The organism is Burkholderia sp. IO2 (assembly GCF_029522185.1).
In the GTDB taxonomy this organism is placed as follows: Bacteria; Pseudomonadota; Gammaproteobacteria; order Burkholderiales; family Burkholderiaceae; genus Burkholderia; species Burkholderia cenocepacia.
This window is the reverse complement of sequence record NZ_JAKWFH010000012.1, coordinates 110,311-156,346: the sequence shown is the minus strand read 5'-3', so window position 1 is coordinate 156,346 and position 46,036 is coordinate 110,311. Positions and strand designations below refer to the sequence as shown.

At 64.1% G+C, this 46,036-nt stretch carries 38 protein-coding genes and 1 pseudogene (1 of these 39 cut by a window edge); 28 read left to right on the top strand and 11 right to left on the bottom strand.

Annotated features, from left to right (window positions below; genetic code table 11):
• The 7 genes and pseudogenes from MMB92_RS10580 to MMB92_RS10550 form a co-directional block, all read left to right on the top strand.
• Positions 1–229, top strand: a pseudogene (locus MMB92_RS10580) (hypothetical protein); the annotation flags it as partial.
• Positions 230–411: 182 nt separating this feature from the next.
• On the top strand, positions 412–990 hold the full coding sequence (locus tag MMB92_RS10575; protein WP_006491354.1) for a YqgE/AlgH family protein: 579 nt from the start codon (positions 412–414) through the stop codon (positions 988–990).
• The gene (gene ruvX, locus MMB92_RS10570; RefSeq protein WP_006476737.1) at positions 987–1,436 is read left to right on the top strand and encodes a Holliday junction resolvase RuvX; all 450 of its coding nucleotides are present in this window, start codon (positions 987–989) and stop codon (positions 1,434–1,436) included. Before MMB92_RS10575 ends, ruvX begins: the two co-directional genes overlap by 4 nt.
• A complete protein-coding gene (pyrR, locus tag MMB92_RS10565; protein ID WP_006493013.1) occupies positions 1,423–1,947 on the top strand; it encodes a bifunctional pyr operon transcriptional regulator/uracil phosphoribosyltransferase PyrR in 525 nt (174 codons plus the stop codon). The genes ruvX and pyrR overlap by 14 nt, the downstream gene beginning before the upstream one ends.
• 73 nt (positions 1,948–2,020) lie before the next feature.
• The gene (locus MMB92_RS10560; RefSeq protein ID WP_006476735.1) at positions 2,021–3,052 is read left to right on the top strand and encodes an aspartate carbamoyltransferase catalytic subunit; all 1,032 of its coding nucleotides are present in this window, start codon (positions 2,021–2,023) and stop codon (positions 3,050–3,052) included.
• A 61-nt stretch (positions 3,053–3,113) separates the two neighbouring features.
• Positions 3,114–4,391 (top strand): dihydroorotase, encoded by a 1,278-nt coding sequence (locus MMB92_RS10555; RefSeq protein WP_006485101.1) that lies wholly within the window; start codon positions 3,114–3,116, stop codon positions 4,389–4,391.
• A 19-nt stretch (positions 4,392–4,410) separates the two neighbouring features.
• Positions 4,411–5,268: a lysophospholipid acyltransferase family protein gene (locus MMB92_RS10550; RefSeq protein WP_006485105.1), complete on the top strand. Its 858-nt coding sequence runs from the start codon at positions 4,411–4,413 to the stop codon at positions 5,266–5,268.
• Positions 5,269–5,305: 37 nt separating this feature from the next.
• Here MMB92_RS10550 and MMB92_RS10545 read toward each other — a convergent pair whose 3' ends face one another.
• Positions 5,306–6,145 carry a symmetrical bis(5'-nucleosyl)-tetraphosphatase gene (locus tag MMB92_RS10545; protein WP_212268321.1) on the bottom strand — a complete coding sequence of 280 codons (840 nt, stop codon included), beginning with the start codon at positions 6,143–6,145 and terminating at the stop codon, positions 5,306–5,308.
• A gap of 342 nt (positions 6,146–6,487) precedes the next feature.
• Here MMB92_RS10545 and rfbB point away from each other — a divergent pair, with 342 nt between their 5' ends.
• Genes rfbB through MMB92_RS10520 form a run of 5 tightly spaced genes read left to right on the top strand, consistent with a single transcriptional unit; the run spans position 6,488 to position 10,813 of the window.
• Positions 6,488–7,549: a dTDP-glucose 4,6-dehydratase gene (gene rfbB, locus MMB92_RS10540; protein ID WP_062884053.1), complete on the top strand. Its 1,062-nt coding sequence runs from the start codon at positions 6,488–6,490 to the stop codon at positions 7,547–7,549.
• 11 nt (positions 7,550–7,560) lie between these two features.
• Positions 7,561–8,454 carry a glucose-1-phosphate thymidylyltransferase RfbA gene (gene rfbA / locus MMB92_RS10535; RefSeq protein ID WP_062884052.1) on the top strand — a complete coding sequence of 298 codons (894 nt, stop codon included), beginning with the start codon at positions 7,561–7,563 and terminating at the stop codon, positions 8,452–8,454.
• On the top strand, positions 8,439–8,990 hold the full coding sequence (gene rfbC, locus MMB92_RS10530) for a dTDP-4-dehydrorhamnose 3,5-epimerase (RefSeq protein WP_062884051.1): 552 nt from the start codon (positions 8,439–8,441) through the stop codon (positions 8,988–8,990). Before rfbA ends, rfbC begins: the two co-directional genes overlap by 16 nt.
• A 21-nt stretch (positions 8,991–9,011) precedes the next feature.
• Positions 9,012–9,917, top strand: coding sequence for a dTDP-4-dehydrorhamnose reductase (gene rfbD / locus MMB92_RS10525; RefSeq protein ID WP_062884728.1), 906 nt, complete (start codon positions 9,012–9,014; stop codon positions 9,915–9,917).
• Complete coding sequence (locus MMB92_RS10520) at positions 9,911–10,813, top strand: glycosyltransferase family 2 protein (RefSeq protein WP_062884050.1); 903 nt, start codon at positions 9,911–9,913, stop codon at positions 10,811–10,813. The genes rfbD and MMB92_RS10520 overlap by 7 nt, the downstream gene beginning before the upstream one ends.
• Positions 10,814–10,848: 35 nt before the next feature.
• Here the strand turns inward: MMB92_RS10520 and MMB92_RS10515 are convergent, their stop codons facing one another.
• On the bottom strand, positions 10,849–13,014 hold the full coding sequence (locus MMB92_RS10515; protein ID WP_080465478.1) for a glycosyltransferase family 2 protein: 2,166 nt from the start codon (positions 13,012–13,014) through the stop codon (positions 10,849–10,851).
• A gap of 393 nt (positions 13,015–13,407) precedes the next feature.
• Here MMB92_RS10515 and MMB92_RS10510 point away from each other — a divergent pair, with 393 nt between their 5' ends.
• The 12 genes from MMB92_RS10510 (at position 13,408) to MMB92_RS10455 (ending at position 32,344) form a co-directional block, all read left to right on the top strand.
• On the top strand, positions 13,408–14,226 hold the full coding sequence (locus MMB92_RS10510) for an ABC transporter permease (RefSeq protein WP_062884049.1): 819 nt from the start codon (positions 13,408–13,410) through the stop codon (positions 14,224–14,226).
• A 3-nt stretch (positions 14,227–14,229) separates the two neighbouring features.
• The gene (locus tag MMB92_RS10505) at positions 14,230–14,943 is read left to right on the top strand and encodes an ABC transporter ATP-binding protein (RefSeq protein ID WP_062884048.1); all 714 of its coding nucleotides are present in this window, start codon (positions 14,230–14,232) and stop codon (positions 14,941–14,943) included.
• Between the two features lie 165 nt (positions 14,944–15,108).
• Complete coding sequence (locus MMB92_RS10500; RefSeq protein WP_249214498.1) at positions 15,109–17,346, top strand: glycosyltransferase; 2,238 nt, start codon at positions 15,109–15,111, stop codon at positions 17,344–17,346.
• Positions 17,347–17,358: 12 nt separating this feature from the next.
• Positions 17,359–19,413 (top strand): class I SAM-dependent methyltransferase, encoded by a 2,055-nt coding sequence (locus tag MMB92_RS10495; protein WP_080331511.1) that lies wholly within the window; start codon positions 17,359–17,361, stop codon positions 19,411–19,413.
• A gap of 13 nt (positions 19,414–19,426) precedes the next feature.
• Positions 19,427–21,601, top strand: a complete 2,175-nt coding sequence (locus MMB92_RS10490) for a glycosyltransferase (RefSeq protein WP_277562689.1) — start codon at positions 19,427–19,429, stop codon at positions 21,599–21,601.
• A gap of 1,003 nt (positions 21,602–22,604) precedes the next feature.
• Entirely contained in the window at positions 22,605–23,543 is a 939-nt protein-coding gene (locus MMB92_RS10485; RefSeq protein ID WP_080330701.1) for an NAD-dependent epimerase/dehydratase family protein, read from the top strand.
• An 18-nt stretch (positions 23,544–23,561) separates the two neighbouring features.
• Positions 23,562–26,729: a glycosyltransferase gene (locus tag MMB92_RS10480; protein ID WP_062884043.1), complete on the top strand. Its 3,168-nt coding sequence runs from the start codon at positions 23,562–23,564 to the stop codon at positions 26,727–26,729.
• Positions 26,730–26,731: 2 nt separating this feature from the next.
• Positions 26,732–27,505 (top strand): glycosyltransferase family A protein, encoded by a 774-nt coding sequence (locus tag MMB92_RS10475; protein ID WP_062884042.1) that lies wholly within the window; start codon positions 26,732–26,734, stop codon positions 27,503–27,505.
• Positions 27,506–27,618: 113 nt separating this feature from the next.
• Positions 27,619–28,464 (top strand): glycosyltransferase, encoded by an 846-nt coding sequence (locus tag MMB92_RS10470; RefSeq protein ID WP_062884041.1) that lies wholly within the window; start codon positions 27,619–27,621, stop codon positions 28,462–28,464.
• Positions 28,461–29,426 (top strand): SDR family oxidoreductase, encoded by a 966-nt coding sequence (locus MMB92_RS10465; protein ID WP_275521873.1) that lies wholly within the window; start codon positions 28,461–28,463, stop codon positions 29,424–29,426. Before MMB92_RS10470 ends, MMB92_RS10465 begins: the two co-directional genes overlap by 4 nt.
• A gap of 5 nt (positions 29,427–29,431) precedes the next feature.
• On the top strand, positions 29,432–30,448 hold the full coding sequence (locus tag MMB92_RS10460; protein ID WP_062884040.1) for a glycosyltransferase family 4 protein: 1,017 nt from the start codon (positions 29,432–29,434) through the stop codon (positions 30,446–30,448).
• 12 nt (positions 30,449–30,460) lie between these two features.
• The gene (locus MMB92_RS10455; RefSeq protein WP_080330705.1) at positions 30,461–32,344 is read left to right on the top strand and encodes a nucleoside-diphosphate sugar epimerase/dehydratase; all 1,884 of its coding nucleotides are present in this window, start codon (positions 30,461–30,463) and stop codon (positions 32,342–32,344) included.
• 78 nt (positions 32,345–32,422) lie between these two features.
• Here MMB92_RS10455 and MMB92_RS10450 read toward each other — a convergent pair whose 3' ends face one another.
• The 5 genes from MMB92_RS10450 to MMB92_RS10430 are packed head-to-tail and all read right to left on the bottom strand — an operon-like array spanning position 32,423 to position 37,860.
• Positions 32,423–33,529 (bottom strand): glycosyltransferase, encoded by a 1,107-nt coding sequence (locus MMB92_RS10450; protein WP_006496643.1) that lies wholly within the window; start codon positions 33,527–33,529, stop codon positions 32,423–32,425.
• A 27-nt stretch (positions 33,530–33,556) separates the two neighbouring features.
• Positions 33,557–34,579 (bottom strand): UDP-glucose 4-epimerase GalE, encoded by a 1,023-nt coding sequence (galE, locus tag MMB92_RS10445; RefSeq protein ID WP_062884038.1) that lies wholly within the window; start codon positions 34,577–34,579, stop codon positions 33,557–33,559.
• A 15-nt stretch (positions 34,580–34,594) separates the two neighbouring features.
• Positions 34,595–35,731: a glycosyltransferase family 4 protein gene (locus MMB92_RS10440; RefSeq protein WP_277562688.1), complete on the bottom strand. Its 1,137-nt coding sequence runs from the start codon at positions 35,729–35,731 to the stop codon at positions 34,595–34,597.
• Positions 35,732–35,782: 51 nt separating this feature from the next.
• On the bottom strand, positions 35,783–36,607 hold the full coding sequence (locus MMB92_RS10435; protein WP_006485112.1) for a glycosyltransferase: 825 nt from the start codon (positions 36,605–36,607) through the stop codon (positions 35,783–35,785).
• Positions 36,604–37,860, bottom strand: a complete 1,257-nt coding sequence (locus MMB92_RS10430) for an oligosaccharide flippase family protein (protein WP_062884036.1) — start codon at positions 37,858–37,860, stop codon at positions 36,604–36,606. The genes MMB92_RS10435 and MMB92_RS10430 overlap by 4 nt, the downstream gene beginning before the upstream one ends.
• 244 nt (positions 37,861–38,104) lie before the next feature.
• On the opposite strand from MMB92_RS10430, the gene MMB92_RS10425 reads away from it, so the two are divergent.
• From MMB92_RS10425 to waaA, 4 genes are all read left to right on the top strand, one after another.
• Positions 38,105–39,499 carry a phosphomannomutase/phosphoglucomutase gene (locus MMB92_RS10425; protein ID WP_062884035.1) on the top strand — a complete coding sequence of 465 codons (1,395 nt, stop codon included), beginning with the start codon at positions 38,105–38,107 and terminating at the stop codon, positions 39,497–39,499.
• Positions 39,500–39,671: 172 nt separating this feature from the next.
• Positions 39,672–40,667, top strand: coding sequence for a lipopolysaccharide heptosyltransferase I (gene waaC, locus MMB92_RS10420; RefSeq protein WP_277562687.1), 996 nt, complete (start codon positions 39,672–39,674; stop codon positions 40,665–40,667).
• 23 nt (positions 40,668–40,690) lie between these two features.
• On the top strand, positions 40,691–41,575 hold the full coding sequence (locus MMB92_RS10415) for a Kdo hydroxylase family protein (RefSeq protein WP_277562686.1): 885 nt from the start codon (positions 40,691–40,693) through the stop codon (positions 41,573–41,575).
• 37 nt (positions 41,576–41,612) lie between these two features.
• The gene (gene waaA / locus MMB92_RS10410; RefSeq protein ID WP_062884032.1) at positions 41,613–42,974 is read left to right on the top strand and encodes a lipid IV(A) 3-deoxy-D-manno-octulosonic acid transferase; all 1,362 of its coding nucleotides are present in this window, start codon (positions 41,613–41,615) and stop codon (positions 42,972–42,974) included.
• Positions 42,975–43,039: 65 nt separating this feature from the next.
• Here waaA and ureG read toward each other — a convergent pair whose 3' ends face one another.
• The 4 genes in view from ureG to ureC are tightly spaced (at most 18 nt apart) and all read right to left on the bottom strand, a layout consistent with a single transcriptional unit that may run on beyond the window.
• Positions 43,040–43,687, bottom strand: coding sequence for an urease accessory protein UreG (gene ureG, locus MMB92_RS10405; RefSeq protein ID WP_058901948.1), 648 nt, complete (start codon positions 43,685–43,687; stop codon positions 43,040–43,042).
• A 16-nt stretch (positions 43,688–43,703) separates the two neighbouring features.
• Positions 43,704–44,384, bottom strand: coding sequence for an urease accessory protein UreF (locus MMB92_RS10400; protein ID WP_012492899.1), 681 nt, complete (start codon positions 44,382–44,384; stop codon positions 43,704–43,706).
• Entirely contained in the window at positions 44,371–44,973 is a 603-nt protein-coding gene (ureE, locus tag MMB92_RS10395) for an urease accessory protein UreE (RefSeq protein ID WP_062884031.1), read from the bottom strand. The genes MMB92_RS10400 and ureE overlap by 14 nt, the downstream gene beginning before the upstream one ends.
• 18 nt (positions 44,974–44,991) lie before the next feature.
• A protein-coding gene (gene ureC, locus MMB92_RS10390; RefSeq protein WP_006491061.1) for an urease subunit alpha crosses the window boundary here: on the bottom strand, positions 44,992–46,036 show its 3' portion. 662 nt of this gene lie beyond the right edge of the window; the window shows 1,045 of its 1,707 coding nt (coding positions 663–1,707); its start codon lies beyond the right edge, outside the window; the stop codon is at positions 44,992–44,994.

The window sequence follows — 46,036 nt, the reverse complement described above, 5'->3', positions numbered from 1 at the left end:
GGCCGCATGCGCGCTCGGGCTCGGCCACGCGGCGCTGCTCGCCGACACGCTCGGCCTGGCGTGGCGCCGCGCGGCGCACGGCGTGCCGCTCGCCGACGGCGGCCTCGACGCGCACCGCCACGCGTCCGACATGCTGCGCGCGGCGCTCCTGAAGATCGCGGCCGGCGTCGCGCCGCCGGACCTCACCGCGGCGTCCGCAGCGCTCGGTACGGCGCTCGGCCGGACCTGACGAACAAGGGGACGGACACGCGACGGCGGCCCTTGTCGCGCGGGCCTGCAACACGCTGCCGACAGCGCCCGCGCGCGTGTTAGAGTGCCGTGTGATCCGCGCGCGCCGTTGCCAGCGTGGCGCGGCGTTGCTTGTTGATCGCGGCCCGGTCAGGTCGCGGCGTCTTTGCTAAAATTCAAACCATGTCAAAGCCTTCCGATCGCATCAATCTCACCAACCAGTTCCTGATCGCCATGCCCAACATGGCCGATCCGACGTTCTCGGGAACGGTGGTCTATCTTTGCGATCACAGCGAGCGCGGTGCGCTCGGCCTCGTCATCAATCGTCCTACCGACATCGACCTCGAATCGCTGTTCAACCGCATCGACCTGAAGCTCGACATCGAGCCGCTGCTGCACATTCCCGTGTACTTCGGCGGCCCGGTCCAGACCGAGCGCGGCTTCGTGCTGCACGAGCCGGTCGAGGGCGCGAGCTACAACTCGTCGATGTCCGTCGACGGCGGGCTCGAGATGACGACGTCGAAGGACGTGCTCGAGGCGGTCGCGACGGGCACCGGCCCGAAGCGCTTCCTGCTGACGCTCGGCCATGCAGGCTGGGGGGCAGGGCAGCTCGAGGAAGAAATTTCCCGCAACGGCTGGCTGACGGTCGCCGCCGATCCGCGCATCGTGTTCGACACGCCGGCCGAGGAGCGCTTCGAAGCCGCGCTCGGCCTGCTCGGCGTCAGCTCGTCGATGCTGTCCGGCGAAGCAGGGCACGCATGAGTGGCGCGAGCGCGCGCGATGCGACGCTCCTGGCGTTCGACTACGGCGAAAAACGGATCGGCGTCGCGATCGGCAACGCACTGACGCGCTCGGCCCGCGCGCTCGTCGTGATCCAGAATTTGAACCGCGAACACCGCTTCAAGGCGGTCGGCGACCTGCTGGCCGAATGGCGGCCGGACGCGCTCGTCGTGGGCCTGCCGATGCATCCGGACGGCACGCCGCACGACATGACGCAGCAGGCGAAGCGCTTCGGCAACCAGCTGAACGGCCGCTTCGGGCTGCCCGTCACGTGGGTCGACGAGCGCTATTCGTCGGTCGAGGCCGAGGCCGGACTGCGCGAGCGCAACGTGCGCGGCCGCGCACGCACCGACATGCTCGATGCCGAAGCCGCGCGCGTCATCCTTCAACAGTATCTCGATCAATTGTCCGACCATGAGCACCATTGACGCCGAGGCGCTTTACCGCGTCCTGCTCGACCAGATCCGCGCCGCGTACGGCACGACGTTCGCCGCACCGGGCGGCCCGCGGCTCGCCGGCATTCACAGCGGCGGCGCGTGGCTCGCCGAGCGCCTCGCACGCGATCTCGGCGCACCGGCGTTCGGCGTCGTCAACGTCGCGCTGCATCGCGACGACTACGCGAAGAAGGGGCTGCACAGCCAGGCCAGCCCGACGTCGCTGCCGTTCGAGATCGACGGCGCGCGCATCGTGCTCGTCGACGACGTGCTGTACACCGGGCGCACCGTGCGTGCGGCGCTCAACGAGCTGTTCGACTACGGCCGTCCGGCCGCGGTCGAGCTCGCCGTGCTGGCCGATCGCGGCGGCCGCGAGCTGCCGGTCGCTGCGCGCTTCGCGGGCGGCGCGCTCGACGTGCCGGCTGACGCGACGCTCGTGCTCGCGCGCGACGATGCGCGATTCACGCTGCGTATCGAGGCCCAGAGCGAGTCGCACGGCGCCTGAACGACACGCGAACCGTATCCCGGGCCGCTGGTTTGCACCGCGGCCCGTTTGCATAGTTGGAATCACGCACACCATGACCACCGACACCACTGGCCGCACCGGCAATCCCGCGGCGGCCGCGAGCCCCGACCGGTTTCGCTACGGGTTCCTGAAGGGCAACCCGCAGCTCACGAAAAACGGCGAGCTGAAGCATCTGCTGTCGATCGAGGGCCTGCCGCGCTCGATCGTCAATCACATCCTCGATACGGCCGAGCAGTTCGTCAGCGTGACGGACCGCGAGGTGAAGAAGGTGCCGCTGCTGCGCGGCAAGTCCGTGTTCAACCTGTTCTTCGAGAACTCGACGCGCACGCGCACGACCTTCGAGATCGCCGCGACGCGCCTGTCGGCCGACGTGCTGAACCTGAACATCAACGCGTCGTCGACGAGCAAGGGAGAATCGCTGCTCGACACGATCAACAACCTGTCGGCGATGCATGCCGACCTGTTCGTCGTGCGGCACGCGTCGAGCGGCGCGCCGTACCTGATCGCCGAGCACTGCGCGCCGCACGTGCACGTGATCAACGCCGGCGACGGGCGCCACGCGCACCCGACGCAGGGCCTGCTCGACATGTACACGATCCGTCACTACAAGCGCGACTTCACGAAGCTGCGCGTGGCGATCGTCGGCGACATCCTGCATTCGCGCGTCGCGCGCTCCGACATCCACGCGCTGACCACGCTCGGCGTGCCGGAAGTGCGCGCGATCGGCCCGCGCACGCTGCTGCCGGGCGGCCTCGAACAGATGGGCGTGAAGGTGTTCCACAACCTCGACGAAGGGCTGAAGGGCGTCGACGTGATCATCATGCTGCGCCTGCAGAACGAACGGATGAGCGGCGCGCTGCTGCCGTCCGCGCAGGAGTATTTCAAGACGTGGGGCCTGACGCCCGAGCGCCTCGCGCTCGCCGCGCCCGACGCGATCGTGATGCACCCGGGGCCGATGAACCGCGGCGTCGAGATCGATTCGCAGGTCGCCGACGGGCCGCAGTCGGTGATCCTCAACCAGGTCACGTTCGGCATCGCGGTGCGGATGGCGGTGATGGGCATCGTCGCCGGCAACAGCGACTGAGCCCGCTTTCGCGCCTCCTCGTTCAGGCATTCAACGCAATCAACGCATTCACAGACAGCGCATGAAGATTCATATCAAAGGCGGCACGCTGATCGACCCGGTCGCCGGTACCGAAGGGCAGGCCGACGTATTCGTCGCGGACGGCAAGATCGCCGCGCTGGGCAGCGCGCCCGCCGGTTTCAACGCGGACAAGACGATCGACGCGTCGGGCCTGGTCGTCGCGCCCGGCCTCGTCGACCTGTGCGCGCGGCTGCGCGAGCCCGGCTACGAACACAAGGCGACGCTCGCGTCCGAGATGGCCGCGGCCGTCGCGGGCGGCGTCACGACCCTCGTGTGCCCGCCGGACACCGATCCCGTGCTCGACGAGCCGGGCCTCGTCGAAATGCTCAAGTTCCGTGCGCGCAACCTCCACCAGGCGAACGTGCATCCGCTCGGCGCGCTGACGGTCGGCCTCAAGGGCGAGGTGATCACCGAGATGGTCGCGCTGACGGAATCCGGCTGTGTCGGCTTCACGCACGCCAACGTGCCGGTGCGCGACACGCAGGTGCTGCTGCGCGCGCTGCAGTACGCGAGCACCTATGGCTACACGACGTGGCTGCGTCCGCTCGACGCGTTCATCGGCCGCGGCGGCGTGGCCGCGAGCGGCGCGCTTGCGTCGCGGCTCGGGCTGTCCGGCGTGCCGGTCGCGGCCGAGACGATCGCGCTGCACACCATTTTCGAACTGATGCGCGTGACGGGCGCACGCGTGCACCTCGCGCGGTTGTCGTCGGCGGCCGGCCTCGCGCTCGTGCGCGCGGCGAAGGCGGAAGGGCTGCCCGTGACCTGCGACGTCGGCGTGAACCACGTCCACCTGATCGACGTCGACATCGGCTACTTCGATTCGCAGTTCCGGCTCGACCCGCCGCTGCGCAGCGAGCGCGATCGCGAAGCGATCCGCGTGGCGCTCGCCGACGGCACGATCGACGCGATCTGCTCGGATCACACGCCGGTCGACGACGACGAGAAGCTGCTGCCGTTCGGCGAAGCGACGCCGGGCGCGACGGGGCTCGAACTGCTGCTGTCGCTGACGCTGAAGTGGGCGGACGAGACGCGCACGCCGCTCGCGCAGGCGCTGCGCCGCATCACGTCCGCGCCGGCCGACGTGCTGCAACTGCCGGCGGGCCGCCTCGCCGAAGGCGGCGCGGCCGACCTGTGCGTGTTCGATCCGCGCGCGCACTGGCGCGTCGAGCCGCGTGCGCTGAAGAGCCAGGGCCACAACTCGCCGTTCCTCGGCTACGAACTGCCGGCCACCGTGCGTACCACGCTCGTGGCCGGGCAGGTCGCGTTCGAGCGCCACTGAACCTCGCCGGACCTTCGCCATGATCGCCTTTCGCAAGCTGCGTCTCGTCTTTCACCTGTTGCGCGGCATGGTGATCGTCGCGCTGCGTTTTTCGCATGTCACGCCCGCGCGCCGCGCCGAGATGACGCGCCGCTGGTCGATCAAGATGCTGCGGATCTGCGGGATGCGCCTCGTCGTCCACAACGACGGCGCGCGGCTCGACGCGAGCGCGCTCGTCGTCGGCAACCACGTGTCGTGGCTCGACATCTACGCGGTCAACGCGTGGCGGCCGACGCCGTTCGTGTCGAAGGCCGAGGTGCGGCAATGGCCGGTCGTCGGCTGGCTCGCCGAGAAGCTCGACACCGTGTTCCTGCAGCGCGAGAAGCGCACCGAGGCGATGCGGATCATGCACGAGATGGCCGAGCGCCTGCGCACCGGCGGGCTGATGTGCGTGTTTCCGGAAGGGACGACGTCCGATGGCCAGGAGCTGCTGCCGTTCCATGCGAACCTGTTCCAGGCCGCGGTCTCGGCCGGCTGCGCGGTGCAGCCGATCTGCCTGATGTACGAGGACGCGAGCGGGCGACAGTCGGTCGCGCCGGCCTACACGGGCGACCTGTCACTCGGCAAGTCGCTCGACATGGTGCTGCGCGGCGGCCCGCTCGTCGCGCATCTGTACGTGTGCGAACCGATCGCGCCGGGTGGCGACCGTCGCGCGACGTCCGCGGCGGCGCGCGACGCGATCGCCGCTGCACTGGCGACGCTGCAGGAGAAGGTCGGCAAGCCGACGGCCGAGTCGCTCGCCGAATTGCAGAAGCATGCGTATCCGGCGACCGAACTCGGTGCCGGTGCGGCGGGCGAGGCGACGACCGACGCGCCCGTGCCGGGGCGCGAGGGCTGACGCGCCGCCCGGCCGGGGCCGGCCAATCAGCGTGCCGTCACTCGCCGCCCGGCGAGCGGCACGCTTCGCACTGCACCTGCGTGACCGTGCGCTGCGCCGGATCGGCCGTGAGCCGCACGGCCGACAACTGGTTTCCCCATACGCATCCCGAATCGAGCGCGACGACGTTGTCGCGCAGCATCAGGCCGAGCGCGGCCCAGTGCCCGAACACGACCGTCACGTCCTCGGTGCGGCGCCCGGGCACGTCGAACCACGGCAGGTAGCCGGGCGGCGCGCTGTCGGGGCCGCCGTTCGCCTTGAACTCCATCGTGCCGTCGGGCGTGCAGAAGCGCAGGCGCGTGAACGCGTTGAACGCGACGCGCATCCGGTCGCGTTTTTTCAGGTCCGGACTCCATTGATTCGGCTCGTTGCCGTACAGGTCTTGCAGCGTGTCGCGCCAGTCGGGCGCACGGAGCGCGCGCTGGAGCTCGTCCGCGAGCTCGAGCACGAGCGTGGCGTCCCATTGCGGCAGCACGCCCGCGTGCACGAGCAGCATTCCGTGCTCCGCATGCACGAACGGGCGGTGGCGGACCCAGTCGAGCAGCGCGTCGGCGTCGGGCGCATCTAGGATCTCGCCGATGGTGTCGCCCGGGCGTTCGGTGCGCAGCCCGGCGGAAACCGCGAGCAGGTGGAGGTCGTGATTGCCGAGCACGACGGTCGCGCGCGGGCCGAGGTCGACGAGCGCACGCAGTGCGGCGAGGGAGCCGGGGCCGCGGTTGACGATGTCGCCGGCGATCCAGAGCGGCGTGTCGGCGGGGGGCGAGAGCTTGTCGAGCAGCGACTGGAAAGCGGTGTGACAGCCTTGGATGTCGCCGATGGCGATGGGGGGCGGGGTCATCGCGTAGTAGAGGATGCACGCGTCGGTTGGGCGCGAGAATGGTTTGTGTGGGGCATTTTTTCGCAATTTCCTTTGCGTAAATAAGGATAATTTGGCATGAAATTTCACGCGCGGGAACGGCTCGGAGCGCTGTATCAAGTTGTTAGCAACATGGCTTTTGCGCGTCCCTGCTCTCTATAATTATCGTTCTCCCCAACAAAATTAGCATTTCATGACTTTGGAGACCATGTCGACCGGTTAAAATTCCCGGTTTGACGTAGCGGTCATCAGCTACTCGCATTTGAGAATCTAATGCTGCGAGGCCCATGAGGGCATTCGCCGCGAATTACTTGAGGGAGCCTCATGATCCTGGTTACGGGCGGCGCGGGTTTTATCGGTGCCAATTTTGTACTCGACTGGCTGCGCGCCTCCGACGAAGCCGTGCTCAACGTTGACAAGCTGACGTACGCCGGGAACCTGCGCACGCTGCAGTCGCTGGACGGAAACCCGAAGCACGTGTTTGCGCGCGTCGACATTTGCGACCGTGACGCACTCGACGCACTCCTGGCCGAACACAAGCCCCGCGCGGTGCTGCACTTCGCCGCGGAAAGCCACGTCGATCGCTCGATCCACGGCCCCGCGGATTTCGTGCAGACCAACGTTGTCGGCACGTTCACGCTGCTCGAGGCTACCCGTCAGTACTGGAACGGCCTGAACGATGCCGACAAGGCTGCGTTCCGCTTCCTGCACGTGTCGACCGACGAGGTGTTCGGTTCGCTGTCGGCCACCGACCCGCAGTTTTCGGAGACGACGCCGTACGCGCCGAACAGCCCGTATTCCGCGACGAAGGCGGGTTCCGACCATCTGGTGCGTGCGTACCACCATACGTACGGCCTGCCGGTGTTGACGACGAACTGTTCGAACAACTACGGCCCGTACCAGTTCCCGGAAAAGCTGATCCCGCTGATGATCGCGAATGCGCTCGCAGGCAAGCCGCTGCCGGTGTACGGCGATGGCCAGAATGTGCGCGACTGGCTGTACGTCGGCGACCACTGCAGCGCGATCCGCGAAGTGCTCGCGCGCGGCGTGCCGGGCGAGACGTACAACGTCGGCGGCTGGAACGAGAAGAAGAACCTCGAAGTCGTGCATACGCTTTGCGACCTGCTCGACAAGGCGCGCCCAAAGGCGGCCGGCTCCTATCGTGACCAGATCACCTACGTGACGGACCGTCCCGGTCACGATCGCCGCTACGCGATCGATGCACGCAAGCTCGAACGCGAGCTCGGCTGGAAGCCTGCAGAAACGTTTGAGACCGGCTTGGCGAAGACGGTCGACTGGTATCTCGACAACCAGGTCTGGGTCGACGAGGTTGCATCGGGCGAATACCGCAAGTGGGTCGAGACCAACTACGCGAAACGCGCCTGAGGAGAAACGCGATGGCACGCAAAGGCATCATCCTCGCGGGCGGTTCTGGCACGCGGCTGTACCCGATCACGCACGTCGTCTCGAAGCAATTGCTGCCGGTGTACGACAAGCCGATGATCTACTATCCGCTGTCCACACTGATGGTCGCCGGCATCCGCGATGTCCTGATCATCTCGACGCCGCAGGACACGCCGCGCTTCGAGTCGATGCTCGGCGACGGCAGCCAGTGGGGGATGAACATCCAGTACGCGGTGCAGCCGTCGCCCGACGGGCTCGCGCAGGCGTTCATCATCGGCAAGGAATTCGTCGGCAACGATCCTTCGGCACTGATTCTCGGCGACAACATCTTCTACGGGCACGACCTGGCGAAACAACTCGATCGGGCGAACGAGAAAGAGGCAGGCGCGACGGTATTTGCGTATCACGTACACGATCCCGAGCGCTACGGTGTGGTGGAATTCGATCGAAATTTTCGTGCACTGTCGATCGAAGAAAAGCCGACCAAACCGCGCTCGAATTACGCGGTGACGGGCCTGTATTTCTACGACAATCGTGTGTGCGATATCGCCGCGGACATCAAACCGTCTGCTCGTGGCGAACTCGAGATTACCGACGTGAACTCGCGCTATCTGACTGACGGAGCGCTCGATGTCGAGATCATGGGGCGCGGCTATGCGTGGCTCGACACCGGCACGCACGACTCCCTGATCGATGCGGCGTCGTTCATTGCGACGCTGCAAAAGCGCCAGGGGCTCGTCGTCGCTTGCCCGGAAGAGATTGCCTTTCGCAGGAAGTGGATCGACGCCGATCAACTGTGCAAGCTCGCCGCGCCGTTGTCGAAAAACAGCTACGGGCGCTATCTTCAGAACATTCTCTCTGACCAAGTCGCATGGCCATCCAGGTAACGACAACGGCATTGCCGGAAGTCAAAATCATCGAGCCGAAGGTATTCGGCGACGCACGCGGATACTTCTACGAGAGTTTCAACGCGCGTGAGTTCGCCGAACTTGTCGCACCCGGTGTCGAATTCGTGCAGGACAATCATTCGCGTTCGGCGAAGGACGTACTTCGTGGCCTGCACTATCAGATTCAGCATGCGCAGGGCAAGCTCGTCCGCGTAGTCGAGGGTGAGGTTTTCGATGTCGTGGTCGACTTGCGCCGCAGTTCGCCGAATTTCGGTCGATGGACCGGCGTGAATCTGTCTGCCGACAACTACCGGCAACTCTGGGTGCCGCCCGGATTCGCGCACGGGTTCGTCGTGCTGTCCGAATCGGCGCAATTTCTCTACAAGACGACCGACTACTGGTTTCCCGAGCATGAGCGCAGCATCGTCTGGAACGATCCGGATATCGGAATCGCGTGGCCGATAGACGGCGAGCCTGTAGTGGCTGCGAAAGACGCAGCAGGCAAGCGCCTTATCGATGCCGAGGTATATGCGTGACCCGATACAGAGGGGCGAATGATGGTTGCCGCAAACGGTAATCGAACGATTCTCGTCACCGGAGTCAACGGTCAGGTCGGTTTCGAACTGCTGCGCACGTTGCAGGGCCTCGGGCACGTGGTCGCGGTCGACCGTAATGCACTCGATCTACGACGTCCCGATGCGATTCGGACGCTCGTGCGCGAAGTGCGTCCGTCGATCATCGTCAACCCGGCCGCTTATACTGCGGTTGATCAGGCGGAAACGGATGCCGTGACGGCGCGGCAGATCAATGCCGAAGCGCCCGCTGTCCTTGCCGAAGAGGCAAAGCGAATGGGAGCGCTGTTCGTCCATTACTCGACCGACTACGTGTTCGACGGCAACAAGGCCACGCCGTATGTCGAGGGCGATGCGACCGGGCCGCAGAGCGTATATGGTGCGACTAAGCTCGAAGGCGAGCAGGCAATCGCGGCCGTGGACTGCGCGCACTTCATTTTTCGTACGAGCTGGGTGTATGGGCGGCGGGGCAAGAACTTCCTGCTGACGATGCTGCGTCTTGCCGAGCAGCGGCCTGAGTTGCGCGTGGTTGCCGATCAAGTCGGCGTGCCGACCTGGTCGGCAACCGTTGCGACCCTGACCGCGCACGTATTGGCGCAGGGCGTGGGCGGATCGGGCGAGTTGCACGAATGGGCGGCGCCGCGAAGCGGCGTGTATCACCTGACGGCGACCGGCAGCACATCGTGGGCCGGATTCGCTGAAGCGATCTTCCAGCGAGCGGATTTGGCATCGACGCCGCGTATCGTGCCTATCCCGGCGGCTGAGTATCCGCTGCCAGCCAAGCGTCCCGCGAATTCGCAATTGGATACGTCGAAGCTGACCGAGGTATTCGGTATCACGCCACCGGACTGGAGTGATGCGCTCGATCTGTGTTTCGGTGGCGTATGTTGAGCGGTATCGGTCCCGACGAAGTCGGAGCAGTTGTGGTCTTCTACAACCCGGACCGCGCCTGCATCGAGCGCGCCAATCGAATCGCGAAACTGTGCCGCTGCATCGTTGTGGACAACACGCCGGCGGAAGCCCATTCGCCGGAGGTTGAACGGATACTTGATGCGCGCATCGGCTATCTGGCGAATATGCGTAACGTCGGCATTGCGACGGCGTTGAATCAGGGACTGGAGCGGCTGATTGCAGAGGGGCGCAAGTACGCGCTGCTGTTCGATCAGGATAGCGAGCCAACCGAAGGGCTGGTGCGTGAGCTAGTGCGTGTGACGAGCGAATGCGTTGCGCGGCGCGAGGCGGTTGCCGTGGTTGGGCCAGCCTATGAAGATGCCCGGCTACGGGGCGTGGCGCCGTTTGTGCGATTCGGCTATTTTCGCCTGAAGCGCATCGCACCGTTAGGCAACGAGCCGATCGATGTGGACTTCCTTATTACATCTGGATCGTGTGTGAATCTGGGGTGCTGGGGCGACGTGGGCCGCATGGACGATTCACTGTTCATCGATTTCGTTGACACCGAGTGGTGCATCCGCGCGCGCTCACGCGGCTACCGCGTGGTCGGCATACCGTGGTTGAGGATGCAGCATGAGCTGGGTGAAGAGCCGATTCGTGCGTTGGGGCGCAGTTATCCGATGCACAGCCCGGTGCGTCACTACTATCTCTTTCGCAATGCAGTGGCGTTGCTGAAGCGGAGGTATGTCCCGTGGACGTGGAAGTCGACGGAGCTGGTCAAACTTCCCGTTCGGCTGATCATCTACGCGTTGTATGCACCGGACGCGCGTGCGCATTTGACGATGGCGCTGCGTGGTATCCGGCACGGGTTGGCCGGCCGGATGGGGATGCTGTAACGAATTGTGAGAATGCCGAACGACGCGGGCGCGGGTCAATCGAATTGGCCGATGCGGGGCTCGTCGGCAAGTGCAAAGGCATGCTTCGACGCATCGAGCGTGAGGTTGGGGTTGTAGGCGGGATCGTTACACAGTGCCGTGCCCCAGCGTTGTTCCATGAAGAGGATTTCTCGCCGGAAACGTTGGGCCTTCTCCGGCGAAAGATCGGTGCCACGGGTTGCGGATTCGTGATGGTACAGCTCGGCGTGGGGTGTCCAGACATTGCGATAGCCGGCATTGCGTACGCGAATGCAGAAATCGACGTCATTGAAGGCAACAGCGAGTTCCTCGTCGAGTCCGTGCACTTCGTCGTAGATCGACCGGCGAATCAGCAGGCAGGCAGCCGTGACGGCCGACACGTTCTGCGTGGACACGGCTCTGCCGAAGTAACCGAATGCTCCGCGTGGCAACCGGGCGTGGATGTGGCCCGCCACGCCGCCGACACCCAGCATCACGCCGCCATGCTGGAGCGTATCGTTCGGGTACCACAGGCAGGCGCCGATGGCGCCGTTGCCGGGCTGCGCGGCGAGCGACACCATCTCCTCGAGCCAGCTGGACGTGATGACCTCGATATCGTTGTTGAGCAGGCAGACGTATTCGCCGTACGACTGGCTGACGGCAACGTTGTTGAGCGCCGAAAAGTTGAATGGGCGGTCGTCGCGCAGCACGCGGACGTTCGGGCGCATACGGAGCGAATCGAAGTACGCGAGCGTTTCGGGCTTCACGCTGCCGTTATCCACGATGATGATCTCGAAGTTCGGGTATGTGCTGCGGTCGAAAATGCTCTCGACGCATTGCCGAAGCAGTTCGACGCCGTCGCGCGTGGGAATCACGATCGAGACGAGCGGCGCGGGTGTTGGCATTGCGTAGCACACGCGAATGAGGCCGATGTCGCTCGCGGCTTGTGAGACGGTCGCCTTGACGCCGATGCGTTGCAGGTGTGCTTCGACGGCGCGAATGCCGGCGGTTAGCGCGTATGGCTTTTCTGCACCGGAGGCGGCTGTGCTGCCGGGAACGACGCGCCAGTGGTAAAGGATGTGAGGTATGTGGTGAACCGCATCGTGTCCGGCCTTTTCGATGCAACGCATTGCAAGGTCGTGATCCTGGCTTCCTTCGAAGCCTGTTCGGAAACCACCGACCTCACGAATGAGCGCCGTCTGGTAGACGCCGAGATGGGAGAACAGGTTTTGTGTCAGGAACAGCTCCGGGTTCCAGTCGCTCTTGAAGTACGGGGCAATACGCTGGCCTTCCGGTGTCAGCTTGTCTTCGTCGCTGTAGAAGAGGCGAGCGCCGGGATGTTCGTTGATCGCCTTGACGACCATGTAGAGCGCATGTTCCGGAAGGATGTCGTCGTGATCGAGCAACGCGACGTACTCCCCGGAGGCACAGGCGAGCGCGCTGTTGCTGGCTTCGGCGATGTGGCCATTTTGATCGCGCAGCACGACCTTGATACGGGCGTCGTGCGATGCGTAATCGGCAAGGGTGGTGCGCACCGCATCGATCGTGGATGCATCATCGGCGATGCAGAGTTCCCAGTGCGGGTAGATCTGGGCACGTACGGATTCGATCATCTCGCGCAGCAGTGCGATGTCGCTGTTGTAGGTCGGCACGACGATCGAGATTAGGGGGCGGCGCGCCAATTTCGCGACGGCTGCCCGCAGCGCGATGCGCTTGCCTTCGTCGATGGTGTCGTATTGCGCGATCCAGCGCGCGTAGACCTCTGGGCTATCCTCGAACGTATCGCGCGCGAGAATCCGGTTGGCGCGACGGCGGATGCCCTGCACGCCCTCTTTGCGCCATATCGCATAGTAGTGGCGCAGTGCGGTCACGAGGCCGCCGCGCGCGCGCAGATGGGCAGAGACGGAGCGGGTCGAGTGTACGGCGCGACGCGCCACATTGACGCCGGCGCGCAACGGCGCTGTGATGCGCCACGATGCCGACGCGTGAACGGCGGCGAGATCAGCCGAGAGCTGTTCGATGATGGATTGTTTGTTCGCGCTTGATTGCGCGCGCGTTTCAGCGGCGGCGAGCTTTCGCTGCAGATCGGCGACGCACGCTTCGAGCTCTGCGATGCGTGCATCAGCATGCTGGCTTCCCACGGTGACCGGGTCTGCGGATGCCGTCTCGCGGCCGGTGTCGGGCGAATCGCTGGGAGTTTGCATGATCGTGAGAGTTCGACGGGTAGTACGGACCGTGCCCGTGCAGGCGAGCGGCCACTGTGTGAGGCGGTCGATTATAGCGGAGGCATGTGCCGACGCCGTGCCGGGCAGCGCGGGCGGCGGGAGGTGAGGTGTGGGCGGGAGGTGAGAAAAAGCCAATGAATTCAGTGGTATATGAGGTGGGGTGAGCGTCGGAGGATGGAACTTCGAGGTTGTGGCCATTACAATACGGCCTCGAAACTAGGAGGTGCCGCCACGACATCACGGGCGGCAACCTGCGATGCAGTCTGCTTTCGTGGCGTGCGATGAGGATCGGTTGTGCCGGTGATGCGACGGATACATGCACGCCGGCGTGAGTGGATTGTTATTTTTTGAGATTAAAGGGTCACACGAAACATGCAACAGTTATCTGCAGTACGAGGCGGCGAAAGCAGGGCGACGCTTGCGATGCGGGACGTGATGGACGGGATCAAGGCGTACCCGATCTGGACGACACTCGCGTGGCAGGATATCCGCCAGCGCTATCGGCGTTCGGTGCTGGGGCCGTTCTGGATCACGCTCACAATGGTTGTCACGATCGCCGGCATGGGGCCGCTCTACGGTGCGTTGCTCAACATCAAGACGGAAGAGTTCGTTCCTTATCTCGCGCTTGGCATCATCACCTGGGGGCTGATCTCGACGCTGATCCTCGATGCGTGCAATGCGTTCATCGGCTCGGACAGCATCGTGCGTTCGGTACGGCTTCCCCTCTCGCTGCATATATTTCGATCGGTCTACCGGAACGTCCTATTCTTCGCGCACAACATTCTCGCGTTCGTGCCGGTGATGTTGTACGCGAAGATCGTGCCGACGCCGCAGTGGCTGATGGTCATTCCCGGTCTGCTGATTATCGTGATCGCTGCAGTGCCACTCTCACTTTTGCTCGGTATTTTCTGCGCGCGATTCCGCGACATGCAGCCCATCGTCGGCAGCATTGTCCAACTCGCATTTTTTCTGACGCCGATTTTCTGGAAGCCCAGTGCGCTCGGCCATCGCGCATACGTTGCACACTACAACCCGCTCTACATGTTTCTCGAACTCGTGCGCGGGCCGCTGTACGGGACAATGCCGGACGCTTCGGTTTACGCGGGTGCCGGCATCACGACGGTGATCCTGTTCGTGCTGGCGATTCCGCTGTTCATCCGTTTTCGTTCCCGTATCGCGTTCTGGATCTGAGTCATGGCATTTCTTAATCTCGACAATTGCAGCCTCAACTTGCCGGTGTATGGCGCAAGCAACCGCTCGCTGAAGCAAATGATGCTGTCGTCCGTGACCGGCGGGCGGATCGCATCGGATAGCCACAAGTTGACAGTGGTCGAAGCGTTGCGCGGTGTTACCCTCGACATCCGCGCGGGTGACCGTGTTGGATTGATTGGCCACAACGGTGCGGGCAAGACGACGCTGCTGCGTTTGCTCGCCGGTATCTATGAACCGACGTCGGGCGTGTTCCGCAGCCAGGGGCGTGTGACCAGCCTGCTTGATCTGACACTCGGCCTCGACTACGAGGCGACGGGTTACGAGAACATTGTGCTGCGCGGGCTGATTCTTGGTTCTTCCAAAACCGAGATGCAGCGTCTCACTCCCCAGATCGCGGAATTCTCGGAACTAGGCGATTACCTCAACATGCCGGTGCGAACTTACTCGAGCGGTATGGTTTTACGGTTGGCGTTCGCGATAGTAACGAGCGTGCATGCCGACGTGCTGCTGATGGACGAGTGGTTGAGTGTCGGCGATGCGGATTTCGTGAAGAAGGCCGAGAAGCACATGATGGACTTCGTCGGCAAGGCCGACATTCTCGTGCTTGCTTCGCACAACTGGAACATCATCGACGATCTTTGCAATGTGATCGTCGAGATGGAGGCAGGAGCTGTCAAGGAAGTGCGGCGGGTCTGAGTTCGCTGGCATGCCTCCTTTGAATTCGGTTCACGCTGCTATTGCATTTCGGCAGTCCGTTGTGTGCGATGCGACGTCGCGTGTGATCGTTGGTGGTCGTCCTGTTGCCAATCGGGACGACTTGGCGGGGTTCGCGCTGTTTTCGGCAGTCGCGCGGATTACCGCGTGCGCGAGGAACACATGTCGTTGCTAAAGGTTTTCGTTACAAGCGAGCTGTTTCCCTTCACGCAAGGCGGAATCGGTCGCGTCATTGCGAATCTGCTCGACCTGCCGGAATTTTCCGGTGCCGGCGGTTACCGAGACAAGTTGGCGGTCGCCGTGGTCTTCACGGGGGAGTCGTTCGACGAGGCACGATTCAACACACGTTTTCCAGGCGTGCTGTTTGTTGACGCCACATCACGAGCGTATGTCGAACGCGACAGCGATACCGGCTTTCGCTACGTTCGTCCGGATCTGTACACGACGCATCCACTGCACGCCGTCTCCGTGGGGGCGATGCAAGCGCTCAGGCGGCTCGAACGCGAACATGGTCCGCTGGACTACATCGAGTTTCCGGACTGGGGCGCGGCTGCGTTTGCGACGGTGCAGGAAAAGCAATTGGGTCTTGCTTTTCAGGAGGCCACGATTGCCGTGCGTCTGCACACGTCGGACAGCGTGCTGAACTCGATGGAGGCGCGTTTCGTCGATCGGGCTGCTCTGTCACTGCTCGACCTGGAGCGTAAGGCACTGGCTGATTGCGATCTGATCATCGGTCAGGTGTCGGGCACGGCGGCCGCCATGCAGCAGATCTTCGATTTCGACGATGCCGAATGGTTGCCACGAGTACATATCGATGCGCCACCCGTCGTGCTGGATCACGGCACGCCGGTGCAGGCGTCGATCACGGTGACGTGGGATACGCCGATCGTCTTTTCGTCGAAGATACAACGCATCAAACGGCCTGATATTTTTGCGCGGGGATGCTGCGATTTTCTCCGGGTCAATCCGCGCTATTGCGGGCGGATTTATCTGGTCGCGATGGCGGCGGATGCAGACTATCTGGCCGAGGTGCGCCGCCTTATCCCGGATGATTTGCTCGATCGATTCCATTTTGTGTCCGATGCCGATGCGGCCGAACGCCATCGCATCATCAGCGAATCGGTATGCGTGTTTCCGGGGACGTTCGAGTCATTCTGTCTCGCGGCATACGAAGCGTCGCTCTCCGGCGCGTTGTGCGTGCTGGCTGACGTGAATCCGGCATTCGGGAATGAGTCGCCGTGGCAGGACGGCGTCAACTGCGTGAAGTTCGACGGATCGCCGGCTGGCTTGGAACGTGCGTTGTCCATGGTGTTTGCCGCGCCGCAAGCGCTGCACCCTGTTGTCGTTCCAACGGGACCACGGCCCTGGACATTACCGAAGCGCGCGCGTCTGGCCAAGCCGGTATCGGGTGCCGCGCTTGTTAGCATTCTGATTCCGCACTATAACCTCGGCGGCTACGTCGAGGACACGGTCGATAGCGCGCTAGATTCCGCGTATCCGAACATCGAGCTGATTGTCGTCGACGATGCGTCGACCGATCCCCAAAGCCGTGACGCCCTGCTTCGGCTGCAGGCTAGAAACGACGAGCGGATAAGGGTGGTCTGGTCGACGCAGAATCGCGGACTGGCTGCCACGCGGAATCTGGCGCTTTCACACGCACGCGGCGAGTTCGTATTGACGCTTGACGCAGATGACTTGATTGACGGTCGGTTTGTGTCGATCGGGGTGGATGCGCTGTCGCTTAACGATGATGTGTCATTCGTCGTGCCGCAAACGGCCTATTTTGACGATCGGCCCGACGCGGATCCGGCGGTAGACGTGTGGACCCAATGCATCACTTTCGTAGGGGAGGCGAGATCGTCCGGATTGTGCCAGAACCGCTTCTCGACGGCGACCATGATGGGCCGCACCGAAATGCTGCGTTCACTTGGATACGACGAATCACTGAGCGCCTACGAAGACTGGGACCTGTACATGCGGGCAGTGATGGCGCGTCGTCGTTTCGTTGTCACGAACGCTGTGCATTTTTACTACCGTCGGCGCGCACACTCGATGATACATTCGGACGCCGCGACGCGCAGGATCGGGCTGTACTACCACGACATTCTGCGCAAGAAGCACATCACATTCGGAAATATGACGCTGCCGATGTACGTGCTCGAGGGGATGAGCGGCGCGGCGCATGGAGAATCCGTCGAGGCTATGCGCGTGAAGCTCGCAGCGTACGAAGGAAGTGCGGTCGTTGCGGCAGCGCGCGCATTGCAGGTTCGTCTGAATCGGCTGCCGCCCTGGATGCGGGCAGGGTTGAAACGAGTGGCGTACTGGATGATGCATTGTAGAAGGGCAAGGCGTGGGCGCATCATCGGCGCACGCGCCGACAGGTAGGTGAGGTCATCAATGGAAAAGGCAAATCAGAACTACTGGCTGCATCAGTCAGGGGCGGATTATGAGCGTCAGCAGAACTGGCGCGCGGAGCAAGGGCGTGCCGCGTACCGGGCGCAGGAGGCCTGGTTGGTCGACCACCTGCGCGATCGTAGCGAACAACTTGGTCGGCCAGTCCGTGTGCTCGATTTCGGCTGCGGGTTCGGGCGCATGGCGCGTGTTTTGTCGGCATGTCCGTTCGTCGACTACCACGGCTACGATTTTTCTGAAGCGATGATCCGGCAGTTGCTCGACGAGCCACCAGCAACGTTGACGGATGCCGACCGCCGTATTCGCGTTGCGCCAAGCGTGACGGAAGCGTTTGCAGGAGCCACGTTCGACGTCGTCTTCACGGTGTCCGTGCTGATTCACAACACGCGTGAGGATGCCGCCCGTCTGCTCGCGGAGATGGAGCGTCTGCTGGCGACCGAAGGTTATCTGTTGCTGATCGAGAATCAGCTCGTGCCGTTCGATCTTCGCGAGAACAATTGGCATGGCGGTTGCTGGGTGCATGATTACGTCGGTGATCTGGCCGCCGACCGCAACGTGCTGGTTTTTCACGAAGTGATTCAAGATCACGACGTCTACAAGATCGAGCCGGCCGGCGCGAATGGCCGGCGGGTTTCGATCGTGCAATCCGATGGCCAGTCTCGGCCTCTCGACGAGGGCGAGCGAATGAGAATGAGCCTGCCCAGACTGAAGATCGCTCTTCAAGGACTCGCAAGCGAGTTGGAACAGTGCGATGTTGCGGCACTCGAAGGTCGGCTTCACGATTTTGCCGAAACGACTGAAAACCAGCAGCGGCTCATTGACAGACAGGAACGTGCGCTCGAACAACAGCAGATCGAGATCGAACGATTGCGCAAGGAGTGCGCCGATCTGCGAGAAGTGCAGGACCTGCGCAAACGTCTGCATCGTGTCATGACCGACGCGCATCGTGAAATTGCGCCGATTCATGTGGTGCCGGTTGCGACGAGCGACGCCCCTCAGAGTAATTTCGCGAACGCATTCCCCGATGTGCGGATCGCGGAATGGCAGGCGCCGCGCGATACGATGTACGCGAACGCGGACACGCGATTCGACCGTGTATGCCATATCTTCCATAACGACTGGATGGGTATCCGTTCGGCCGTCGGTGCGCTGCCTGGTTACAAGCTTGCGATTCCGTCATCAACGGGGATTCCCGTGCACGAGATCGAGGTGATCATGCAGCGACTGCACGATCGCGCGATCGAAAAGATCGTCTTGCACGGCATTTCCGATTCCATGTACGCGTTGACGTACGCGCTTGCAGACAACGGATTCCGCGACCAGTATCTCGTCTGGCACGGTACGACGGCGCAATGGGTGTGGGAGGACGAGCGGCGTTACGCGCAGATGGCGATTCGCATGGCGCGCGAAGGCCGGGTCAAACGCTTCAGCGCGATTCGGCGCGGCCTTGGGCCGATCGTCGGGGAGCGCAATTTCGCGCCACAGTTGGTCAACATGCCACCCAGGGTCAACAGCAGTTCGGTGCGACGGCGGTCGCCGCGCTCCGGGCGCTACAGCGCGCTCGCGCCGTCATGGAATGATTTGCGGAAGAATCTGGCAACGAACGTTCTCGCTGCGCAGACCGTTAATTCGGTAGATTCGATCTATGTGGTTGCTAAGGATTTCGAACTGCCGAAGTGGATTTCCACGAAAGTGAAAAAAGTCGGATATCGCGATCACGCGAGCATGCTCGAACTGATGGCGACGATGGACATCGTGTTGAACGTGACGACAATCGATTGCCATCCGATGGTCGACCTCGAGGCTATGTCGATGGGTACGCCGTGTGTACGTGGACCGTTGTTTCTCGATGGTCTCGAGAATCACCCGTACGTCCGTCTCACTGCTGTCGACAATCCGATGAGTGTCGAAGATGTCGCGCATCGTATCGAGCAGGTGCTCGCTACGAATGAAAGCGAACTCATCGGCATGATGGATGACTACAAGCATCAGCTTCACGAGCTATCGACGCAACGTTATGCCGAATTCCTGGCGATTTGAGGATGAGGGGCCAATGAAAGTTTTCGTAACCACCGAGCTGTTTCCGTTTACGCACGGGGGCATTGGTCGCGCCATCGCCAACATGTTGTCGTCGCTCGATCCCGCGCAGGCGGCGCAAACGGCCATTGTTTGGGTCGGTGACGATCTCGATTCGAATCGATTCGCGTCGGTATATCCACAGATCAAGCTCATAATCGTATCGAAGCTCGATTACGAGCTCGTCGATGCGAACGGTGTCTGCTATCCGCCGGAATGGGCGTTCACGGATACGGAATGGCACTGGCGATCGGTGCGTGCTCTCCAGGGACTTCGCAAGCTCGCAAGCGAAGTCGGCAAGCTGGACTATATTGAATTTCCCGACTGGGGCGGACTCGGTTTCGCGACGACGCAGGAAAAACTCCTGGGGCGGGAGTTCGATGACAGTGTCGTCGCGATCCGTTTGCATACGGTGGACAGCCTGCTTGCCGACATCGACAGCAGGCTGGTCGACAAGCAGGCACTGGCGACCTATGACCTCGAGCGCAAGGCACTGGCTGATTCTGATTACGTCATCGCGCAGATTCCGGAGGCTGGATACGCGATCAAAGCCTTCTTCGGTTTTTCGGATGAAGAATGGCTGCCTCGCATGCATGTCCATGCGCCGCCCGTGACACTTGATTTCGGCGATGTTGCGCGAGAGCCGATCAAGGCTTGTGCAGACACGCCGATCGTATTTCCATCGAAAATCCAGTATCTGAAGCGGCCGGATCTCTTTCTCCGGGGGGCGTGCGGATTCTTGCGCGCACATCCGGAGTATCGCGGCAACATCGCATTTGCCGCACATTCGTCGCCGGACGCCATGGCGCGGCTGCAGCGGATGGTTCCACCGGATCTCGCGGGGCGCTTTGTCTTTCTCGACAATGTCAGCCCGATCGAGCGCGCACACCTGCTGTCCCGGTCGATCAGCGTGACGGCTTCGCAGTTCGAGTCATTCTGTCTGTCGGCGTACGAGGCTTCGCTCGCGGGTGCCATTTGCGTGCTGAACGGGAACAATCCCGCATTCGGTGACAGTTCACCGTGGCGTGATGGTATCAATTGTTGCAAGTTCGACGGTACCGCGGAAGGGCTTGCAGCCGCACTTGCCGTTGCTTATGCGGCAGGCGTGCGGGAAGTCTTGAAACCGCCCTCTGGTCGGACGCCGTGGGACGTGCTGCAGGCACGGCCTGCTCCGAAGTCGGTCGCGGACCGCCCGCTCGTATCGGTCGTCGTACCGCATTTCAATCTGGGCGAGTATCTTCCGCGCACGCTCGATTCGATCCTGGCGTCGACTTACGAGAACGTCGAAATCGTCGTCGTTGACGACTGTTCGACTGACGCGTTGAGTTGCCTCACGATCGAACGCATTCAGACGTTAGGTGAGCGCATACGCATCATTCGGAATCCGATGAATATCGGGCTGGCGGCGACTAGAAATGTCGCGCTTCAGCACGTGCGCGGAGAGTTCATACTCACGCTTGATGCCGACGATCTCATCGGCCCTCAGTTTATCGAACTGGCGATCAATGCATTGCAATGCAACCCTGCATTCGATTTCGTCGTGCCGCAAACAGGATTCTTCCTGGATCGGGAGGAAGGGCAGATCGGTAGACAGGCCGCATTTGCCGATTACGCAGTGTTCTATGGCGAAGCGCGGGCGCTCGGCATGTATGAAAATCGCTTTTCGACTGCGACCTGCATGGCGCGCACCGCTGTGTTGCGCGAGCTGAGGTATCGCGAAGAGCTCGAAGCGTATGAGGACTGGGATCTCTATTCTCGGGCACTCGCCGCCGGAAAGCGCTTCATTGCGACGAACGGCATACATTTCTTCTATCGACGGCGCCCGAATTCGATGTATCACACGCCGGAGCGTGTCGCGCGCCATCGTGAGTTGTACCACGCGTTGTTGACGGGCAAGATGGTCGAGTCGGGGGCGGTGAAGCTCCCGTTGTATGTTCTTGAGGGCGGGCAGGCGGTGCATGCAGCGCCCGGCGCGTTGGAGGAAGAAGTCCAGGTGTTGCGAAGTCAGCTTGCCTTCTATCAGAACAGCAAGGCCGTTTTTGCGACGCGGAAGATCGTAGAGTACCTGAAGGCCAAGGCGCCGTGGGCGATCAAGCTGGCGCGGCGAGGGCTGCAAACCGTATGGCGTGCGCGCAGGCGGTTGCGCTCGTAATCGCCTTCAATCGTCCCGCGCACGGGTAAGAAATTGGTCCATCGCGGCTCGCTGCGGGACCGATGGCCCCCGCTCCTGACATGTCTTCTGCTCTGGTAGCTCTGTTTCTGACCCCACCAAAAACGACAGCAGGGCTGGACGACACAATTGCGCTCCGGTCACCCCGTATCCGACGATGGACACGGATGTCGGCGTCCGCGGGATCTCTATTCAAGGCGCGAGTGTTCGGACACCGTTTGTTGCCCTTCCAATGCGTTCCATCCTCATCTGCGACGGACATATGACTTTCCTTGAACCCCGACGCCAAACTCATCGGCTACAATGCTGTCGCGATAATTTTTCTTGCTTTCGTTGTACTTGACCGTTGTGCATGAGCATCAGCTTCGGGTCACGCTCGAAACACACGGCGACAAGCTCTCGGCCGCTCGCGCGGCGGGTCAACCACCAACCTGCGTGGCTGTCGATGAAGCCGGATGTCCTCCGCGAACGAGCATTGCCAAGGGGCGGGGTGTTCAAAGGTCGTGAGCTTACGCATGAGCGAGGTGATGGCTGACAGATGCTACGCTTGGATGCCTTCGAGGACTCCTGCAGCGCACGCCAAGGTGATCAACTCGCCCTGTTCGAATCGAAAGACCAGGCGTCGCCGTAGTCGCGGGATGTACCGAACTCAAAGCGTCGACCGTTTCCTCAATCGCATCAGACATTTTGATCGCGTCTTCACCCGATACGACAAGCTCGCGGGCGACTATCTCGTCTTCGCAGCGCCGCCTGTCCTTTGGAGCGGCGGGCGAGAATGCCACCGGACCAAGGACCAAGGGGAGTGTGAGGCATGATCCAGCGGTGGGATACATTCGTGTCGCCAACAAGGAGCCCGACCTCCGTGGCGAATCGGTTCGGCCTCGGCGAAGCATCGATCGATGTGGGCAGGTATTGGGCGGCGTTTGACAGCACTTGCGGGCACACCCACAGTTGTCGGCGCTTGGTAGGCGATTTCTGCACGTAAATGGAAAAGAAAACTTATTTGGTGACCGGTGCGTCGGGATTTATCGGTCGATCGCTCGTCGAGCGGCTACGAGCGAATGGCCACGTCGTGCGATGTGCAACGAGAAGGGTGGTGGACGACGCCAATGACGTCGAGTGCCCGCTTGGTGCGTCGGTCGACACGTGGCTCAACGCCATTGACGGTGTCGATGGCGTTTTTCATCTTGCGTGGTCGACCGTGCCGCGAACGGCAAATAGCGCGCCGCTCGACGATGTGGCCACTAATGTCACAGGTACCGTTGCGCTGCTCGAGGCGATGCGGCGGCATCCGGGTATTCCGTTCGTCTTTGCTTCGTCTGGCGGAACGGTCTATGGGGTACCGGAAGCCGATCGGGTCGCTGAATCTCATCCACTGCGGCCGCTCGGTGTGTATGGCGCGTCGAAAGCGGCGGTTGAGGGCTATGCGATGCTCTATCGCCGGCAGTTCAATGTAGACGCACGCATCCTGCGTGTCAGCAATCCATTCGGCCCGGGACAGAACGTCGAGGGCCAGTTAGGCGCCGCATCGATCTTCGCTTGGCGCGCGCTGGCCGGACTCGACATTCAAATATGGGGCGATGGCTCCGTCGTTCGCGATTACCTGTATATCGATGATGCGGTGGATGCATTCGTCGCGACAATGGACGCCCCGAGCGCCGCGTTCGGGCGTGTGGATCCCGTCTTCAACATCGGCTCTGGTGAGGGCACGTCGCTCAAGCAGATCGTCGAGACGATCTGCGCGATTCTCGGCGCACCGGTTAGCGTCAAGTACGAGGCCGCACGCTCATTTGACGTACCGGTCAGTATTCTCGACGTGTCGCGTGCCAAACAGGTACTCGGCTGGGTGCCGAAGACATCCTTCCGGGACGGCATGAGCGAGACGATTGCACGCTTTTCAAAGAACACTGCCTTACAGCCCTGATCAGACTGAAGGACCTCGATGGCTACCGTTTCGGTTATTGTCCCCTTTTTCAATCAGTTGAAGTATCTCCGGCAGTGCTTGGAGAGTGTACTGACGCAGACATTTGAGGACATCGAAGTTCTGCTTGTGAACGATGGCTCCGAAGAAGATCCAGCGGAGCTCGTACAAGCATTGGGTGACCCGCGCATCAAGTTGATCGTGCAAGCGAATGCGGGTGTTGCGATCGCGCGTAATAACGCCATCGCGGCCAGCAGCGGGAAGTTTCTGGTCTTTCTGGATGCCGACGATTGGCTTGCGCCCACGATGGTCGAAGAAATGTCACAGGCGCTTATCGGCGACAACGATGCCGGTATGGCTTACTGCGACATCGTCCGTGTCAATGAGCAGGGTGAAGTGGCGGATGCGCATAAAGTTGCACATGCGCGAGCCGAACTGAATGGCAATATCTTACCGTCGCTCATGCTCGGCGGATATTTCCCGCCAGTTTGCGTGATGGTGCGCGCGTCCGCCCTCGACACGGTGGGGGGCTTTGATAAGTTGCTCGGAGGGTGCTGCGATTGGGACTTGTGGATCCGAATCGTCGCGTCCGGATTTACGGCGCGATTCGTGCCACGAGAACTTGGCTACTACCGGCTCCATGGTCAGTCGATGAGCAAGGATTCCGCACACATGCGCTCGACGGCGGAGGCGACGCTCGCGAAAAACATGGCGGCGTTTCCGCAGCAGCTGGCCGGCGCAATGCAATTGCTCATACAGACGTCGGCAGAGATCTACTCGACTAATATCGCCCTCGAGCAGGAACGGCTTCGCCTGATTGGATCGCGGCGGGAACACGAACGGGATATTGAGCGCCTCGAAGGTATTGTCAGCCAGCTCAAAGACGATATCGGCTCTTTGATGCGGGGCAAGCAATGGCTCGAAGAGCAGTGGAGCAACTATAAGGCAGCCAACGTCGCCATGGAGCAGGACAAGCAACATCTGAGCGCAGCGCTCGCTGAGCACCGTTCGGAGATCGAACGGCTCGAAGCAACGACGCGCAAACTCAAGAGCGATATCAATGAACTTACTACCGGGAAGCAATGGCTAGAGAAAAGGTTGGACGAATGTCGCAGAATCAATGCCGCCACCGAGCTGGACAATCAGAAACTGACGGTATCGCTCGCGCAGCAAAAGGCAGAGACCGGGTTCATCCCGCGTCGATCTCCACAGACGGGCAGTGGTACATCAACTATGCTAATTGATCGATTTCGAGCTGCGCGTCAGCGCGTGGGGAGGCTTGCAAGACGCTTCACTGAATCATCGGATGTATCAGTGGACGAAGCCGCGATGCTGCGCACATCGCCGTTGTTCGATGGCGCGTACTATCTGGCGACCTATCCGGACGTAGCGGATGCGACCATCGATCCAGTTGTTCACTACCTGCAGTTCGGGTGGAGAGAAGCGAGGCAGCCGAGCATGTCGTTCGACGGTAACCGCTATCTCGACGACTACCCTGACGTCCGAGCCGCTGACGTCAATCCGCTCGTCCACTACTTAGCATTCGGCAAGCAAGAGGGGCGCCGTGCCACACCGGTGACGGGGCTGACGACGGGCCTGGCGAATCCCGATGGGGAGCAGCGCGATTCGGGCGTGGGCAACGCGCAATATTCCCCGCAGGAAGCCCGGCAGATCATCGAGCAGTCCGGCTTGTTCGACCTTGAACTGTACTGCAGGCTTAATCCCGATCTGGCAAGTCTGCCTGACCCACTCGAGCACTACGTTAGGCACGGAGGATTCGAGGGGCGCCGTGCCCATCGGTTCTTCGACGGGCGCTGGTACACGTGGGCCTACCCGGACGTCGCGGCGAGTGGAATGCATCCGCTCGTCCATTACATGACGATTGGCCGGCCCGAAGGGCGTCACGGTGGGCTGCCCGCCCACGTCCTCGGTACCATCGAGAAGATGGTCGCCGAAGCCGGCGAACTGGAACCCACAATCCTGCTCGACTCTGCTTTTGCGGAGCCCGCATTGCTCGGCATCAGCTATGGCGGACAGTCGTGGTCCGGTATCGGTGCGTGGCAAAGGCTTTTCGATTCGTTACCCTACGCGTTCGAGCATATCGTGTTCGTGCCATGGCTGGTGCGCGGAGGTGCCGACCTTGCCGCGGTGAATGTCGTTCGTGCGAGCATTCAGGAAAACGGTATCGACTCTACTCTGATCGTGTTGACCGATTACGACCGTACCGATGCAATCGAATGGCTGCCGGCCGGCACGCACGTGCGTGTGCTGTCCGAAATCGAGCCATCGCTGACGCGCGCGGACCGAATCCAGTTGGTGGAGTCGCTGATCTTGGCGTTGCGTCCGAAGTCGGTCATGAACGTCAATAGCGGTGCGTGCTGGGATGCCATCGCGAAGAAGGGAGCCGCGTTGAGCAAGTTGACCGCGCTATATGCGTGCCTGTTCTGCCGCGACTATACGCCGGACGGCCGCGCGGCTGGCTATGCCGACACACACTTTCGGGACAGCGTGCCGTATCTGACGAAAGTTTATTTCGACAACGCTGGTTTCATGGATGAGCTGGCGGCGGATTATGGTGTTCCGGAGAGCATGCGATCGAGGCTGGTCACGCTTCACCAGCCTGTCGGCAACGTAGCGGTCGGGACGTACAAGGGCGGCCCGAAAGCGGGCAAACGGGTGATGTGGGCCGGTCGTTTCTGCAAGCAGAAGAATGTCGATCTCCTGATCGAGATCGCCCGGCGTGCGTCAGACTTCCACTTCGACATTTACGGCTACGGAGATGATGCCTATGCGTCGAAGCTGGCGGAGGCGCAGCATTCGCTCGACAATCTGACCGTCAAGGGCCCGTTCACGTCGACGGCGAATCTGCCGATCAACGACTACAATGCGTTTCTCTATACCTCGCTCTGGGATGGCTTGCCGCTGACGCTGGCCGATATCGCATGCACGGGTATTCCCATGGTTGCATCTGCAGTAGGCGGGATTCCGGATCTCGTGACGGAGCGGACAGGGTGGTTGGTCCAGTCATACAAGGAGGCCGATCCATATGTTGCCGCGCTCGAGGACATTGTCCACCGTCCCGATGAAGCCAGGAGACGTGCGGAGCGCATGATCGACTGGGTGCAAAGCGAGCACTCGTGGGAGCAGTTCTGCGCAACTCTGCGCGTATCTCCGTCGTTTATCAACTGACCATGACGAAGTTCGATATTACTGCAGTCATCAATGGCCACGCCGAGGGGCTGCTTGCGCATGCCTCGCTCAATAGCTTGTCGCGCAGCGCGGATGTCGCGGCGGCGGCCGGATTACGTGTCGAAATGCTCGCCGTTCTCGACAAGCCGAACGCGCTGACGCTGCAGGTGTTTGAAGAATACGCGTCGCGGCGCGAGGATCTGCGAATCGTAACGGTCGAGCATGGTGACCTCGGCTATGCGCGCAATTCCGCCGCTGACGAAGCAAACGGGAAATGGATCGGGTTTCTCGATGCGGACGACATCTGGTGTGCCGACTGGCTCGTCGCGGCGCACAAGGCCGCGGAAGCCGATCCCCGCAACGTCGCGTGGCACCCGGAAGTGAACGTGTGTTTTGGCGCTACACCCAATATCTATCTGCACGTCGACATGGAAGATCCCAGCTTCCATGTCGCGCAGCTCGCATTTACCAATGCGTGGACGTCCCTCGTCTTCACGTCCAGGGATTTTTTGAGATCGGTGCCGTATACGGGCACCGATTTCAAAAACAATATCGGGTATGAAGATTGGGGATGGAACATTTCCGTCATCAACAGTGGCGGTATCCACAAGATCGTTCCGGGTACGTCGCATGCAATCCGGACTAGGCACACGTCGCTTGTTAAGCAGACGACGGCCGCGGGCTGCATCCCGAGGCCCTCCGATCTGTTTCGCAATGCGATCCGAAACCGGGCGGCCATGGAGAATGAGCGGCTGCTTCCCGAGCAGGCCGACTAATTGCCCGAGATGAACGCGACCTGCTTGCAGCAGCCGTCCTGTGTCCAGACGGACGGAATGGGCTGTCCTATACAATCGGCGCTTCATCATGCGAGCGCGTTGTCGAACCACGGATGAATGTAATAAGCGTGCCCCCGCGAGATGCTGACGGTTTGTCGGTTTCCATCGTCGTATACCATCCCGACGCAGTTCAACTCGAGCAGACGCTCGTCAGCTTGGGCGCGGCCTGCGCGCATTTACGCGCGGTATCGCCGGGATATCCGGTCGACTTGTATCTGGTCGATAACGGCGGCCTTGGCGATGTCGGCGCCGTAGTACGTCCGCTCGACGCGCAGGGCATCAGATGCCGGGTTCTGACGGGGCACGGCAATGTCGGCTATGGGCGAGGGCACAATCTCGCGATCGACCTATCGACGCGTCCGCTTCATCTGATCCTGAATCCGGATATCGATCTGGACTCGCATGCCCTGGTTGCCGCGCGCAAGTTCTTCGATTCGCATCTGGATGCGGGTGCGCTCGCGCCCCGTATCGGCGACGAATCCGGCGAGCCGCAATACCTCTGTCGCCGCTATCCGGCGCTCCTTGACCTGCTCGTGCGTGGCTTCCTGCCGTCGCGGTTCCGGCAACCGTTCACGAATCGCCTTGCCCGCTACGAAATGCGCGACATCATCAACGATCGCGATATCGTATGGGACCCCCCGATCATCAGCGGCTGCTTCATGCTGTTCCGCACTGAAGTCCTGAAAAAGCTCGGGGGGTTCGATCCCCGCTATTTCCTGTACTTCGAGGATTACGACCTGAGTCTGCGAACGCACGACTTTGCCCGTGTCGCGTATGTCCCGTCGGTTCGCGTGGTTCACCACGGCGGTGGAGCGTCCCGCAAGGGCTTTGCGCATATCCGGATGTTCGCTGCATCGGCTTTCAAGTTCTACAACCGCTTCGGCTGGAGGTGGTGGTGAGCAGCATCGTCGTGACAGGTGCGAATGGCTTCGTCGGCCGCGCGGTGTGCCGGCTCGCGCTCGCGCGGGGGCATGACGTTACTGGCCTGGTGCGCCGGCCGGGCGAATGCATGCCAGGCGTGCGCGAATGGGTACACGATGCGCCCGATTTCGATGGTCTGAGTGACACGTGGCCCGGCGACCTTGAGGTCGACTGCGTGATCCATCTCGCGGCGCGTGTGCACGTGATGCGCGACGAGTCGCCGGATCCCGACGCCGCGTTCGACGCCACCAATGTCGCCGGTACCTTGCGTCTCGCCAAAGCCGCGCGTCAGCGTGGCGTGCGCCGCATCGTCTACGCAAGCAGCATCAAGGCGGTCGGCGAGCGTGACGGTGGCGCGCCGTTGTCGGAAGCGGTGAGTCCTGATCCGCAGGACGCCTACGGCCGCTCGAAGCTGCGCGCCGAGCGCGAACTTGCACAATTCGGTGAGTCGAACGGGCTCGACGTCGTGGTCGTTCGGCCGCCGCTGGTCTACGGTCCGGCGGTCCGCGCGAACTTCCTGCGGATGATGGACGTGGTTGCGCGCGGGATGCCGCTGCCGCTCGGCTCGATCGCGGCACGCCGCAGCATCGTCTACGTCGACAACCTGGCTGACGCATTGCTGCAATGCGCGATCGATCCGCGTGCTGCCGGCGAATGTTTCCACGTCGCCGACGACGATGCGCCGTCGGTCGCCGGTCTGTTACTTCTGGTCGGCGATGCGCTTGGCAAGCCGGCCCGCCTGATCGCCGTCCCGTCCGCGGTGCTGCGAGCGCTCGGTACGCTGACCGGCCGCCGCGCGGCGATCGACCGTCTGACCGGCAGCCTCCAGCTGGATACGGGCCGGATCACGCGCGTGCTCGGCTGGCATCCGCCTTACACGACAAGACAGGGCCTCGAGGCGACCGCCGCATGGTATCGTTCGCGCGATACACAACAATAGCCGACATGCATTTTTCGATATCCACGTGGCCCGAAGCGGCCGCGGTGGCGCTGGCCACTGCCATCGCGTCGACGGTCGTCCTGCGTGTATTGCTCGCGACTGGCCTGGCGTGGCGCCTTGCCACCGATATTCCGAACGACCGTTCGCTCCACACGCTGCCGACGCCCCGCGTCGGCGGATGGGGCATCGTACCGGTCTGCGTCATCGCATTGCTCGCGCTGGCGCCGCACTTGTGGCTGATTGCCGCCGCCGCCGCAGGGCTTGCCGCGATGTCCCAGATCGACGACCGGCGCGGGCTCCCCGCCCGTGTGCGGTTCTCGGCGCACCTCGCGGCGGTGATCGCGCTGCTCGCCGTGTTTCCGGCCCACGCACCGTGGTGGTTGCTGGTCGGCATCGGCTTCGTAATGGTCTGGCTGACAAACTTGTACAACTTCATGGACGGTGCGGATGGCCTCGCGGGTGGCATGGCGCTGTTCGGCTTCGGCGCGTATGCGATCGCGGCGCTGACGAGTCCGACGCCGTCGCCGGATCTGGCCGTGGCCGGCGCGGCTGTTGCCGGCGCCGCGCTTGGGTTCTTGCTGCTGAATTTCCACCCCGCCCGGCTGTTTCTCGGCGACGCCGGCTCGATTCCGCTCGGATTCCTGGCGGGAGCGCTTGGCTACTGGGGCTGGAGCGAGGGCGTGTGGCCGATCTGGTTTCCGGCGCTTGTGTTCGCGCCCTTTATTGCCGATGCATCTGTAACACTTTTGAGACGTCTGTTACGCGGCGAAAAGTTCTGGCAGGCGCATCGTGAGCATTACTATCAAAGGATGATCCGGGCGGGGGTGGGTCATCGCCGGACCGCTCTTTATTGGTATCTCGTCATGCTCGCAGGCATAATCGTCGCCGCGTGGGCAATAGGCCGCCCGGAATCGCAGCAATGGCTGTCGTTCTTCGCGTGGTATAGCGTCCTGGCATGTATCGGATGGGCGATCGACATGCGTTGGCACCGGTTTCGGTCGGCTGCCGAAAATAACTCTTGAGGTTTCCCGCCGATGTTGCGATCCAAAGCATCATGGCTTTCGCTGAGCGCGTTTCTGTTTGACTTGACGGCGGTCGCCGCCGCGTGGTTGTTCGCCTATCTCGTCCGATTCAACGGCAGTGTTCCGCCCGAGTTCATGGGAGGCGCGTTGACGGCGCTCGTCTGGGTGCTGCCCGTCTACGCGCTGATGTTCCACGTGTTCGGCCTCTATCGCGGCCTGTGGGTATTCGCGAGCCTTCCCGACCTCGTTCGGATCGCGAAGGCGGTTGCCGGTGGTGGCATGATCGTGATGATCGGCGCGGTGATGTTCCAGCCGCACCCGATCATCCCCCGCTCGGTGCTGCTCGTGTCGCCGCTGATGCTGTTCCTGGCGATGGGCGGCGCCCGCGCGCTGTATCGCGCGACCAAGGAGTACTACCTGTACGGCGGGCTCGTCGGCAAGGGCAAGCCCGTGCTGGTGCTCGGCGCCGGCACGGCCGGCGCGAGCCTCGCACGCGAACTGTCGCGCTCCGGCGAATGGCGCCTCGTCGGCCTGCTCGACGACGACGTTACGAAGCAACGTCGCGAAATCTACGGTTACAAGGTACTGGGCTCGTTCAACGACCTCAAACACTGGACCGATGCGATGAAGGTCGAATACGCGATCATCGCGATTCCGTCGGCGTCGGTCGAAACCCAGCGCCGCGTCGCGACCCTGTGCGTGCGGGCCGGCGTGAAGGCGATGGTGCTGCCGTCGCTGACCGCGCTGATGCCGGGACAGGGCTTCCTGTCGCAGGTACGGAACATCGATCTCGAGGATTTGCTCGGCCGCGAGGCCGTGACGATCGATACACCGCACGTCGAAGCATTGCTGCGCGGCCGCGTCGTGATGGTGACGGGCGCGGGCGGCTCGATCGGCTCCGAACTGTGCCGGCAGATCCTGCGCTTCGCGCCGGCGCAGCTCGTTGCGTTCGATTTGTCCGAATACGCGATGTACCGGCTGACCGAGGAATTGCGCGAGCGCTTTCCGGATTTGCCCGTGCTGCCGATCATCGGCGACGCGAAAGATTCGCTGCTGCTTGATCAGGTGATGTCGCGCCATGCGCCGCACATCGTGTTCCATGCGGCCGCCTACAAGCACGTGCCGTTGATGGAAGAGCACAACGCATGGCAGGCGCTGCGCAACAACGTGCTCGGCACCTATCGCGTGGCGCGGGCGGCGATCCGCCACGACGTGCGTCACTTCGTGCTGATCTCGACCGACAAGGCCGTCAATCCGACCAACGTGATGGGCGCGAGCAAGCGTCTCGCCGAAATGGCCTGCCAGGCGTTGCAGCAGACGAGCGGGCGCACGCAGTTCGAGACGGTGCGCTTCGGCAACGTGCTCGGCAGCGCGGGCAGCGTGATTCCGAAGTTTCAGCAGCAGATCGCGAAGGGCGGCCCGGTCACGGTCACGCACCCGGAGATCACGCGTTTCTTCATGACGATCCCGGAAGCGTCGCAGCTCGTGCTGCAGGCGTCGAGCATGGGGCACGGCGGCGAGATCTTCATTCTCGACATGGGCGAACCGGTGAAGATCGTCGATCTCGCATGCGACCTGATCCGCCTGTACGGTTTCTCGGAAGAACAGATCCGGATCGAGTTCACCGGGCTGCGGCCGGGCGAGAAGCTTTACGAGGAACTGCTCGCGGACGACGAGGCGACGACGCGCACGCCGCACCCGAAACTGCGGATCGCGCGGGCGCGCGAAGTGCCGGACAATTTCCTCGACGAACTGCTGCCGTGGCTGATGCAGCATCGTGTGCTGTCGGATGACGAAGTGCGGCGCGACCTGCGGCGCTGGGTGCCGGAATACCAGACGGCGGTTGCTCCCGTGTTGCAGAGTGTGCCGTCGGTGCGCGTCGCATCGAACGGGTGACGTGGCTCCAGGCCGGAACCCGAGTGGTAAAAAAAGCGCCCGGCTGGGCGCTTTTTTGTTCGGAAGCGAACGTATCGTTCAACGGCTCTGTCGATGCTTCCTCACCACCATCCACCTCGGCGCCTTGAACCGCACGATGCTGAGATAAAGCCACACATAAGTCACCGCGAACAGCACGACGAACGCGAACAGGTGCACCGTATGCCGCCAGAACAGCGTCGCCGGTATCACCGCGACGAGGCACAGCAGCCACAGATAAGGTGAAGTCAGCGAATTGCGCCGCGTCAGGTCGTGCGCATGCTTCGTGCCGACGGCCCAGCGCATCAGCCGCTTGTACACGAGCATGTGCAGGTGCACGCCGTCCGGAATCCCTGGCGACATCCCGCGAATGAACTTCTTCCGGTAGATCGAGAAGCAGGTCTCGAAGATCGGATACATGAACAGCAGCACCGGGTACCATGCGGACACTTCGCGGTTGCGCATCACGAGCATGATCGCGAGTTCCGCGAGCATGAAGCCGATGAAATATGCGCCGCCGTCGCCGAGGAAGATCAGCCCGGCCGGGAAATTCCACAGGAAGAAGCCGAGCACTGCGCCCATCATGATGATCGACGCGGACATCACGACCGGGTCGTTGACGTGGAACGCGACATACGCGAGTGACGCGAACATCATGAAGCTGACCATCGACGCGAGCCCGTTGAAGCCGTCGATGATGTTGATCGCATTCGCGAGCGCGGCGACCGCGAGCACGGTGACGAACGCCGAAATGGCGACGTAGCCGAGCAGGAAGTCGAGCGGCGGCACGCTGATGCGCGTGACCGCGATGTGCATCAGCCAGAATGCGAGCGCGGCCGCGCCCATCGTGCAGAGCAGCCGCGCACGCGGCGATACGCGCTTGGTCAGATCCTCGACGAGGCCGGACAGGAACGCCGGCAGCCCGCAGGCAACGATCCCGAGAATGCTGCCGGAGATCGTCGGATAGCGCCGGAACAGCACCAGCGCGGCAACGACGACCCCGGCGAGGATCCCGATGCCGCCCACCCGCGGCACCGGCCGCACATGGAATTTCTGCACGCCGGCCAGGTCGCTGTCGATCGAGAATTTCTCGTGAAGGTGCGCGTAGCGCACGATGAACAGCGTGACGAGCAGGGAGACGATGAAGCCGGACGCGAAGCTGAGCATGGGACCGCTCGGAAAATGGACAGCGGATTATACAAAACCGCGCGGGTTCCTCTCCTGCCATCGCCAGTGGTCGGCACACATTTCCTCGATGCCGAGCGTCGCGCGCCAGCCGATGATGTCGGCCGCGGCCTGCGGGTTCGCATAGCACTCGGCGATGTCGCCCGGGCGGCGCGCGACGAGTTCGTACGGCACCGGACGACCCGACGCCTTCTCGAACGCGCGCACCACTTCGAGCACGCTGTAGCCTTGCCCGGTGCCGAGATTCACGACGAAGCTCGCGTCGCGCTTCGCGAGCGCGTCGAGCGCGGCGATGTGCCCCTTCGCGAGATCGACGACGTGGATGTAGTCGCGCACGCCGGTGCCGTCCGGCGTCGGGTAGTCCGAGCCGAACACGCGCAGCTTTTCCAGCTTGCCGACCGCGACTTGCGCGACATACGGCATCAGGTTGTTCGGGATGCCGGCCGGATCCTCGCCGATCAGCCCGCTTGCGTGCGCGCCAACCGGGTTGAAGTAGCGCAGCGTCGCGATTCGCCACGACGGGTCCGAGACTTCGAGATCGCGCAGGATCTGCTCGGCGATCAGCTTCGACTGGCCGTACGGGTTCGTCGCGGACAGCGGGAACGATTCGTCGATCGGCGAGCGCTCGGGCACGCCGTACACGGTCGCGGACGAGCTGAACACGAACTGCCTGACGTTGCGCTCGCGCATGACCTTGAGCACGGCGAGCAGCCCGCCGATGTTGTTCTGGTAGTACTCGAGCGGCTTCTCGACCGATTCGCCGACAGCCTTGAGCGCCGCGAAATGAATCGTGCCGGTGATCGGATGCGCGTCGAACACTTTCGCGAGCGCGGCTTCGTCGCACACGTCGACCTGGTGGAACGCGGGCGTCTTGCCCGTGATCCGCTCGATCCGGCGCACTGATTCGGCCTTGCTGTTGACGAGGTTGTCGACGATCACGACGTCGTAGCCGTTGTCGAGCAGCTCGACGGTCGTGTGCGAGCCGATATAGCCGGCTCCGCCGGTGACGAGGATGGTGCCTTTAGCGGTCATTGCTGATGCGCTCCTTCAGAGGGTGATACCGGTTAACGAGTGGATGGTACGCCGGTAGCGTTCGACGACCTGCTGTTCGTCGAATTCCGCCGTGACCTTCTGCCGGCCGCGCGCGCCCATCGCTTCGCGTCCGGCCGTTCCGAGTTCGATCATGCGATTCAATTGCTCCGCGAGGTTCGCGCTGTCGCGTACGCGGCACAGGTAACCCGTGTCGCCGTCGGCGACGACGTCGCGGCAGCCCGGCACGTCGGTCGCGACGATCGGGCGGCCCATCGCCGATGCTTCCATCAGCGTGCGCGGCACGCCTTCGCGGTACGACGGCAGCACGACGCAGTCGGCCGCCGCGATGTGCGGTCGCACGTCGTGCGCTTCGCCGAGATATTCGACGATGCCTTCGTCGACCCACGCGTCGACATCCGCGCGGCCGATCGCGCTCGGATTGTCGACGCCGAGCGGCCCGAGCAACTGGAAGCGCGCGTTCGGGAAGCGCTCGCGCACGAGACGCGCGGCCTCCACGTATTCGCGCACGCCCTTGTCCCACAGCAGCCGGCCGATCAGGATGAACACGGGCGCGTCGCCGGCGGGCAGCGGCACGGGCGCGAACTGTTCGAGATCGACGCCTTCGCCGTGCAGCAGCCGTGCGCGATCGGGGTGCGCGAGCAAGCGCTCGTCGGTGAAGGTCGCGAGATCGTCGCGGTTCAGGAACCACACTTCACGCGGGAAGCGGAACGCGAACCGGTACAGGCGCTTCGCGACGCTCGCCGCGCGGCTCTTCTGGATGAACACGTAGCCGAGGCCCGTCGTCACCGCGATCGACGGCACGCGCGCGAGCCACGCGGCCACCGAGCCGTAGATGTTCGGCTTGATCGTGTAATGGAACACGAGGTCGGGCCGCAGCGCGCGATAGTGGCGCACCAGCGCGGCGAGCGTGCCGAGATCCTCGCGCGGGCTCGTGCCTTTCGACGCGACCGCGAGCGCCACGTAGCGGCAGCCCATCCGCTCGAGCAACGGCACGGTGCGGTCGTGCGGCGCGATCACGACGACCTCGGCGCCGCGCGCGACGAGCGCACGGATCAGCCCGTGGCGATACGTATGGATCGCCCAGGCCGTGTTGCAGACGAGCGCGATGCGCAGCGGGGAGGTGGCGGACATGAAAAAAAGAAAAAATAAAGCGTCGAAATTGCCGAACGGGCCGGATGCACGTCAGGCGGACGGCCGCGCGGCGAACAGCGTCTGCTTGATACGCTGCAGCGTACGGTACGGCGTCACGAAATGCAGCAGGTTCTTGGCGAGGCCGGCCCAGTCGTACGGGTTCAGCACGTTGAAGTGGCGCAGCAGCAGCGTGAGCGTCGACACCAGCTGGCGCCGGCGTTTGGTCGCGCTGATCCCGCCCTCGTTAAGCTCGTAATACAGGCCGAGTTCCGGCAGGTTCGCGCAATCGTAGCGTTGCATTAACCGTAAAAAAAGATCGAGATCCTCGGCCGCGCGGTACTTTGCCCGATAGTTGCCCACTTCGCGCACGGCGTCGATGCGCAACATCACAGACGGATGCACGAGCGGCGAGCGCAGGAAGCGCGTGCGGCGCAGCGTGCGCGGATCGGCGGCCGGCGTGAGCATGAAGCGCGGCTCGCCGGCGCGCGACACGACCTGCGTCCACATGCCGACGCAGGCCACGCGCGGATGGGCGCCGAGATAGGCGCGCTCCTTCGCGAGGCGCTGCGGCGCGGCGAGATCGCCCGCGTCGATACGGGCCGCGTAGCGGAAGCCGCGCGCCGCGAGCGCGTCGATGCCGGCCGCCAGCGCGCGTTCGATGCCGCCGTTCCGGGGCATGCGCAGCACGTCGATCGACAGGCCCGGCAGATCGGGCGCGACGATCGGCGGCGTGCTGCCGTCGTCGACGATCAGCACGTGCACGGGCGCGTCCTCGCGAAACGACGCGAGGGTCCGGACGACGTCGTCGTGCCCGTTGTAGGCCGGCATCAGCACGGCCACGTCGTCGAGCGGGGTCGGGCAAGCAGGGGACGTCATGTTCGCAGCTTGAAACGGATGTAATAAAAGTTGACGGCGGCCGCCGCGAGATAGCCGGCCGCCAGCCCGACGAGCGCGCCGTACAGGCCGAGCCGCGGGATCGCGAACAGGTTGACGAGCGCGGCGATGGCCAGCGCGAGCAGCCATTTCGACAGCAACACGAATTTTGCTTGATATTTGAGAACGATAAGATTGCCTATCGCCTCGATGCCGGCCGGCACGGACAGCCAGACGGCCCAGCGGAAGATGTCGACCGACGCCTCGTAGCCGCGGCCGAACACCTTGCCGACGATCAGCGGGGCGGCGGCGTCGAGCACGAGCGCGCCGGCCGCCATCAGGCCGGCCGTCATCGCGATCAGCCGGACGATGTTGCGGCGCAGCCGCGCGACGTCCTGCACGCGGTAGACGAAGGCGGGCGCGATCGTCTGCGCGAGCATCAGCGCGAGCGTGATCCAGTTCTCGTTGAGCTGCTGCGCGGCCGAATAGCGGCCGAGATCGGCGAACGACACGTGGCGCTCGAGCATCAGGCGGTCGAGCTTCAGGAACAGGTACATGCAGATGAGGCCGAGCCAGAACACGGTGCCGGCCGTTGCAAAGTGCCGGAACAGCGGCTTGTCGAACGTCCAGCCGAGCGCACCGCCGTTACGATGGCGGTAGTACAGCAGCAGCGCGAAGCCGATCGCGGCGGCTTCCAGCGCCCACAGCCACGCGAAGCGGGCGGGGCCGGCGGCCGCGCGGACCAGCAGCCAGACGAGCAGCGCCTTGGCGAGCGCGGTGACCATGCTGGTGACGAGCTGCGGCTTGCTGTAGGTCATGCTCTGCAGCCACGCGTTGATCACGCCGACGAACGGCTCGCGGAACACCATCGTGACCGCGAGGCCCGCGAGCATCGCGCCGACCAGCGGGTCGAAGGCGCCCGCGGCGATCGCGATCCAGGTCGCGGCGAGCGCGGCGACCGACACGGCGATGCGCAGCACGAACGCGCTGCCGAGCACCGCGCCGAGCTGCGCGGGCGGGCGCTGGACGATGGTCGGGACGAGGATTTCCGCGCCGCACACCCAGGTGAGCGGCGCCAGTACCAGGAGAAGCGTATTCGCATACTGCCATTTGCCGAACACATCTGGCCCGAAATAACGGGCCAGCAGGCCGCTGATCGCGATCGCGACGCCGATCTGGGTGAGCCGTTCGAGCCCCAGCCAGACGAGGTTCGCGACGGCCTTCGCGACGTCCGGGTTGCCGAAGCGCCTCAGCATGCGCGGCAGCGGCGGCGCGCGCGAGGGGCGGCCGGAGGCGGCAGGTGGGCGGCGGCGGGGCGGCTAGGCATTAAAATGGGCGACATGCGCGTCATCGAAACCCGCGATTATAAGTGGGATCGCGGCCGCTCCAGCCGTTGCGCCCCGTGTTCCGCCGGCAGGCATGTATCATGCGCGGCACCCGCGAGCGGCGGCCGCGCAAGCCAGACAATTTTTCATGCACGCAACCGAGAGAAGAGAATCGATGATCTCCCAATCCATCTTCAAGGCATATGACATTCGTGGCGTGGTCGGCAAGACCCTCGACGTCGACACGGCGCGCGGGATCGGCCGGGCATTCGGCAGCGAAGTGCGTGCGCAGGGCGGCGATGCGGTCGTCGTCGCGCGCGACGGCCGCCTGTCCGGACCGGAGCTGGTCGGCGCGCTGGCCGACGGCCTGCGTGCGGCCGGGGTCGACGTCGTCGACGTCGGCATGGTGCCGACGCCGGTCGGTTATTTCGCGGCGAACGTGCCGCTCGCGCTGAAGGGCGGCGAGCGCCGCGTCGATTCGTGCATCGTCGTCACGGGCAGCCACAACCCGCCCGACTACAACGGCTTCAAGATGGTGCTGCGCGGCGCCGCGATCTACGGCGAGCAGATCCAGGCGCTGTACCGCCGCATCGTCGACGAGCGGTTCGAGACGGGCAGCGGCACGTATGAAGCAATCGACGTCGCGGATCAGTACATCGCGCGCATCGTCGGCGACGTGAAGCTCGCGCGGCCGCTGAAGCTCGTCGTCGACGCCGGCAACGGCGTCGCGGGCCCGCTCGCGACGCGCCTGTTCAAGGCGCTCGGCTGCGAACTCGTCGAGCGCTTCACCGACATCGACGGCACGTTCCCGAACCACCACCCCGATCCCGCCCACCCGGAAAACCTGCAGGACGTGATCCAGGCGCTGAAGGACACCGATGCGGAGCTCGGCTTCGCGTTCGACGGCGACGGCGACCGTCTCGGCGTCGTCACGAAGGACGGCCAGATCATCTATCCGGACCGCCAGCTGATGCTGTTCGCGGAAGAAGTGCTGTCGCGCAACCCGGGCGCCCAGATCATCTATGACGTGAAGTGCACGCGCCACCTCGCGCAGTGGGTGAAGTCGAAGGGCGGCGAGCCGCTGATGTGGAAGACGGGCCATTCGCTCGTGAAGGCGAAGCTGCGCGAGACGGGTGCACCGCTCGCCGGCGAAATGAGCGGCCACGTGTTCTTCAAGGATCGCTGGTACGGCTTCGACGACGGCCTGTACACGGGCGCGCGCCTGCTGGAAATTCTCGCGAAGACGGCCGATTCGAGCGCGCTGCTCAACAGCCTGCCGGACGCGATGAGCACGCCGGAACTGCAGCTCTGGCTCGACGAAGGCGAGAATTTCCGCCTGATCGAGCAGTTGCAGAAGGAAGCGAAGTTCGACGGCGCCGACGAAGTCGTGACGATCGACGGCCTGCGTGTCGAGTACCCGGACGGTTTTGGCCTCGCGCGTTCGTCGAACACGACGCCGGTCGTCGTGATGCGCTTCGAAGCCGAGACGCAGGAAGGGCTCAAGCGCATCCAGGAGGACTTCCGCCGCGTGCTGACGGCCGCGAAGCCGGACGTCAAGCTGCCGTTCTGAGCACCGGCGGCCGGCGGGCCGCCCGTACGACGGCCGGCTCATCGGCCGGGTTTATCTTGAAAAGCGGCGCGCGCCCCGGGCGCGTGGCCGCTTTTTGTCTGTCCGGCCCTCCGGGCGGGATAAAATCCCCCCTTTATGTCTGTCGCCGGCTGCCAGCCGGCGTTTTTTCAGCGTGCAAAAGATCCTGATCGTGCGTGTGTCGTCGCTGGGCGACGTCGTGCACAACATGCCGGTGATCGCCGATATCCGGCGCCGCCACCCCGATGCGCAGATCGACTGGCTCGTCGAGGAAAGCTTCGTCGACCTCGTACGGCTCGTCGACGGCGTGCGCAACGTGCTGCCGTTCTCGCTGCGCCGCTGGCGCAAGAAGCCGTTCTCGGGGGCGACGTGGCGCGAGATCCGCGCGTTCCGCCGGCGCCTCGCGGCCGAGCAGTACGACCTCGTGATCGACTGCCAGGGCCTCATCAAGACCGCGTGGGTCGCGAGCTGGGCCCGCGGCCCGCTCGTCGGGCTCGGCAACCGCACCGACGGCGCCGGCTACGAGTGGCCGGTGCGCTTCTTCTACCGCAAGCGCGTGCCGATCGCGCCGCGCACGCACGTCGTCGAGCGCTCGCGCCAGTTGGTCTCGGCCGCGCTGGACGACCCGGCGCCGACCCCGGCCGACCCCGTCGAGTTCGGCCTCGACACGCGGGCGGCAGCGCTCGCGGTGGCCGCGCTCGGCCTGAACTTGCCGGTGCCGTACGTCGTGTTCGTCCACGCGACGTCGCGCGCCGACAAGCAGTGGCCGGACGCCGCGTGGATGGAGCTCGGCCAGGCGCTGGTGCGGCGCGGCGCGTCGCTCGTGCTGCCGTGGGGCAACGACGCGGAACGCGCGACCAGCGAGCGGCTCGCGAAGGAATTCGGCGCGGCGGCGATCGTGCCGCCGAAGCTGTCGCTGCCGGCCGTGGTCGGGCTGATCGACGGCGCGGCCGCGACGGTCGGGGTTGATACAGGTCTGGTTCACATCGCGGCCGCGCTGAAGCGCCCGACGGTCGAACTGTACAATTTCGCGACGGCCTGGCGGACCGGCGGCTACTGGTCGCCGAACGTCGTCAATCTCGGCACGGCGGGGCAGCCCCCGTCGATCGCGCAGGTGAAGTCGGCGCTCGCGGGCTTCGGCCTCCTGTAACGCTGTCCACACGCGAACCGATCATGAGCGAATCCCAGATCATCGAAGTCCCGTCCGCCGACTGGAGCGGACACAACCTGTCGGCGCCGCGCGAGCAGTTGCTGGCCGCGGTCGAGGAAGGCAAGGTGCTGTATTTCCCGCACCTGCGCTTCGCGATCGAAGGCGGCGAGGAAGCGCTGCTCGATCCGGCGCTCGCCGATCCGAAACGCAAGAACATCAGCCTCGCGCCGAACGGCGGCGCGCTCGCCGGCGTGATCGGCGACAGCGTCACGCAGTCGGCCGTGCGCGCGCTCGTCGCGCGCTTCCAGCAGCAGGCCGGCACGCTCGTCGACGGCCTCTTTCCCGAATACCGCGGCAAGCTGCGCGTCGCGCCGACGAGCCTGCGGCTGATGCAGGTCGAAACGCGCCAGACGTCGTGGCGCAAGGACGACAGCCGGCTGCACGTCGACGCGTTCCCGTCGCGGCCGAACTACGGCGAGCGCATCCTGCGCGTGTTCACGAACGTGAACCCGGCCGGCGCGCCGCGCGTGTGGCGTGTCGGCGAGCCGTTCGAGGACGTCGCGAAGCGCTTCCTGCCGAAGATCCGGCCGCAGTTCCCGGGCTCGGCGTGGCTGCTGAACCTGCTGCACGTGACGAAATCGCCGCGCAGCGCATACGACCACCTGATGCTGAACCTGCACGACGGGATGAAGGCCGACCTCGACTACCAGAAGACGTGTCCGCAGCAAACGATGCCGTTTCCGCCGGGCAGCGTGTGGATATGTTTCTCCGATCAGACTTCGCACGCTGTGATGTCGGGCCAGTTCATGCTCGAGCAGACCTTGTTCCTGCCGGTCGACGCGATGGTTCGCCGCGAATGCGCGCCGCTCGGCATTCTCGAACGCCTGACGGGCAGGGCGCTGGTTTGAGCGCGCGCCTGCTTCGACGCAATACCCGGGCGGCCGCATGCTGAGGGCGATCTATCGCGCGCTGTGGTGGCTCGTCGCGCCGGCCGCGGTCATCCGGCTCTACGTGCGCTCGCGCAAGGAGCGCGGTTATCGCGAGCATATCGCCGAGCGCTTCGGTCACGTCGCGGGCCGCTCGCGCGACGACCGCGCGCCGCTGATCTGGGTGCATGCGGTGTCGGTCGGCGAGACGCGCGCCGCGCAGCCGCTGATCGATGCGCTGATGCGCGCGCGCCCCGATGCGCGCATCCTGCTCACGCACATGACGCCGAGCGGCCGCGCGACGGGCGAACAGATCTTCGGCGATCGCGTGCTGCGCTGCTACCTGCCGTACGACATGCCGGGCGCGGTGCGGCGCTTCCTGCGTGCATGGCGGCCGACGCTCGGCCTCGTGATGGAAACCGAGGTGTGGCCGACGCTGATCGACGAGTGTCGCCGCGCGGACGTGCCGCTGGTGTTGACCAATGCGCGGATGTCCGCGCGTTCGTTCCGGCGCGCGGCGAAGTTCGGCGCGGCGACGCGCGACGTGTTCGGCGGCTTCTCGCGCGTGCTCGCGCAGAGCCCGGCCGATGCGGAGCGGCTGACGTCGCTCGGCGCCCGCAACGTGACCGTGCTCGGCAACCTGAAGTTCGACATGACGACGCCGCCGGAACTCGCGGCACGCGGCCATGCGTGGCGCGACGCGATCGGCGCGCGGCCGGTGTGGGTCGCCGCCAGCACGCGCGAGAACGAAGAGGCGCTGGTGTTGCAGGCGTTCGCGGAAATGCGTACGCCCGGCGCGCTGCTGGTGCTCGTGCCGCGTCATCCGCAGCGCTTCGCCGAGGTCGAGGCGCTCGTCGCGCGTGGCGGGCTCAAATGCGTGCGGCGCTCGGTGTGGGCGGCCGACGCGGCCGCGCTCGCAGCGGGCCGGCCGGCGGCCGACCCGCTGCCGGACGACGTGACGGTGCTGCTCGGCGATTCGATGGGCGAGCTCGGCGCGTACTACGCGGCGGCCGACATCGCGTTCATCGGCGGCAGCCTGCTGCCGCTCGGCGGGCAGAACCTGATCGAAGCGTGCGCGGTCGGCGTGCCGGTGCTGATCGGGCCGCACGTGTTCAACTTCACGCAGGCGACCGCCGATGCGGTCGCGGCCGGTGCGGCGATGCAGGTCGAGGATCCGCTCGATCTCGCACACGTGCTCGACGCGCTGTTCGCCGACAACGCGCGGCGCATCGCGATGGGCGCGGCCGGCGCGGCCTTCGCATCGCGTCACCGCGGCGCGACCGCGCGCACGGTCGACGTGCTCGCCGCGCTGTTGCCGCCTGCCGCAACCGGCGCGCGTGCGCTGCCGGACGTGCAGGACGCTCCGGACGACGACGCATAGACGGCGCGGACGGCGCGATGCCGCCCGGACTCGCGTGGCGGCGTTGCAGGGCGCCGCCGCGCCGCTCACACCGTCAGCAAACCCTTCTTCTCGATGAACGCGATCACGTCCGCGACGCCGTCGAGCGCCTTCAGGTTCGTCATCACGTAAGGCCGCTCGCCGCGCATCTTCCGCGTGTCGGACGCCATCACGTCGAGGTTCGCGCCGACCAGCGGCGCGAGGTCGGTCTTGTTGATCACGAGCAGGTCGGACTTCGTGATGCCGGGGCCGCCCTTGCGTGGAATCTTCTCGCCGCCGGCGACGTCGATCACGTAGATCGTCAGGTCCGACAGCTCGGGGCTGAAGGTCGCCGCGAGATTGTCGCCGCCGGACTCGATGAACACGATGTCGGCATCGGGAAAGCGCGCGAGCATCCGGTCGACGGCTTCGAGGTTGATCGATGCATCTTCCCGGATCGCCGTGTGCGGGCAGCCGCCCGTCTCGACGCCCATGATGCGTTCCTCGGGCAGTGCGCCCGCGACCGTCAGCAGTCGCTGGTCTTCCTTCGTATAGATGTCGTTGGTGATCGCGACGAGGTCGTAGCGGTCGCGCATCGCCTTGCACAGCATTTCGAGCAGCGTGGTCTTGCCGGAGCCGACGGGGCCGCCGATGCCGACGCGCAGCGGCGGCAGTTTCTTCGTGCGGCGGGCGGGGGAGGGAGCGGGTGCGTTCATGGTCGGGCGATGAGGTTCAGGAGCGGAACAACCGCGAATACTGGGTTTCGTGCCGCGCGGACAGGATGCCGAGCTGCGGCGCGAACGTGTTGACGGCGTCGGGCGGTGTCGCGAGCGCGCGGCGCACGGCCGCGTCGATCGCGCCGCGCAGCGCGACGATGATGCGTTGCCCGGCGAGCTGGCCGAGCGGCACGGCCTTCAGCGCGGCGGACGTCTGGTTCTCGACCCAGCCGAACGCGTACGCGGCGAGCGTCGCGTCGGCGCTGGCATCGTGTGCGGCGGCCGCGTACGCGAATGCGGTCGGCAGCGCGATCGGCGACAGCGACGCGAGCGTCGCGCGGCGTGCGGCGTCGCCCCATTCGAGCGATGCGCACAGCTGCGCGAGCGACCAGCCCATCTGTTCGGTTTCGCGGCGCAGTTCGGCCGATTCCCGGCTCGCGACGAACCACGCATTCTCGGCGGCGAGCGCGTGCGTGTCGTCGGTCTGCCAGCGGGCGAGCTGGTGTGCGAGGAATGGCAGTTCGCCGTGCGCGAGCACATCGGTCAGGCCGCTGGCAATCCAGTCGCGCGCGGAATCGGCATCACGGATCAGGTTCGCGTCGAGCGCGGCTTCGAGGCCCTGCGAATAGCTGTATGCGCCGATCGGCAGCGCCGGCGACGCGAGGTGCAGCAGCGCGACGAGTTCAGTGGTGGTCATGACCGTGGTGGCCGTGCGTGCAGCCGGGACCATGCTGATGATCGTGATCGTGATCGTGCGGATGCGCATGCCCGTGATGTTCGCCGAACACCTGCTGCGCGAGCGCGTAATCCTCGGCGAACGTCGCGTCGTGCCCGTGCTTGTGGCCGCCGCCGTACGCACCGGCTTCCGGCTGGAACGGCGCGCGTGCCTCTTCGACCCGCGTGCCGAGCCGGCGCAGCATGTCCGCGAGCACCGGATCGGCTTCGAGCTTCAGGTAGCCGTCGCCGATCTCGACCGGCGTGTGACGGTTGCCGAGATGGTACGCGGCGCGCATCAGCGTGAGCGGGTCGGCCGCGCGCACGAGCAGCACGGTTTCGGGCGCCGCGGCGACGCGCACGAGCGCGCCGTCGTCGGCGACGAGCACGTCGCCGTCGCGCAGCACGGTGCCGCGCGGCAGCAGGACCGCGACGTCCTCGCCGGTATCGAGCGTCGCCGCCAAGCGGCTCTTGCAGCGGGCGTCATAGGCGAGCGTGAGCGTCGGCGCGCGCGCGACGAGCGACGCGGCGAGTTTCACGTTCGGGGCAATACGTTTGTCGAGGGTGCGCATGAAACCGAGGATCTCGAATCAGAACAGGAAATAGCGCTGCGCCATCGGCAGCACCGTCGCCGGCTCGCAGGTGAGCAACTGGCCGTCGGCGATCACGTCGTAGGTTTCCGGATCGACGCTGATCGACGGACGCCAGGCGTTGTGAATCATGTCGGCCTTCGTCACGTTGCGGCAGTTGCGCACCGGCACGATCCGCTTCGCGAGGCCATAGCGCTCCGCGATGCCCGCATCGGCCGCCATCTGCGACACGAAAGTCAGCGACGTGCGCGCGAGCGCCCCGCCGCGCGTCGCGAACATCTCGCGATAGTGAACCGGCTGCGGCGTCGGGATCGACGCGTTCGGGTCGCCCATCTGCGCGAGCGCGATCATGCCGCCCTTGAGGATCATCGACGGCTTGATCCCGAAGAACGCAGGCTCCCACAGCACGAGGTCGGCCCACTTGCCGGGCTCGATCGAGCCGACTTCATGCGCGATGCCGTGCGTGAGCGCCGGATTGATCGTGTACTTCGCGACGTAGCGCTTCGCGCGGAAGTTGTCGTTGCGCGCGGTGTCCTCCGGCAGCGCGCCGCGCTGCACCTTCATCTTGTGCGCGGTCTGCCAGGTGCGGATGATCACTTCGCCGACGCGGCCCATCGCCTGCGAATCGGACGACAGCATCGACAGCGCGCCGAGATCGTGCAGGATGTCCTCGGCCGCGATCGTCTCGCGACGAATGCGCGATTCGGCGAACGCGAGATCCTCGGCGATCGACGGATCGAGGTGATGGCACACCATCAGCATGTCGAGATGCTCGTCGAGCGTGTTGATCGTGTACGGGCGCGTCGGATTGGTCGACGACGGCAGCACGTTCATCTCGCCGCACACCTTCAGGATGTCGGGCGCATGGCCGCCGCCCGCACCTTCGGTGTGGTACGTGTGGATCGTGCGGCCCTTGAACGCGGCGACCGTCGATTCGACGAACCCGGCCTCGTTCAGCGTGTCGGTGTGGATCGCGACCTGCGTGTCGGTGTCGTCGGCCACCGACAGGCAGTTGTCGATCGCGGCGGGCGTCGTGCCCCAGTCC

Excerpts from the sequence above, each read along its gene's own strand:
- MMB92_RS10575 (WP_006491354.1), top strand. The coding sequence starts at position 412 with ATGTCAAAGCCTTCCGATCGCATCAATCTCACCAACCAGTTCCTGATC.
- ruvX (WP_006476737.1), top strand. The coding sequence starts at position 987 with ATGAGTGGCGCGAGCGCGCGCGATGCGACGCTCCTGGCGTTCGACTAC.
- pyrR (WP_006493013.1), top strand. The coding sequence starts at position 1,423 with ATGAGCACCATTGACGCCGAGGCGCTTTACCGCGTCCTGCTCGACCAG.
- MMB92_RS10560 (WP_006476735.1), top strand. The coding sequence starts at position 2,021 with ATGACCACCGACACCACTGGCCGCACCGGCAATCCCGCGGCGGCCGCG.
- MMB92_RS10555 (WP_006485101.1), top strand. The coding sequence starts at position 3,114 with ATGAAGATTCATATCAAAGGCGGCACGCTGATCGACCCGGTCGCCGGT.
- MMB92_RS10550 (WP_006485105.1), top strand. The coding sequence starts at position 4,411 with ATGATCGCCTTTCGCAAGCTGCGTCTCGTCTTTCACCTGTTGCGCGGC.
- MMB92_RS10545 (WP_212268321.1), bottom strand. The coding sequence starts at position 6,145 with ATGACCCCGCCCCCCATCGCCATCGGCGACATCCAAGGCTGTCACACC.
- rfbB (WP_062884053.1), top strand. The coding sequence starts at position 6,488 with ATGATCCTGGTTACGGGCGGCGCGGGTTTTATCGGTGCCAATTTTGTA.
- rfbA (WP_062884052.1), top strand. The coding sequence starts at position 7,561 with ATGGCACGCAAAGGCATCATCCTCGCGGGCGGTTCTGGCACGCGGCTG.
- rfbC (WP_062884051.1), top strand. The coding sequence starts at position 8,439 with ATGGCCATCCAGGTAACGACAACGGCATTGCCGGAAGTCAAAATCATC.
- rfbD (WP_062884728.1), top strand. The coding sequence starts at position 9,012 with ATGGTTGCCGCAAACGGTAATCGAACGATTCTCGTCACCGGAGTCAAC.
- MMB92_RS10520 (WP_062884050.1), top strand. The coding sequence starts at position 9,911 with ATGTTGAGCGGTATCGGTCCCGACGAAGTCGGAGCAGTTGTGGTCTTC.
- MMB92_RS10515 (WP_080465478.1), bottom strand. The coding sequence starts at position 13,014 with ATGCAAACTCCCAGCGATTCGCCCGACACCGGCCGCGAGACGGCATCC.
- MMB92_RS10510 (WP_062884049.1), top strand. The coding sequence starts at position 13,408 with ATGCAACAGTTATCTGCAGTACGAGGCGGCGAAAGCAGGGCGACGCTT.
- MMB92_RS10505 (WP_062884048.1), top strand. The coding sequence starts at position 14,230 with ATGGCATTTCTTAATCTCGACAATTGCAGCCTCAACTTGCCGGTGTAT.
- MMB92_RS10495 (WP_080331511.1), top strand. The coding sequence starts at position 17,359 with ATGGAAAAGGCAAATCAGAACTACTGGCTGCATCAGTCAGGGGCGGAT.
- MMB92_RS10490 (WP_277562689.1), top strand. The coding sequence starts at position 19,427 with ATGAAAGTTTTCGTAACCACCGAGCTGTTTCCGTTTACGCACGGGGGC.
- MMB92_RS10485 (WP_080330701.1), top strand. The coding sequence starts at position 22,605 with ATGGAAAAGAAAACTTATTTGGTGACCGGTGCGTCGGGATTTATCGGT.
- MMB92_RS10480 (WP_062884043.1), top strand. The coding sequence starts at position 23,562 with ATGGCTACCGTTTCGGTTATTGTCCCCTTTTTCAATCAGTTGAAGTAT.
- MMB92_RS10475 (WP_062884042.1), top strand. The coding sequence starts at position 26,732 with ATGACGAAGTTCGATATTACTGCAGTCATCAATGGCCACGCCGAGGGG.
- MMB92_RS10470 (WP_062884041.1), top strand. The coding sequence starts at position 27,619 with ATGAATGTAATAAGCGTGCCCCCGCGAGATGCTGACGGTTTGTCGGTT.
- MMB92_RS10460 (WP_062884040.1), top strand. The coding sequence starts at position 29,432 with ATGCATTTTTCGATATCCACGTGGCCCGAAGCGGCCGCGGTGGCGCTG.
- MMB92_RS10455 (WP_080330705.1), top strand. The coding sequence starts at position 30,461 with ATGTTGCGATCCAAAGCATCATGGCTTTCGCTGAGCGCGTTTCTGTTT.
- MMB92_RS10450 (WP_006496643.1), bottom strand. The coding sequence starts at position 33,529 with ATGCTCAGCTTCGCGTCCGGCTTCATCGTCTCCCTGCTCGTCACGCTG.
- galE (WP_062884038.1), bottom strand. The coding sequence starts at position 34,579 with ATGACCGCTAAAGGCACCATCCTCGTCACCGGCGGAGCCGGCTATATC.
- MMB92_RS10440 (WP_277562688.1), bottom strand. The coding sequence starts at position 35,731 with ATGTCCGCCACCTCCCCGCTGCGCATCGCGCTCGTCTGCAACACGGCC.
- MMB92_RS10435 (WP_006485112.1), bottom strand. The coding sequence starts at position 36,607 with ATGACGTCCCCTGCTTGCCCGACCCCGCTCGACGACGTGGCCGTGCTG.
- MMB92_RS10430 (WP_062884036.1), bottom strand. The coding sequence starts at position 37,860 with ATGCTGAGGCGCTTCGGCAACCCGGACGTCGCGAAGGCCGTCGCGAAC.
- MMB92_RS10425 (WP_062884035.1), top strand. The coding sequence starts at position 38,105 with ATGATCTCCCAATCCATCTTCAAGGCATATGACATTCGTGGCGTGGTC.
- MMB92_RS10415 (WP_277562686.1), top strand. The coding sequence starts at position 40,691 with ATGAGCGAATCCCAGATCATCGAAGTCCCGTCCGCCGACTGGAGCGGA.
- waaA (WP_062884032.1), top strand. The coding sequence starts at position 41,613 with ATGCTGAGGGCGATCTATCGCGCGCTGTGGTGGCTCGTCGCGCCGGCC.
- ureG (WP_058901948.1), bottom strand. The coding sequence starts at position 43,687 with ATGAACGCACCCGCTCCCTCCCCCGCCCGCCGCACGAAGAAACTGCCG.
- MMB92_RS10400 (WP_012492899.1), bottom strand. The coding sequence starts at position 44,384 with ATGACCACCACTGAACTCGTCGCGCTGCTGCACCTCGCGTCGCCGGCG.
- ureE (WP_062884031.1), bottom strand. The coding sequence starts at position 44,973 with ATGCGCACCCTCGACAAACGTATTGCCCCGAACGTGAAACTCGCCGCG.